Here is a 57671-nt window from a genome sequence, read left to right on the forward strand (position 1 = left end):
ATGACGATTGCTTGACAGAGTTGGTGCCGTTGCCAGGCACCAGATCGGTCACCGATTTCGTCCCTGGTTGATACGCCAGCGGCAGCTTGGTAATGCCTTCGTTGAAAACATGCTTGTCGCCTTGACCGGCGGAGTTGCGAAACCCGGACAGAGACGCGCGACTTGATCAGAGCTATGCGAGGGCCCGCCATAACTGAGACCTGATGTGTGGCGATCAAGATCGTGGCCGTAGATCGGAGAACTCTGCGCTTCGAATTTGATTGAACCGTCAGGCTGCCGCACCGCACCTTCATGTTTTCGAATTCCGGGATCGCTGAGATTGGCCCGCAGCGGCAGGCGCCCCTTTTCCATCAGCATAAACCCAACGACCGCCAGCATCGGTTTGGTCATCGACGCGGGTGCGAATATCGCATCGACGTTCCTTTTTCTGGATCGAGGCCCGTACGCCTTTTAGCGAACCATTGCCGTCTCCGGCGATTGCAACAACCGCGCCCGGTACCCGCTGGCCCGCGATATCGCGAGCGAAGAATTCGTCTAGTCTGGCACGCCGCTGCTTAGAAACTCCGACGTCATTGCCCCTCACCTCGAGCAGAGGGCGCAGAGTATGCCGAATTGTAGCTGATTCCGTCATCCGCCGCGGCCATAACAGGCGCGTTCGCTGTGTCCTCGCCAAGGACGGACGGATCTGGCTTGCAATACTGCTGCACGCTCATGATCGGACATGTCTGGCCGTCACGTCGCAAGCGATTCGAACCGGCGAAGTGGGCCTACCCTCATGTGCCTCTCCTAGCACAGCATTTGTCGATGAGGGTTAAAGTGAAAATGACGGCAAAGGCGAACATCACCATACCGCCGGCAACCCAACTTGCCTCGCGCCAGCGCGATGCCTGGACGTAGTCTATGACGTAGGCTGACAACACCTTGGTGCGCCCAGGAATGTTGCCGCCGATCATCATCACGACGCCGAATGTGCCGATCGTATGAGCAAAGCCAACCACGGCAGCCTTGAAAAACTCCAGTCGCGCTAGCGGCAGGCCGATGGTAATGAAAGCATGCAACGGAGAAACGCGCTGACTGACCACAACTTCCAGCGGACCGTCGCCTATCGCAACAAAGGCGTTACGGATCGGTTGCACCACCAAAGGGAGCGCCGAGAGGACCGATCCGACCACGATTCCTGCAAAAGTAAAGGCGAGCGTGTGCTCGCCCCAGAAAGAGGCGAGAAGGCCCCCTGGACCGTTCGGGCCGAGCAGGACGAGTACGCAGAAACCGAGCGCAGTCGGCGGCAGCACAAGCGGCAGCGCGATGATTGTCGCTACCGCGTCGCTCAAGACCGTCTTTGAACGTGCTAGCCACCACGCGAGCGGCGCGCCAACAACCAGGAGGATCATCGTCGTCACGCTGGCAAGCTCGATCGTGAGCGCGACGGACTGCCAGATCTCCGCCGAAAAAGCATCCATGTGCGTCAGCCCGCCGGTGAGAGTACGTCGCCATACCGGCTCAGCGATCGCCTGCACGTCTGGATCGCTGAAGGATTTGGCGTGCATCGCCTGTTGGTCCGGTCCAACCTCCAAGAACCGGGCGTCTGACCAGATTGACTCGCAAAATCGCCCGCTAACAGCCGGCGTATACCCGCTTCGCTGCCTGTTAGCGGCGACAGTGCAGTGGAGCTGAGGTCAGACTCTCCGGTCTCAATCAATCGATGAGCCTGCGGGATGGGCGCACGCCGTATTAAGTTCGGCTGCGCGGCTTCCGACATGGCGGGCACATTCGTTGTGTTCGCCCCAGCCGCCCCTTTTGAGGCGACGACGCGCCTGCAGCTCGACAGCATCGTGAACGACAACGGCTTGCGCGTATCCGCGCCATTTAGGACGTTCGAAGTCGAATTCGCCGCAGAGGTGAAGTGATTTTCCGGAGCCGCAGGGCCGTTCTCAAGCAGCCGTCTCGGGCGAACGCTGTCGCCCGAGTGAAGCGCCTGAAATTTCGCAGCTTGCGGGGCTCGGCTATATAGCTCGGTGCTCGCGGCAACGTTCAACACGGTCTCGGGCCGCTTCGCCCGTCTCGACAACGCGGCAGGCTTATCGTGCGGCATGCGGGATTTGGTGACGGCTGCCACATTGACGCGCGTCGTTTCTGCGAGCAAGAGCGGCATCGCAAGCCTCATCGGAAACTCCTGTGACAGGGCCGCTTCGACCGGTCTGACGACGCAGCTCCTCGCTCGCTATCAAGCAATCTCTGTGCCGCTTGCGAATTGTGGCGTGCGTGAGCAAAACGCGCATAGATACCAGCGTTGCTGTGGAGTGGACCTAACGCGCTGTCAGGTTTCCGGCATCTCTGTTCTCAAGCAGACAGCGACGGCACAATGAAACGGCAGAGTTTGCCGCCCGAGAGATGCTCTTGGGGTTTTACAACGCTCCGCGTTCACTCGACGCTCTTCACGTAGATTCTGCTTCGACGAATTGGCTGGTTTGTTTAGGGCCCCTCAACCGCGAGCGCGACCAGCGCAAGCAACTCGCCACTGTACCATTGCAAGAATAACGCGACTGAAAGTAACGCTTTCAGAGTTCATGGCGCGGAGAGCTTTTGTCTTGCCTTGAAGAAAGACAATCGGGCGTCGCCGACCGTCTTTATCCGGCAATCATGCGCGCGCTGTTCTATGATAGCGTAGCACAACCTTGGGACATGCATTAGTTGTGCCGAGAGCTTGGCCAGGACATGCTGCCGAAACCAACGCGTTGCAGCGAACCTACAGCGCGTCCGGGCGATGCAGTATATCGACGGTGATAGTGCCGCTGGCGCGAGAGACACATGCACAGATCTTTTCGTTCGCGTGCTTTTGCTGCTCGCTGAAGAAGACGTCGCGGTGGTCTAGCTCACCGTCGATGTTGACGAGGTCGATGGCGCAGACGCCGCACTCGCCGCGCCTGCAATCCGCAATCACCTCGTAGCCGGCCTCATTGAGCACGTCCAGCAACGAGCGATCGCGCGGTATCTCGATCTCGAAGGCTCGATCTGCAAGGCGCACCCGGAAACCTTCAGTCGGCAGCGAGCCGCTCGAACCGAAGGTCTCATAGCGTAGGTCGGATAGTGCGCGTCCTGCACCCGTCCAGGCCCGGCGCGCGGCATCGAGCATCCGCATCGGACCGCACAAGAGGGTCAAGGCGTCAGGCGGCAGCGAGGCGAATAAGTTATCGAAATCGAGCCGGCGCGCTTCGTTACCTGCATGGACAATAAGCCGCTCGTTCAGCAAGGGGGCGAGAATGTCCAAATAAACGGCTTGCTCACGGGAACGCACCGCATAATGCAAGGTAAAGTCGGCATCGCGGCGGGCCAGCGCTCTGGCTGCACCAATCAGTGGCGTAAGGCCGATGCCGCCCGCGACGAGGCAGTAGTGCCGGCGCGCCCAGTCGATCGGCAGCAGCGAGGCCGGCCGCGTGATGGCCAGCCGCGCGCCCGGGGCGAGCGACCACATGTACCGCGAGCCGCCGCGCGAGTCTTCCGCGCGCCGCACCGCGATACGATAGCCGGCTCGGTCGGCCTCGCCGACCAGGGAGTAGGACCGCGTCTCCGGGCGCCCATCGATAGTGACGGCGATATTGATATGGCTGCCGACCGGATAGGCTGCGCCATCGAAGTTTTCCGGTTTGATCAGCAACTCGCGGACCGAAGGCGTCAGATCGCGCGTCGCGACAAGGGTTGCGGGTGTCCAGCTTTCCATGAACCGCATGCAGGTCTCCTTTAATCGCCTGCCATCCTGATGAGCGCCAGTCCCGGCAGCAGGTCAAAATGCGTCTTGTTCTTGAGCACCAGGCGCAAATTGCGCGCCGCCACTCGCGCGTGTTCGCGCATGATTGCTTCGGCCCGCGCGCCTTCGCGGTTTTCGATCGCGTCGATCACGACGCGGTGTTGATCTTGCGCAATCAAGAGTGTGTCGCGTGCATCCGGTAGTGTCGATTGGGTCACCACAAAGCCGCTGGGCGAGGCGAATGGCAGCGCGGACGCGCGATCGACCTGCCGGATCAAGGGCGCACTGCGTGACAATTCGGTCAACAGCGCGTGAAACCGTGCATTGAACGCAACGTAGGAGGAGAAAGCCTCGACGGAGATTGGATCCTGGCGCACCAGGCCGTCAATCTGGTCAAGGCACCCTTTCAGAGGCTCGAGATCGCGCGACGAAACGCCGCGCTCGGCGGCAAAGCGCGCGGCCAGACCTTCCAGCGTGCCACGCAGTTCGATCGAGTCCAGGACATCTCGCTCTGAGAACGCCTTCACCATGAAGCCGCCAGAAGGGATCGCTTCCAGAAGTCCTTCCTCCTCCAGCCGAACCAGCGCCATTCGCACCGGGGTGCGCGAGGCGCCGGTCGTCTCCACCGCCTGCAACTCGGAGATCCGCTCGCCCGGCCGCAAGTCGCCCGACAGGATCAGATCGCGCAAGCTGAGCTGGACGCGCACCGTCTGTGAGACGGAGCGATCGGTGTCGCGCTCGGCCATGTCCTACTCCGCAGCCTGCCGGCCTTGCAGCGCGTTCTCGGCGTCGATCATGCGATCTATCAGACGGCGGGCCCACATCGCGCCCGTATCGATATTGAGATTATAGAAGACCCGGTCAGGATTTTCGTCGATCGCGCGCTGCTGCGCTTCAAGAATGACCTCATCCTCACGGAAGATGCCGGAAACGCCCTGGCGTAGTTCGGTGGTCAGGCGCTGTTCGTTCAGACGGTAATTGCGCACGAATGCCCAGAAATAATGGCAGCTCGTTTCCGTTTCCGGCGTGATGGTGTTGAGGACAATACCATTGACGCCGGCCGAGCGATTGCCTTCGGGCGCGCCGGTTTCAGCGGGCGCCACCCCGACGTCGATATTGATGGTGCACGGCGCCTCGAAACGAATGATTTGCCAACGGTCCACCGGACCAGGTTTTTGCAATTGTTTGGCCCAGAACGGCGGCGCGTTGATCCCCTTCATCCAGCGCGTTACGGTGGCGGTTTTCTCGCCATGAGTGACGTCAAACGGCGCTTCCGCGATGGCGTCATTGCCGATGCTGGCGCCATGCACAAAAGTTTCGTGCGTCAGGTCCATGAGGTTGTCGACAACCAGACGATAATCGCATTTCAGGTGAATGGTGTCACCATCGCCGGCCCAAGCGGAATCATCGTTCCAGTGCATATCGGGCACCAAACCCGGATCGGCTAGCGCAGGATCACCCATCCATAACCAGACGAACCGATGGCGCTCGACGACAGGATAGGCACGCACACAGGCGGAGGGGTTGATGGTCTGTTGCGAGGGCATGAAGGTGCAACGGCCCTGCGCGTTGAATTTCAGCCCATGATAGCCGCAGGCGACGCTGTCGCCCTCAAGGCGACCTTTTGAGAGCGGCACCAACCGATGCCAACAGGCGTCCTCCAGCGCTGCGACTTCGCCGTTGGTGCGCCGATAGATCACAACATGCTTGCCGCAGATCGTGCGGGGCAACAGCGCTTGCTTTACCTCGGCATCCCAAGCGGCCGCGTACCAGGCGTTGGTCGGAAAGCAATGGGTCATGTGCCGATTCCTCGTTTTTGGACACTTAGTGTATACATAATCGGCAGATTTCGCTGGAAATATGACAAATTCTCGTGCTTTCGATGGTAAGTCTGTATACAGAATTGCCACAACAGAGAGCCATCGCGTTCCGCTCGGCCATAACGAAGCATCAGCTTGATTTGCACACAGCAAACCAGCACTGCCCGCGGAATCCCACCTCGCCGGCCTGCTCATCCCGCTGGATCTCGGCCCGTGCACCGTCGCTCTCCTCGTAGGGTGACCAGCGACGCTCCTGGCCTGCGTAAGGGCGCAGCGTTGGGCGCTTCTTGGCCGGCGTACAGTCCCTTTGCCGGGATCGGACGTCGACGTCTCGGCGCCGAGATCGGCGCACGCTCTCAACTCATCCAGTGCGTAGATGATGCGACCGCCGATCTTTCGATACGCCGGCCCCGTGCCATACGTGCGGTGCTTTTCGAGCGTGCGGCGGGACAGGCCGAGATAACGCGCAGCCTCCGGTGTGCGCAGGAACCACGCGTATAAGCCAGACATCGGATTGGGCATTTGAGAGCTCCAGGTGATTGACGCGCCGAGAACGGCGGCGCTGGCGTTCGTGCCACATCATGCAGAAGCGCGCTCTCGGAGGGGATATCGAACATTGAGGGGCGACTTTCGACACCCCTAGTACAAGGCATATTCGTCCCTGCGCCCTAGCCGCAAAGTCGGCAATGGCCTCCGCGCACCAGGACCACCCCACCTTGCACCAGACGGACCGTGGGGCTACGCAGATCGCGCGATTTCCACGCCCGATCCCCTTGCAAGAAGCGCCTCTCGTTTGTGAGGGGGAACGGTTCTTTGCAAAGTCGTCCACCGCTTGACGGTGTTTTCCTATTTGGCACTGCTCCAGCAGACGACCTTGCTCAATCATCACTCACGGATGCAAAGACGCACATTGTGGACTGGACATGCGCAAGGTGATCAGTCGGCTTCGCAAGATTGCAGAAGCAGAATCGCATTGCGCGCGAGAAATTCGCCTAACCGTCCGGCTTCACCGGGCCATGTACTGCTGGATTGGAGCACGCTCACCGTCATCCAATTGTCGCAACTCTGTTCGAACCCGCCAGTACGGTCGGAGTCAGTCACGCTGGTCTCGTCCTGCCTGACAAAGAGGTCGAAAACGAAGGATCAAAGCTGCAAAGGCGGAATGATCGAGTTGAGAAATCCATCGTAGCGCTGCTTTTGCGAGACGGCCAAAGGCGCACCCAGGGCCGAAGGCGGATACACCTTACATCGACCAAACCTGCCGAGCCGCACCGTTAGCACGGGCCTGAAGATGCCCCCGCGCACGAACGGGCTTCATCGCTAGCAAACAACACAGCGCCCTTCGCCAAATCAAAGATTTCCCAAGGAATCCAAATCTAGCCTAGAGCCTTGATCACGCCACACTTCCATCGCGTGGATACCTGCGATCCAGACAATCAATTTTACCAATGCAGCGCATTGTTGCATCAACTCAGCACTTGACGCATACCGATCACACTGAGCTTCTGCGCCGAGACATGACTCGGCTAACGTGCTCGCCAGTGCAAGATATGCGTCACCTGAGCAACGCCTTCGCATTCGGACTTGCCAACGCGGTCCGAGCATTCAACGAACCTCGCCAGGAGGCAGATGGTTTCCGATCGCCGTTTGAATGGCTGCAGGTTGGGCGTCTGGTGCAAATCTTGCTTGACGAAAAAGATAACGTAATTGAACGCCTGCCTTTGGAATGACGCGCCGGCTCTCGGAACTGTCTTCAATCGGACACGGCTAAAATGACAGCCTCGTATGAGGCCGACGCCTCTCAACGATGCGGCGGCCCGCATTCGAGTGTATTCGGGAAGGAAGCGTCATGACCACCATGGCAACTGCGGCACCCGCGCGCGCGTCGCAAACTTGGTATAAGATTCTCTACGTCCAGGTGTTGATCGCGATCGTGATTGGCGCCATCGTCGGCTGGCTATGGCCATCGGTTGCGACCAACGACTGGGTCAAGGCGCTCGGTGACGGCTTCATCAAGCTGATCAAAATGGTGATCGCGCCGATCATCTTCTGCACCGTCGCATCCGGCATCGCGCATATTCAAGATGCAAAGAAAGTTGGTCGCGTCGGCGTCAAGGCGCTGGTCTATTTCGAGATCGTCTCGAGCTTTGCCTTGATGTTGGGCCTTGTCATGGGCAATCTGTTCCAAATCGGCCATGGCCTTGCCGTCAAACCCGATGCTGCGGCGGTCGCCAATTACGTCAAGCAGGCCGAGGCCTCCAAGGCGGTCGATTTCTTTCTCAATATCATTCCCGAAACTGTGGTCGGCGCCCTCGCTCGCGGCGATGTCCTGCAGGTGCTCCTGTTCGCGATCCTGTTTGGCTTTTCGCTGATGGCGTTGGGAGAGCGTGGAAAGGGGCTGCGCGGCATGATTGACGACGTCGCGCATGCGGTGTTCGGCGTGATCGCCATCATCATGAAAGCGGCCCCGATCGGTGCATTCGGCGCGATGGCCTTCACGATCGGCAAGTTCGGGCCGGCGGCGCTGGGTAATCTGATCGGTCTGATCGCGTTATTCTATGCCACGGCCGCGGTATTTGTAGTGGTCGTGCTCGGTCTGATTGCGCGGATCGTCGGCTTTTCGATCTTCAAGTTCATTGTCTATATCAAGGACGAGCTTCTGATCGTGCTCGGCACCTCGTCCTCGGAAAGCGCGCTGCCGCAATTGATGGAAAAGCTCGAGCGACTGGGCTGCTCCAAGCCCGTGGTCGGCCTCGTGGTGCCAACCGGCTACTCCTTCAACCTCGACGGTACCAACATCTATATGACGCTTGCGACATTGTTCATTGCCCAGGCACTCGGGGTCGATCTCACCTTTGGCCAGCAGCTCACGATCTTGCTCGTGGCAATGCTGACCTCGAAGGGGGCAAGCGGCGTTACTGGCGCGGGCTTTATCACGCTCGCCGCGACATTGTCGGTGGTCAACCCGGCGCTGGTTCCGGGCATGGCAATCGTGTTCTCGATCGACAAATTCATGAGCGAAGTGCGAGCCCTTACCAACATCACCGGCAATGGCATCGCCGCTGTGTTCGTGTCCTGGTGGGAAGGCGAGCTTGAGCACGCGACGCTACACGCCCGGCTCAAGCAGCCCACCGATTCCACCAGTATCGACACCAGAAACACAAGGAGGTAGGCCCCGCATTTTCGCCGTGATTTCAAGACGCGTCGAACTCGAATTTAGCCAACTTCGTGATTCCCCGTAGTTCAAATCGGCACAACCGACTTGAACTGCGAGCCGGAACATCTTTTCGCGGGATTTGCGGATCGCATTACCTGCTCCGCGGCGCCCCCCCGGCAACGGCTCTGAAAAGATCCCCGAAACGAGGTCAAAAGAGACTTTTTCCGTAGTCCTTTTCAAACGCGCCTTTCGAGGTGAAAGCTCCTGGCCATTCCAATGCCGGCGCACGATTAGCCGCGGGTGCTTGGCGCTGAACTGGCCTCGCCCGACCGATGATGTGGTGGCGATCTTGCTGGCGCAACTCGCTCATCCGTTGTTTCCAGTGCGTGTTGCGGCATCAGACCGCAATGGGCGTCATCACCGTGGATCAGATTAGCACCTTCACCAGACCGAGATGGATCGCACAGAGGTAACGTCATCGGCTCTACAGCTTGTTGCTGCTCTTTCCAGATTAGGCGAGGCGTGTCTCATTGTTCCACGTCAGCGTCTTGGCTGAGCCGATGTAGCCTTGTCCCCACGTTGGACGCGCCCTGGCGCGACGCGGCAGTGCTCTGCCGGGGCCTCCCTCGGCCTCGAGCGCCTGCGAGGATTATCGGCAGCGAAGCAAAACAGACATCTCAGGCTCGATTGTACGCATGTCAGCGCGCGATATTGAAAGGTTTAGGACAACTATACCTACGTTTGTGATGCGCCTTTCTTCGGCGCGTGCTGAGTTCAGCTGCAAGCAATCGATCTCGGAACCGCACGAGCGTCTCTCGGGACAGAAAGGATTGCCCCATTTTTGCCTAAAATGTTATAGCTCTCCCGCCGCAGAAAGGCTGGACGGTCTAAGAATGCTTAACCAGATCAGTAGTTTCAAACGTTCAGCCACACAGTTTGCTTTCGGCAGCATAACGCTGGCGGTCGTGACGCAAGCTTCTTTGTACCTTCACACGCATTTCGCGGCGACGGCGTTCGCCTATCTGCTAGTGATATTGCTGTTTTCATTGATCGGCTGCTTTATCGCATCATCCGCGCTTTCAGTCTTAGCCATCTCTGCTTTGGCGTACTACTTTGTGCCCCCGGCGTTCAGTCTGCGGATCGACGACCCTCAAGCTCTTCCGGTGGTCGTCGCATTCTTTACTGTCTCGATTGTCGGAACGCACCTGATCGGAAAAGTCCGCCTGGAAAGCGAGGCTGCACGTGAGGCTGCGGCCAAGCTCCGGCGCAGCGCGGCCGATTTGAAGGACCGCGAAAAACGGTGGCACGCAATCTTTGAACACAACCCGGCCATGTATTTCATGCTCGACGAAGCCGGTACTGTCCTCAACGTCAATACATACGGCGCGACACAACTCGGCTATGCGCCTGCCGAACTAATCGGTCAATCCGTCCTGGGATTCTTTCTTGAGGAGGATCGCGCGTTCGTTCACAGATGCGTTCGAAAGTGCTTTGAAGATATAGGCCAATCGCACAGTTGGGACATCCAGAAAGTCAGAAAAGACGGCTCTGTATTGTGGGTACGAGAAAGCGCCAAAGCCATGCTATGGGCGGACGACCAGTCCATTGTCCTCATAGCCTGCGAAGATGTCACGGAGCGAAAGCTGACCGAACTTGCTCTGCAGCGGAGCGAAGCCCATTTGGCCCAGGCGCAGGAGTTGAGCCATACAGGCAGCTTCGGATGGAACGTTACTACCGGCGAAGTCTTTTGGTCAAAGGAGACTTTTCGAATTTTCCAGCTCGACCCGCCGACGGTTCCGGGGCCACAACTCGTCGTCGAACGCACTCATCCAGACGATAGAGCTTCGGTCCAAGAGACCATCGATCGAGCGATGCGGGACCCAAAGGATTTCGAGCATGAATACCGGCTGCTGCTGCCGGACGGCTCGGTGAAGCACATCCATGCACGCGCGCGCGCCACGACAACCTCCACTGGTGACATCGAGTTTGTCGGGGCAGCGACGGATATCACGGCGGCACGGCAAACAGAACAGCAGCTACGCCGTAGCGAAGCCTATTTGGCCGAAGCCCAGCGTCTCAGTCACACGGGCAGCTGGTCCTGGGACGTCTACAATCTCGACTTTGTGTATCGCTCCGCTGAGGTCGACCGTCTATTTGGCTTTGAACCGCAAGAGACTGTATCGATCGAGACCATTCGGTTGCGCATTCATCCAGATGACCTGCCGCGGCTTCAGGAAGTGCAGCGCCAGGCTATTGAGGGCGAGGAAGGGCGCTTCGAGTATGATTTCCGAATCCTTCTGGCAGATGGCGGGATAAGGCGCATACACTCCGTCGCGCATGTGGTGGTCGGCAGCGATGGCAATGTGAGCGAACTCATCGGAACACATATGGACGTCACCGAGCAATACGCCGCTAGGGAACGCCTGGAAAACACACTTTCTGCACTGAGCGAAAGCGAGCAGCGCTTTCGCGATTACGCCGAAACAGCTTCCGACTGGCTCTGGGAGACAGGACCAGATCATCAGGTCACCCACCTGTCCGAGCATACCAGCGCTGCGGGAATATTGGCGACGGGATTGATGGGCCTGCCTCGCTGGGACATCGCGTGCGACGTCGAGGAAGACCCTGAGAAGTGGCGGCAACATCGGGCGGCGCTGGAGGCGCATCTTCCGTTTCGGGATCTCGTCTATCGCACTGTCAACCGTATGGGATCTCCGATCTACGTCCGGACGAGCGGCAAGCCTTTTTTTGATTTAGACGGCAATTTCCTCGGCTACCGCGGCGTCAGCACCGACATCACCGCCATGATTCGCGCAGATCAAGCCGAACAAGAGCTCCGAAAGGCACAGGCGGAGCTTGCACATGTGACGCGTGTGACGACGTTAGGCGAACTTACAACGTCCATCGCCCACGAAATCAACCAGCCACTCGCCGCTATTATCAGCAACGCCGACGCGTGCCTCGGTTGGATGAACCGCGAAACTCCTGACCTATCCGCCGCGCGCTCTTCGGTTGAGTGGATAATCGAAGACGCAATCCGGGCAAGCGAGGTGATCCGTCGCGTTCGCGCACTTGCAAAGAAAGGCGAGATCGAGATGCTGCCGCTCGATATCAATGACGTCGTTAAGGATGCCATTGCGCTGGTGACACGAGAGCTGGTTAGCCACCAAGTACCGCTTAAAACCGAGTTAACGGCAGCGCTGCCCGCGATATTCGGCGACCGGATTCAGCTGCAACAGGTGATCATCAATCTGGTAATGAATGGGATCGAAGCCATGGACGCAGTTACGGACCGAGCGCGCGAACTGGTGATTCAGTCATCTAAGGACGATACGGGACATGTGCAGCTTACCGTGACGGATTGCGGCGTCGGGATCGCTGAAGATGATACCGACCGAGTGTTAGACCCCTTCTTCACGACAAAATCGAGTGGCCTTGGCATGGGTCTTTCGATCTGTCGCTCGATTGTGGAAGCTCATGGAGGGCGCCTTTCAGTCGTTCGCAAGCAGGGGCCGGGGGCAAGCTTTCGGTTTGACCTGCCGTTGCACAAGGAGCTCGTGCTGTGAGCGAACGCTCTGCGCCCCCGCGCGAAGGCAGCAAGGCTGACGCGTCGGCAAATGCGATAGTCTTCGTTGTCGAAGATGACGTCTCGATGCGTCGGTCGCTAACGAACCTTTTTCAATCGGTCGGCCTGGACGTCGTTGCATTCGGGTCGGCCCGCGAAATGCTACAGAGCAGGCTTCCCGATGTTGTTAGCTGCCTGGTCCTTGATATCCGGCTGCCAGGTCTGAGTGGACTTGAGTTCCAGGCTGAGCTGGCGCGGTTGAACATTCATGTTCCGATCATTTTCATCACCGGCCATGGCGACATTCCCATGAGCGTCAGGGCCATGAAAGGCGGAGCGGTCGATTTTCTCACCAAACCGTTTCGCGATCAGGAACTGCTTGACGCCGTGGTCGCCGCGACCGAGCGTGATCGCAAAAGACGGAAGACTCAGCAGACCGTCGCGGAACTGCAGGCTCTATTTGAGACCTTAAGCCCGCGCGAGCAGGCAGTGATGAAGCTGGTCGCTACCGGCCTGATGAACAAGCAGATAGCCGCCGAGCTGGGGCTCGCCGAGATTACGGTCAAGATCTACCGGGGACACCTAATGAAAAAGATGCGCGCCCGGTCGCTCGCGGATTTGATCAGAATGACTGAGACGCTGAGCATCCGCGCAAACCGACCCGAACAAACCTAAGTATGATTTTACAATTTCACCTCTCAAGCCCACTTTTCGCCCAAGGTGGCTAATGCTGCGGCGGCCGCCATTCCTGCGTCCGGAGGGCACGTCTTGTCCACGCCTTTAATATCTGTCGTTGACGACGACGCGTCGGTCCGCGCGGCGACAGAGAACCTTTTGAAATCGCGTGGCTACATCGTCCAAACATTTGCGTCGGCCGAGGACTTTTTGAAATCACCGCGGTTGAACGAAACTTCCTGCGTAATTACGGATGTGCAGATGCCGGTCATGAGCGGCTTGGACCTGTTGGCCGAAATGCGGACCAAAGGTCTCAGTGTGCCGTTCATTTTCATTACTGCCTTCCCGAACGACCGCGTGCGCGCCTCGGTCCTGAGCTCGGGAGCGATTGGCTTTCTGGCCAAGCCCTTTGCCGGACACACGCTGATCGAGTGCCTCGATGCTGCATTGAAGTAGAACCGCGGCTGCTGGCACGCCTGAAACTAGCCGGCCGCCAACTTCATGTCCGATCTCAGCACTTCTCACGCGAGACGCTCTCGATCAGCTTCTTGGCGTCAAGCGCGCGGCACCTGTAATAAGAACTCCTGAGGATCTTCTGGAATCAACTTCCCGAATCAGCTGGCAGAGCCAGCGGTCGATTTCCCACTTTGCTTTATTGATCCGTGACCTGCTCCGCCCGCTGGCCACGTCGATCCAGAACAGCGCTCCCGCCGCGAGACGCAGGTACTTGGCATTCCGGGTTCCATTCATCTATGTAGGCTGGCGCTCAGGGTGATCTTCCCCCGGAACGGATTCGATGGGCTTGAGCGCTTGCTTAGCTCGGTCCAGTCTAGCAACGTACTGCTTACGACGACGAAAGAGCTCCGCTCAGCCCAGCAGCTCTCTGGACTGAATTGTCGAACCATTTGCTTGCATCTTGTTTATGATCGACGTTGGTTGGCATGCGAAGAGCTCTGCGGGACGCACTCCTGCTCAGCGCAGTGCCACTGCCCGTCACAGATGTTTCCTCTTGTCTACCGGAGCGTGGTATCGCTCCGCGCCTTTCTTCAGCCATATCTGAGGCGGCCTCTTTGCTGCTCACCAACTCTTGCGCCTCATTAGATCGCCTCGAGAACCTCCTCCTCGAAGCCACCCCATATACTCAACGCGCAGAACGCCCGGTCTCCTTTCGACCGCGGGGCGCACTTTTTTGGCCGCGCCTCGCGCAGTTTACTACAGACGCAAGCAATTCGATCGGTTGCGTTACGCAGCGCCGCTCTTATGCCCGGTAATCGCTAGCAGTTCGGCGAAGACCAAGCCGGCCGGTGCTCCTCTCTGCATACCGTTTTCCCTCAAAGCGCAGGAGCTCTTCTGATTGCGAGCCGCCGAAGGCCGCCTAACGTAGCGAAGAGTAGTACGTGACATGTTCTACGCGACCATGTTCCGGGCAGCTTATGATCACATGAAATTATCCTCGTATTCGCATGATAAGGAACTTTCTTCCATTTCAGGATCCCTTCTTTCGTTGTCGTCAACTTTGGAACGATAGCGCGCAGCAGCACCTTTTCGCTGCCACTCACCATCACTGTTCCTTATCCAATTGTCTGAGTTCTCTGGGTCGAGAATCATATTGTCGGCATCAACCATCAACCTCGACAAACCCCATCTGCTCCGCACGGGCTCTTGCTTGCGGATGAGCCGGACGCAAATTGAGCAACGGCCTTTCGCCGTTCACTCGAAGTGGATGCTCGAGCAGAATATCGCCAGCGTTCTCGACGAGTGGATGAACGACCTGAAGATCTACAGTCGAGGTAGTCCCAGTTCGCCCAGGAAACAGCTCGTGCCATTTTTTGACGTCGAACTCCGTCATGCTGTCGCCGCCCTCCATTCTTAGAAGCCCGACACTTCTTTCTCCTCATTGATAGCTGAAGTATCGCGCATGTCGGCGATGAGCTTGATTTCCGCGCCGCAATAGGTTCGCGCTGCGGCGATGAATGACGACCTATTGATCTCTATCACAGGAGGCCTTGGAACTAGCGAATATGGTCCCGTTACCAAAGGCGAGCTGCCACTGGAGCCCGGTGCAGCTAAGTTCATATTGGCGAACCCATCCGCGAACCTATCTGCATCCGTTTGCTCGTCAGCTTCGGCAAAGCACGAGGATTGGAACCAGGAGGAGCCATTTATCTGATTATACATGGCGATTGGTGCTCCCAACGGGCATATAGTTCCGCATTTGGTTCAGGCTGTTAGGCCCTTCGCAGCTGATAGGCTGGCAGCCTTACCAAAACCTGACGCGAGACCGTGAATGCCCTCCAATCCTTTCGGCAAGCTTTCCTAAAGCGGCACGAACGTAATGCACGTCGCATTGGCCTAGTCAGGATTGCGGCGATGCTACGAGCATGGCTCGCAATGTCAGCCTATCAGGAGAGGGATCAATCGATAGTTCACCTATTGAACGGCGCCGTCGGACGCTCTCCTTAGCCGCGCGCTACGCTAGACGCATCTCCAGATCGCAGTCTCGAAAAGTTCGGGGGAGCGCGCTGCCCTGCTAACGATTAACAGAAGTCGCGACAACCAAATCTCCGCCAACTATGACCAACTATGGATAAGCGCGAGACTACAACCTTTCAGGATTTTGAATCCACCGAGCTGGCGCAGCCACCGCCGCCTAATGGCCAGACAACGGAGAAGCACCTCGACATTGCCGCGGCCGCCTATTCGACGGTGACCGATTTTGCGAGATTGCGCGGCTGATCCACATCCGTCCCCACAACGACGGCAGTATGATAGGCTAAGAGCTGCACCGGGATGGCATAAACCAACGGCGTAAAGCTTCCACCCATGTCCGGCAACACAATGGTCATGAGCGTGTCCAACGTCGCTTCCGAAGCGCCCTTCGCATCAGTGATCAAGATGATGTTGCCACCGCGAGCCGCGACTTCTTGCATGTTCGAGACGGTTTTCCCGAAAACCGCGTCGTAAGGCGCGATCACCACCACGGACACGGTCTCATCGATCAATGCAATCGGTCCGTGCTTGAGTTCGCCGGCCGCATAGCCTTCTGAGTGGATATAGGAGATCTCCTTCAGCTTGAGCGCGCCCTCGAACGCCAGGGGAGCCGATGTGCCTCGACCGAGATAGAGCACGTCGCTCGACTTGGCGATACGACGCGCGAGTTTCTCGATCTGCGGCTCGATCAACAGCGCCGCAGCAATCAGCCGCGGCACTTCGACAAGCTCGCGGACAAGCTTCGATTCATCGATCTCGGACAGCTTACCCCGCTCTTTGCCTGCTGCCAGAGCAAGCGCCGCCATTACCACTAGCTGGCAGATGAATGCCTTGGTGGAGGCGACGCCAATTTCTGGTCCCGCCAGCGTCGGCAACACGGATTCGCTCTCACGCGCAATCGTCGATGTCGGGACGTTGACCACAGATATCGTGTGCAGACCCTGGCTCTTGGCGTAACGCAGCGCAGCCAGCGTGTCGGCGGTCTCCCCCGACTGCGAAATGACGATCGCGAGATCGCCCTTGCGTAAAGGAGCCTCCCTGTAGCGGAACTCAGATGCCACATCGATCTCGACCGGCAGGCGTGCTAGCCGCTCGAACCAGTATTTGGCGATGTGACCGGCGTAGCTTGCCGTGCCGCAGGCCGTAATCGAGATGCGCTGAATGGAATTGAAGTTGAACGGCAGTTTGAGCGGCAGGGCTACGCGCTCGGCGCCAATATCGACATAATGAGCCAATGTCTGCCCGGCCACTATCGGCTGCTCGTGGATTTCCTTGGCCATGAAGTGGCGATAATTCGCTTTGTCCGCCAGGAGTGACGACGCGCCGGACTTTGACGGTTCCCGATGAACAACAGTGCCGTCTGCGCCATAGATCACGCAGATCGTGCGGGTAAGCACGGCCCAGTCGCCGTCTTCAAGATACGTAATGGTATCGGTCAACGGCGCGAGCGCGATCGCGTCCGATCCGAGATACATTTCGCCGTTACCATGCCCAATCGCAAGGGGCGATCCCTTGCGCGCACCGATCAAAAGATCGTCGTGGGCTTTGAACAGGAATGCCAGCGCGAAGGCTCCGCGCAGCCGCGGCAGCGACGCCTGTACCGCATCCCGCGGCGAGTAACCATTCTTGAGATAAGATTCGACGAGATGCGCCACCACCTCGGTGTCCGTCTCTGAGTTAAAATGGGCTCCATTCCGCTCCAGTTCGGCTCGCAGCTCGCGGAAATTCTCAATGATCCCGTTATGAACGACCGCGACATTTTCCGTCGCATGCGGATGAGCATTGCTCTCGGTCGGCTTTCCGTGAGTTGCCCAACGGGTGTGACCAATACCGGTGTGACCCGACGGCGGATAATGGCGCAGCCGTTCCTCAAGGTTTCTCAGCTTACCTTCAGCGCGCCGCCGCTCGATACGGAGACCTTCGAGCGTCGCGAGGCCCGCGGAGTCGTAGCCACGATATTCCAATCGCTTGAGCGAAGCGACCAACTGCCCGACGACCGGACCACGCCCCAAGATGCCGACAATTCCACACATACCGACCAATGCAACCGAAGTTCAAGGAGGCTGACGTTCCTCCTAACAGGAAGCTCTTCATGAAAGTCGCCTGCCCGATCATAACCGGTGATCAATTTCGGGATTTGCGGCGGCCGCATGTTATATTGCCGCCGCATTCACAAGCGTGAGTCAGGTCACTTTCAACCATCATCGTTTCGTCCAGCCACATTCCGCTTTCGGTGACAACCATCAAGTACGAGCCGCGATGTGGCTGCGACTGGCGTATGTCGTGATTTGGCTCATCATCACTGTGAGCCATTCACGACTCTTCAGTTCAAACTCCCTAAAAACTGTCGGCGGCGCCGCCGAACCGGATGGCGGCTGGTGCAGCGGCAAACAAGTCCTCGCGTCTCGTTGAAAGACTTCTTCGAGAGGCTCACATCCCGCATCGGCGGCGGCCATTTTGCAGGTGGAAAGATGCAACCTTCCCACGGCGCCTGCATGGAATTTGCGCAGCGCGCGCTAGCGTGAATTGTCGTGCGTTACGTGAATAGTCATGCGTTATTGGAAACATTTTGTCGCGCTGGTTTAAGGGGCTGATCATACTCGGACGGACACAAGCTATGCTAGTCGGGATGAGACTAACGATCGGCATCGATAGCTCTATTGTACGAACGTAAGCTTTCGATATCGAAACGTTTGAAGAACCATACCAACGTTTGCAATTCTACCGATTTCGTAGTTGCGTCGACCGTCCGCTGCCTACGCGAACAGGCCGTTGCCGGAAGCGTTTATCATCAATATGGTCGACGACCTTACCGCTTCCAGACTGCGTGTTCTGTTGGAAGTTGAAGGCACACGCCGCGCGCTTTGCAGGCTACGATATCGATGCGCAGGCTTCACTCTCGCTGAGTGCTGGCCCGCACGCTGTCATTCCGGCCGTGCACTGACATCTCCTGACTTGTAACTTGGGACCTCAACACGTCTCTCTCCGGCCATGACCAGACCACGTCCGAATGCATTAACATGCGTTGAGGATAGGTAGGGAACACAGCCGTCGGCTTCTATCTCATGGGAAACGTCGCCGGAGCGCGCCTGGCCGCGCGTAACGGCGCCTGTCATTCATTTCGCCAGGGTAGGGTCATCACGGGTATCAGGGAGGTTCCGGGGGTTAGTTGACTTCCTTTCTTTGAATCTCAACTACACTGGCAACCCTCCAGGCTAATACAAATCAATGTATGTAGTGTGCATGCCTATATGATGTGTATGTTGGAGCTAACGATCGCTTTCCTCTGTTTGCGGGTGGAGCGCGCTAGCGCATCTAAATCTCTCGATAAACCGCTTCGCAAGTAGCGTTCCTAAGGGGGGGCTTTCTTTCCAGCGCAACTAAGAGGGACGATGGCGGCTCAGGATTCAAAGCGGCGCGTGGCGCTGATCACCGGCATCACCGGGCAGGACGGCGCGTACCTCGCCGAATATCTGCTTGGCCTCGGCTACACCGTGCACGGGATCAAGCGCCGCTCATCCTCGTTCAACACCGCGCGGGTCGACCATCTCTACCAGGACCCGCATGCCGGCAACGTGCCGTTCCTGATGCACTACGGCGACATGACCGATTCGACCAATCTGATCCGGCTGATGCAGCAGATCCGGCCGACCGAGATCTACAACCTCGCCGCCCAGAGCCACGTCCAGGTCAGCTTCGAGAGCCCGGAATACACCGCGAACGCGGACGCCATCGGCGTGCTGCGCCTTCTGGAGGCGATCCGCATCCTTGGCATGGAAAAGGAGACGCGGTTCTATCAGGCCTCGACTTCGGAGCTCTACGGGCTCGTGCAGGAGGTGCCGCAGAAGGAGACCACGCCATTCTATCCCCGCTCGCCCTATGGCGTCGCCAAGCTCTACGGCTACTGGATCACGGTGAACTACCGTGAGGCCTATGGCATGTTCGCCAGCAACGGCATCCTGTTCAACCATGAGAGCCCGATCCGCGGCGAGACCTTCGTGACGCGCAAGATCACGCGCGCCGTCGCCCGCATCGAGGTCGGCCTCGAGAGCAAGCTCTATCTCGGCAATCTCGATGCCAAGCGTGACTGGGGCCATGCCCGCGACTATGTCGAAGGCATGCACAAAATCCTGCAAGCCGACGAGCCTGATGATTTCGTGCTCGCGACCGGCGAGACGCGCTCGGTCCGCGAGTTCGTCGAGCTGGCGTTTGCTGAGATCGGCCGCAGCATCGAATGGCGCGGCAAGGGCGTCGAGGAGGTTGGTGTCGACAAGGCGTCGGGCAAGACCCTGGTGCAGATCGATCCGGCCTATTTCCGCCCGACCGAGGTCGATCTCCTGATCGGCGACGCCAGCAAGGCGCGCGCCAAGCTCGGCTGGGCGCCGAAGACGCCGTTTGCGCAACTGGTGAAGGAAATGGTCGCCAGCGATCTCGTCGAGGCCAGGCAGGATGTGGCCAATGGCAAGCACGGCGTTTGAACTGAAGGGCAAGACGGTTTTCGTCGCCGGCCATCGCGGCATGGTCGGCTCGGCGCTGATGCGCCGGCTGGCGCGCGAACAGGCCGATCTGCTGACGGTGTCGCGCAGCGAGGTCGATTTGCGCGAACAGGGCGCGGTGAACGCCTGGTTTGCCGCGAAGCGGCCGCAGGCCGTGTTCCTCGCCGCCGCCAAGGTCGGCGGCATCGTCGCCAACAACACGCTGCGGGCCGAATTCCTCTACGACAATCTCGCGATCTCGACCAATGTGCTCCAGGCCGCCCACGCCAATGGATGCGAGAAGCTGATGTTCTTCGGCTCGTCCTGCATCTATCCGCGCCTGGCGCCGCAGCCGCTGCGCGAGGATTCGATGCTGACCGGCCCGCTGGAGCCGACCAACGAACCCTATGCCATCGCCAAGATCGCCGGCATCAAGATGGCCGAGGCCTATCGCAGCCAGCATGGCGCAGATTTCATCAGCGTGATGCCGACCAATCTCTACGGCCCCGGCGACAATTATCATCCCGAATACAGCCACGTCGTCGCCGCGCTGATCCGCCGCTTCCACGAGGCCAAGTTCTCGGGCGCCAGCAAAGTCGTGGTGTGGGGCACCGGCACGCCGCGCCGCGAATTCCTCTATGTCGACGATCTGGCCGACGCCTGCATCCATCTGATGAAGACCTATTCGTCGCCGGAACTGGTCAATATCGGCACCGGTGAGGACATCACCATTGCCGAGTTCGCACTCCTGGTCGCCGCCGCTGTCGGCTACCGCGGCGAGATCAGCTTCGACACCTCGCGGCCGGACGGCACGCCGCGCAAGCTGCTTGACGTCAGCCGTCTGGCCAAGCTTGGCTGGCGCGCCCGGACCTCACTGGACGAGGGCATTGAGTTGGCGTACCGCGCGTATCTCGCCCACAGCAATAAAAGCCGCCAGAGCGATCTTGCTCGTCCCCGGGAACCGGGCTTGAGGGGGGACAATCCTCCACGACCAGTCGGCGGTGAATCTGCTAGCGATCTGGCGGCCCGAGCCACTCGGTCATAATCTACTTCGCCATGTGATTTTTTTGGGGTCGTTACCGGTCTTCTTCGTCAACACCGCGACCGGTTGGATGCCAACATCTGAGTGGCCGGGCACATCCTGGCCACCGGCCCGACCAACCGACTTGCATGAAGATGTCGAATGATCATGATCGCGGATGTCCTGTTCAACTCCCCGTAAAGTCGAGAGTCGATAAGCGCGATCTGAAGTCGATGCCGAGCCACGGCCGATCATGGAGTCGGAACGCGCCAATGTTCCTCTTCAGCCACACCTAGCGATAGTCCGCTATCACCTTCCGCGCCGACAGCGTGACGAGGCACATGAGCGCACCTAACATTCCGAACGCCAAATGCAGACCAACCATATGAGCGATAACCCCGACGCTAGCGGGACCCACGAGTATACCCGCGTAGCCGGCCGTCGTGATGACCGCGATCGCAAGGCCCACTGGTATCATTTTCTGTTTACCAGCGCAGCGGCATAGGACCGGTACAACATTCGAAATGCCCAATCCGATAAGCAGGAAGCCCATCATCGCAATCACCGCAACCGGCGCGGCCACTACAGCCACGAAACCTGTCACAATCGGCAGAGTTCCGAACATTAATAGGGCGCAGTCGCCGAATCGTGCCACGGCGGCATCTCCGCCGGCACGGCCAACGGTCATGGCGATGGAGAAGAGCATAAAACCGAGACCCCCATGCGCCTCCGCGAGAAGACCCCGACCAACGAGAAGCAAGGCGCTCCAGTCGGGCATTGCTCCTTCCACAAGAAAGGTGATAGCCGCGAGTGCAGCAACTAACAACACGCTGCGATGGGGCAAGAAAGACCATGGTCTCCGTTGCGTCCGACCTGTTGCGTGTAACCGCGGCCAGGCCGACACAATTGCAAGCATCATGAGCGCCGAGCAAACCAGCGTCGAAGCACATGGGTCAAGCCGCAGCGAGAGGAACGCGGTCATGTTGGCAGAGCCAGCGAATTCGCCAATGCTCTACTGGGCGTGGAATCCGGACATCAACGGACGGCCTGTGGCGCGCTCCACTTCGATTGCGTGAATGTTCATAGCTACATCGATCGAGCCAACTGAAGCGCCGAACGCAAACAGCACGGCGCCTTTGCCGATAATTGTGTTGGCTATACTAAGCAATGGCAGGATAAGCGCCAGGCCATGTCCGCCCGTAAGTATCATGGGCTTGCTGCCGTACCGCCCGTTCGAAACGCTGGTCAAAAGCATTGCGACGACTGACCCAACGCCGAGACAGAGAAGCAGTAGACCAAGCATGCGGTCATCTGCCGCAAGCCGCTCCTTGGCGAGCGGCACCAGCGGCGCCCAGGCCGCGAGGCCGAATCCGGCGACAAAAAATGCGATCCGAGTCGCGAGCAGGCCAGCTGACCCGTCAGAAGATGGTATCACAGGGTACTCCTGAGAGAACGAGCTCGTGGGCGGGCACCCGTCATCTGGGTGCGCTCGCCTACACCCGGTGCACAGCTCCCCGACAAGGTTCTGATATTTTTTATTCGTTGCAAGTGCGATGCCATTGCCAAAGATCGCGCAATCCTACGGGCGCGGGTCACAATGGGAGTGAACGGCGAACGCCTTTCCCTTACGTGTTCCAGCTCCTTCTTTTGGATGAGCTAGCCCTACGGCGGCCGTCATCTTCGAAACTCGCGCATAGAAATCGCGGCCGCATCCGATCAAGACAGCTTTGTCGCAAACCGGACAAAGCCGACCGTGCAGCTCCTGCATGTACGTCGAGGAGACCCAGTAGAGTACGCTATTCTTTGTTGCTGCGGCAATGGCCGGCGGGCCAATCAACAGCCGATCAACCATCGGACGAACCTCTGCGTTCTGAGTCTTGACAACGGACATCAGGGCGCTGCTCAGGGGCCACCTACCTGATGATGCGCGGGAGGATCTGACACAGCGCTACGCCGCGCCGTATCGGACATTGTCAGATGTCCGCCAAAGGAACGCTTCTAAGCTGAACAACAGCTGCCCGTCAGCTCGCCATCAGCTTGTCTGGGTATCCTCGCAGCAGGGCCTAAGCAGCCCGAATTGATACGTAGAGATTAGCGCAGCACAAAGGTGAATCGTCATGTATGATCGAATCAGTGGCTCATCCACACGCACTAGCCAAGCCGACGAACCGAGTCAGTCGGTGGATAGCGGCAGCTTTACGGAAGCACTTGCAGATCTCGCGCCTCAGTGGAGCTCACAACCGGGGGAGTTGCCTGACAAGATGGGGGCCTGCTGCAGCAGGCCAGATACATCCGCTCCAGAGCGTCCGGCCACCTCCTTGTTTGAATACAGAACGGCCGACCTGCGTGATGCGAATGTGGACGGCATCTGCGTTGGGCTGACTGCGGAGTGGTTCCGCCTTCTTAACAACAGCCCATCAACCCGAATGAGTGCGCTCACACCCGGATCGCAAACGCACGCCTCAGCGGCCGAACGGCAGCAGCAATATCAAAATCTCAAGGATCGGTTGCGAAGCAGGGGATTAGAATCTTCTCAGGCCGACTTTGAGGCACAAAACACCGTTTTGGAGGACGCTGGCTTGGAACCGACTGGAGAAGAGAAGAGATTCGCATTTGGCAAGTCTTCGAACGTCAAGCGCATGGTGAACGAAATCAACGAGGACGGATCGAACCATTTGCTCAGCTTGTATTTCGCGGAAGGCGGCGCACACACAGTGGCGACGTCGGCCTCGAATGCAACGATCACGGTTTTCGACCCTAACTATGGAGAATTTACTGTTCGGTCAGATCCGGACCAGATGGCTTCATTCTTTCAAAGCCTCGCCCATCGTTACAGGGATCCCAACGGGCAACATCTGTCGACAATCACGACGCAAAGGATGGAGTGAGTTGGGCCTTCAGGCCGCTGGTGATTGACGCCTTCCGTGAAGGCACGGATGCGTCGGCCGGCGCTTGCGTTCGGTCGCGGCGTCGGGGGCCAGCTCTGCGGCGGATAGAGGAATTGCCTTGCAAGAGCTTGGCTGCGGTGAATGAGGCTGCAATGGCAATGATCGTGGCGCATACGAGCGCCGCGACGAGAACGGTCACCCGGACGGATTGTGAACCTTGAGCAACGTGTCGCTCCGGCGAAGACTGCCTTCGCCGGAGCGATACCAAGTTCAGTGCCTTGGCGGCGTAACTCTGCGCCCGCCAGTAGAGCGGCAAGCGAGTCGCGCAGGGGACCCTCACCCCCGCGCGCTGCCAGGTAGGGTCGAGGACTTGCGCGCCTGTTTAGGTCGATGTTCGTGTTGCCTGTTGTCTCGCCCTTTCGTCTGCGAGTGTCACAATATCTCGACCGTGCTGCGTTTCCAGCCCCCGCCACGTCGAACGCAGCATGCGGATTGTTGCTTGGCATGTCCTTGCCACCGTGCTGTCGCTTCCACCCCGCTGAGGTGAGATAGCCGTATCGGTCAGATTTCGGCTGCCCAAGCTGCCTTCGCCCTACGGATGCGGGCTCGGCCCTCAGATCCAATCACTTTCGAGGCCACTTCTGCGTTTATTTTCATTACGGCCCGGTGACTCGTAATCTCCCCGAAGAGAGACCTCGTCGATAGGCTTCAGAGTCTTGGTTTCCCGCCACCCTGCTATCCAAACTCGGGGCGCCTGACTTTTGCCCCGGCAGGTTTGTCTCCCGCTGAACACGCTAGCCTTTACTGGACACACATCCGGACGTAGACCTCTCGGCTCATGCGGTCAATGAGCGAAGAGCTCGGGCTGAGCCCGGACCAACTGCGCCGGGACCATGTCCAGCCGCTCGCTTCAATATTCGCCGATCCGGTGTATCTCAGGGACAGGTCTTGTCCTCGATGCCGTGCCCGATCTCTTAGACCCGAAGCTTCGCGCCGATGCCTTTTTCGAGATTCTGTGGCGTCGCACCGTTGCGCTTGTTCTTTTGGACACGCGGCTTACCGAGACGCGCTGGCTTGCGGCGTTTAGGAATGGTCTTGGAAGACACCGCATGTTTGGACGGTCGGACAAGTAATTCGGACAATGTCGTCGATGCGCAGAGGCTGCGATCGATGCTCGCACATCTCGGGCGCACACTCCATGTCGACCTGCTGGCCGACTGCTTCTTTGAACCTGATACGGCGCTCTGCCTCGACCGCGAGAACGCGGCGATCAGTCGAACCGTGCCTGCATTGTCCCACTGTCGTCCAGATCGCTATCCGAACGCCTGCGTCACGCGCCATCATCTGGCGCCTTGGCAGGCGTCGATCGCCGAGGGCCAACACCTACTGCAAGACCGGCGTCTTTCATCCCTCCAGCGTCAGGTCCTGACAGGGGACAACGAGTGCATGCGGCGGCTCATCGCGCCCCTCCTTGAAGGATCACCAGAATGACCAAGCAGATCAGCGCCGCCGCCTTCTTATCCACTGAAGCCGCCATGTCGCGGCTGTTGAGCCATGGCGACAGCGAGCCGACATACACAATCGCTCGTCTGGCATCGGAGGCCGGACTGTCGCGTGCAACACTTTACGGGGCGCCCGAACTGCTCGCGAGATTCCGCGCTGCCATCGTGTCGTCCGAGGCAGAGGTGAAGAGTCCACCGTCGTCGACGGATCGCGTCCGCCAACTCGAAGCCGAGTATCATGTTGCGCAGCCGCGAGACTGAGGAGCTTCGTGCCTTGCGATTATCTCAGCACAACTTGGCGCAACATGTCCAGGCGCTCAGTCTTCTCGTACGCGAGCAAGAGAAACGGATCGCCCACCTTCAGGCCGAATCGTCCGAATCGGAACGCGATGCAACGCTCGTGGCGTTTGCTGCGGCGCCGCGACGTTGACGAGCACTGCCCCGATCGGATTGCGCGCGCCGCCTCCGGTAGCCGCGGTCGGACCGGATGAAGGACTCGAGCATGTGTGGGATCAACGTCGCGGCGTCGACCGGCTCATAAAGTCGGCTGTGCTCGGCGGCATAACGCTCGAGTTCTTCCTTTAGAGGCTCCGAGATGCTGATCGTCATGCGGACGAGACCGGCTTTCGGCAAGCGGCCGAGTTTCAGATCCGCCATGCGCCACCTCCCTCGGTAGATGCGATAGAGACATGTTGACTGTTCAGATAATTGGCGTAGGCAGCGAGGTCCCGGTGGACGTTTGCCGGCAGTTCGTGCGTCACTTTGATCGCCTTATCGTCTTCGATCGCTCCAAGCTTGAGATTTGCCATCACCTTATCCCCTGTAGGGTTCGAGCACGAGGTCGCGGTTGACGATCACTCTCACCGGGAAGCCCTGGCGGATCGTCAACGTTGGCTGGATGTTGAGATTGCGGCGAACCAGCTGCTGCCCTGTCTGATTTGCGGAATCCCCCGCCCCGCGCCGGAGCGCAGCAACGAGGTCGCTGTTGGTGCTGCCTGTGTCTGCGCCCGAATTGACCTCCGTGCCGACGGCGAGCAGCGTCGAAAGCGCAGCTGCGCCCAAGAGCTCTTTCCAGTGATTGTCGACCTCGTCCTCGAGGCCGGAGTATCCAGATGCATCTGCGCCAGGCTGCCGTTCCAAGACGATCGAACGCCCGTTCGGCATAATCAGCCGCGTCCAAACCAACAGTACGCGCGACTGGCCAAATGCCACCTGGCTGTCGTAGGTGCCGATCAGCCTTGCCCCCTGCGGGATAAGGCGAGCTCGTCCCGTTGGACTGTCATAGACAGCTTCCGTCACTTGCGCCGTGATCTGCCCCGGCAGATCGGATCGAATGCCCGTGATGAGAGCGGCCGGAATGACTGTGCCGGCCTGCACCACAAACGGCGAAGCTGGCCTCACGAGGCGATCCGGACTGGTCGTCCGGCGGTCGACGGATGCGCTGACGAAGGCGAGCTTCCGTTCCTGGCCATTTTGGGCGAACGTTTCATCAGATGATGTCGTAGCATTCGAAGGCGTTTCATTGGCCGATGTCACAGCGGTCGAGGGACGGACATTGGTGCTGGCAAAGACCTTGCTGGTACGCGCCGACTCGCTCTCCTGGTTGACACGCTGCTGTTCGGCATCAACCCCAAGTGGAGTTGAGGTTGTCGAGCCCTGGGCGGCGACGATTGGCCGGCCGAGATCGCCGGGCAGAGGCGGCCCGAGACGAGGCACGTCTTTCGGGATCTCAGCGTAGTCTTTCGGCAGGGTTGTAAGCTGATCGGCGACATTGTGGTGGTCGGTGGCGTACAGCTCCTCCACGGCCGGCGTGCCCGGGCGCTTCTCATGCAGAGCCCAGAATACCGCACCAGAGATGAGCACGAGCACAAGGGCGCTGCCGCCGGCAAGGACTTTGCGCGACAGGCGCACAACTTGCGGCCGCCTTGGCCGGAGCCGCAATGTTTCGGCAATCTCTTCCGGTGGCTTGACCCGGCGCGCATCATTGGGCGTATCGTTCGACTGGCCTGTATCGGTCACAGCGACCTCCCGTCAGTTCGCACGATCCTGACCTTCTGCTGGTGCTCCTCCCCTAACCGGAGTTCCGCGGCCGCAAACAAGCGGTCCACGATCAGGACGTTGCCGTAGGCGCGGTAGTTGACGAGCTCGGTCTTACCGTCAGGCCCGATCACAAACAGCGGCGGCATCTCGCCCTGGCCAATGCCGGGCGAGAACTCGACATAGACCTTGCGGCCGTCGTCATAGGCGTTGACCGGACGCCAAGGCGGGCTGTCGCCCTCGATAGCGTAACGGTAGCGGCGCGCGGGAAGATCCGGAAGGAAGGGTGTCGGCGGCAGCGCCCGATAACGTGCGCCTTTATCTTCCGGATAGAACCAGGCAACCGAAGGCATGTAAGGCTTCTCGCGGGAGCGCAGTTCGACCAGGTAGGTGCGTCGGTCGGTGTTGACGATAAGATTGGTCTCGATCGAGGGACGCGTCGGCTTGACCATGATGTGGACACGGCGCGTGTCGCCACTGCCGCTTTCGGTGTCGCCGACCACCCAGCGCACGGTATCGCCGGCGGCAACAGGTCCCGATCCGATCAGCTGCTCACCAGGCTCGAGTGCAATGTCAGTAATCTGCCCTGGTGCGGCGTAAATCTGATAGAGGGCGCCTGGACTGTAGGAAAACACCTGCACGGCATTGTAGTAGCCGGCTTTGCGTGGCTCGACGCGTGCGGCGTCATTTGCGGTCTCAATGCGCTCCGCCGGTTCCTTGGCTTCCGCGCTCTTGCCGCCGCGCGCCGCCTTCCAGGCCGGCGGCACATGCAGCGGCTTCGGGCGATCGTCGGAAAGCGCTGGCAAATCCGGTGTAGGCGGAATGTCCTTGTCATAGCTTATTTGCGGTGGCTTGAACGTGGTGCAGCCGCCAAGGGCGGAAACACAGACCAGAAGAGCCATAGGCAATCGCGGCCGCACTTTACGCGACGCATGAACAAGATGTAACGGCATGGTTAGCCCAGCTCCTTCGACCAGTTGATTGCGTTGACATAGATGCCCAGTGGATTCTTCCGCAGCCGATCCAGATCACGTGGCATCTCCACGATGACGGTGATGATCGCGCTCCATCGCTCGGTCGCGGCAAGCTGGCCGTTGTCGTAACGGCGTTCGATCCAGGCCAGACGAAAGCTCTCTGGCGACGCCCGAATGACGCTCGAGACCTCGATTGCAATTTGCGTCTTGCCAAGTTTGGCGAAGGGATCGTTGTTGCGGGCGTAGTCATTGAGTGTGGCCGCGCCCCGGTCCGTCGTGAAGTCGTACGCGCGCAGCCAGTTTTCACGCAGCACGATGGCGTCCATCGGCAGGCCCCGCACGTGCTCGATGAAGCGAGCCAGGTGAAACGCGATCTGAGGGTCGGTTGGCTGATAGCCGGCATTCGCAGGCGCGACGGTTTTTGCTTCGCCCAATTGATCGACCTCGACCACCCAGGGCGTGATCGTGCCGTGCGCTGATTGCCAGACAAGAGCGCCGGCAAATCCTGCGGACAGAAACAGGCAGCCAAAAGCCATCAGGCGCCAGTTCTTGGCCTGGACGCGTGCTGCGCCAATGCGGTCATCCCAGACCTGGGCTGCGCGTTGATAAGGAGTGACTGCTTCCGGCGTGCGGCCATAGTGAACGGCTGATCGTTTGAACATCGTTAGCCCCAAGGTATGACTGAGAACGGGATTAAGGGAGAAAAGCGTCAGCGATCACCTTCCGAAAGGTCGACTGCCCCCCCGCCTCCGCCGTGATCTCCCGATCGGATCGCATGCGTTGCAGCCGATGCCCCATGCTGGATGGTCTGCGCCCGCTTCATCCGATGAACCCATGCGGGCGCGCTGTCGGAAGCAATCGTAGAACTCCCTTCCCGCTTACTGACATCGCTCGCTCTTGCACCGAGACCAGCTGCGATCGAGCGCAAGGGGCTTGCAGTAGCCGAACCGCTCGCCTCGGAGCCGGCCTGGCTCGCCGACCGGAACACGCTCGCCGTGCCAGTCGCAATGGTGGTCCCTCCGCGCGCCGCGCCCGCGATGGCACCGCTGGCAAGACCGGCGGCGCCGGCTGCAAGACCAGCGCCGGCCGCAACCATTCCGCCGGCGGCGAGGCCTGTGCCCACGGCACTACCCGCGCCAAGCTGCGGGCCGCCAGAAACGATGCCATTGGCGATGCCGGGTCCGAAAATGCCAAGACCGAGCAAAGAGAGAGCACCGAGCACCAGCGCCATGGCGTTCTCGATCGTGGGCTGGTTGCCACCAAAGCCTGACGTGAATTGCGAAAACAAAGTCGATCCGACACCGACAATGACGGCAAGAACCAAAACCTTCACACCTGACGAGATCACATTGCCGAGGACCCGTTCGGCCGCAAAGGCGGTCTTCCCAAAGAGGCCGAAGGGGATCAGGACGAAACCGGCAAGCGTCGTCAGTTTGAACTCGATTAGCGTGACGAAGAGCTGGATCGCGAGAATGAAGAAGGCCAGCAGCACCGTCATCCATGCGAACAGGAGGACAGCGATCTGGACGAAATTCTCGAAGAAGCTGACATAGCCCATCAGCCCTGAAACAGAGTCAAGGATCGGACGGCCAGCATCGAGCCCGACTTGCGCAATTCGGCCCGGCCGCAGGAAATCTGCCGATGAGAGGCCGGTCCCTGAGGCTTTCAGCCCAAGACCGGCAAAGCTCTCGAAGACAATCCGAGCAAGGCTATTCCAATTGCCGATCAGGTAGGCAAACACGCCGACAAACAGAGTCTTCTTGATGAGCCGGGCAATGATCTCCTCATCACTCCCAAAGGACCAGAACAGGCCGGCGAGCGTGAGGTCGATCGCAGCTAATGTGGTCGCGAGATAGCCGACTTCGCCCCCGACGAGGCCAAATCCGGAATCGATGTAGCGAGTGAAGGTTTCCAGGAATTGGTCGATGACGCCTGTGCCGCCCATGGCTCACTCGCTTTGGCTTGGAACGGGTGGATAACCGGGCGAGAGACGGCTTTCGTCCTTACGCGGCACAGGAGATGGCGAAGGTCCGACGCCCGCCCGGCTATCCGAACCGTTCGAAGATCCCCTTCCCCCCAAAAACCGGCTGCGCTGGTCGGCCCAAATGTTCTGGCATTCGAGGAGAGCGTCCTTCTGCTCGTAGGTAACGGTGCGGCATTGGTTGAGCTTTGCGGCGGCCGCATCACCCTTGGGAACGAGCGTGGAAGATTCGGGTGGGCGCTCGTCGCCCCGCAGGCGAATGGCGCAAGCCGCGATGGCGAGAACCATAAGCGCCGCAGCCATCGCCATGGGCAACTGTTCAAATCTGCTCTTCATCATCAGTGGAACATCTGCACGGTAGCTGGTTGATAGCCCTGGCCCTGGGCGAGGAAGCGCCGCAGCTGTTCTCTGCCCTGATCCTGAGCTGCTGCGCGCTGCGCAGCTTCAAGCGTTTGCGCCCGGGATTGCGCAACCACGCTTGCCGTAAGATCCGATAGCTGCTGCGCTTGGAGCGCAAGCAGCTGATTGCCTGCCTGGCTTGCCTGAAGGGCGCCCGACGCGCCCTGGCTCGCGGTAACCAGGCCCGACATTTGGGTCCGGTTGGTGTCGAGATTCCCGACGACGGTTGCTTGCACCCGCATCGCGTCCTGCAGGCTGGCGACCGAGTTCTGCCAGCGTGCTTGCGCGTTGGCGACCATGCCCCCATCAGACATGCTCGATGATGCCGGCGCGTAAGTCGTGGAGAAGGTACGATCGATCTGCTGCACGTCGTAGGCGATGCGTTGAGCTTGGCCAAGCAGTTGCTGGGTGCGCTGGATCGATTGCTCGAGCTGCTGCAACGACGAATATGGCAGGCTCGCCAGGTTCCTCGCCTGGTTGATCAGCATCTGTGCTTGGTTCTGCAACAATGTGATCTGGTTGTTGATCTGCTGCAGCTCGCGCGCAGCCGTGAGCACGTTCTGCACGTAATTGTTCGGATCGAACACGATCAACGCTTTGCCGTCCCGAGGAACATGAACGATGGCGATAGCGATCAAGCTCGCTGCCGACAGCCGACGGAGACGGTTCATGGCAAATTTCCTTCCTTCGCAAGCTGCGGAATGAGATTGCAGGCCCAGCCGAGGTCACGTGTCTTCAGCCAGGCCTCGACAAAATCGTCCTCGCTGTGCTCGTTAAGGACCTGCTCGATGAGAGCCTGGTCGGCCTTGGAAGACGCGGCCGCGAAGGCAAGCGCGATTTCGCCGAGGCCGAGCTCGAACAGTCGGTTGCCCCGGCGCGACTGGCAGTAGTAGTCCCGCTTCGGCGTCGCTCGCGCCAAGATCTCGATTTGCCGGTCGTTCAGCCCAAAGCGGCGGTAAGTCGCCATGATCTGCGGCTCGATGGCACGGTCATTCGGCAGCAGGATCCGGGTCGGGCAGCTCTCGATGATTGCGGGCGCAATTGCGGATCCGTCAATATCGGCAAGAGATTGGGTAGCAAACACGACGGAAGCGTTCTTCTTGCGCAGGGTCTTTAGCCATTCGCGGAGCTTGCCGGCGAAATCGGCATCGTCCAGCGCAAGCCACCCCTCGTCGATGATGAGCAGCGTGGGACGGCCGTCAAACCGGTCTTCGATCCGGTGAAACAGATAGGACAGAACCGCCGGTGCGATACCGGTGCCGATCAATCCGTCGGTCTCGAACACCTGAACGGAGGCCTCTCCCAGTCGCTCGCCTTCCGCATCCAAGAGCCGCTCAAAGGGACCACCGAGGCAGTAGGGCTGCAGCGCGCGCTTCAAAGCATTGGATTGGAGAAGGACGGAGAGCCCGGTCAACGTGCGCTCCCCAACTGGCGCCGAGGCGAGCGAGGTCAAAGCCGACCAGATATGTTCCTTCGTCTCGGGGGTGACCTCGATGCGCTCGCGGCTCAAGATGGATGCTATCCAATCGGCCGCCCAGCCGCGTTCCCCAACGTCCTCGATTCGCGCAAGCGGCTGGAGCGCCACAAACTTGGAGGATCCTCCACTGACCGCACCGCCAAGATCATGCCAGTCGCCCCCCATGGCGATCGCAGCTGCGCGGATCGAACCGCCGAAGTCGAAGGCAAAGATTTGGCTCAACGGATATCGCCGGAACTGCAGAGCCATCAGCGCGAGCAGCACCGATTTGCCAGCGCCGGTCGGTCCGATCACCAGGGTATGTCCGACATCGCCGACATGGAGCGAAAACCGGAACGGCGTCGATCCTTCGGTCTTGCCGAAGAACAGTGGAGGAGCCTTGAAATGATGGTCCCTCGCCTCTCCCGCCCAGACGGCAGACAGCGGAATCATGTGGGCCAGATTCAAGGTCGAGACCGGCGGCTGGCGGACGTTGGCGTAAGTTTGGCCCGGCAGGCTGCCGAGCCAGGCTTCGATCGCGTTCACCGTCTCGGTCATGCAGGTGAAGTCGCGGCCCTGGATCACCTTTTCGACGAGGCGGAGCTTTTCGTCGGCCGCGCGGGGATCCCTGTCCCAGAGCGTGACGGTTGCAGTCACAAAGGCCTCTCCGATCTGATCGGAACCCAGCTCCTGGAGCGCGCTGTCGGCATCCATCGCCTTGTTGTGGGCATCGGTATCCAGAAGCGTGGAGGCCTCGTTCGTCATCACCTCTTTGAGGATCGCGGCGATCGACTTCCGCTTGGCAAACCACTGCCTCCGGATCTTGGTCAGGAGCTTCGTGGCATCTGTCTTGTCGAGCATGATCGCACGGGTCGACCAGCGATACGGGAACGCCAGACGGTTGAGATCATCGAGAATTCCGGGTGTGGTCGCGCTCGGAAATCCAACGACCGTCAGGATGCGCAGATGTGCGTCGCCCAGCATCGGTTCCAGCCCGCTGGTCAACGGCTGGTCGGCGAGCAGCGCGTCGAGATACATCGGGATTTCCGGCACGCGCACCCGGTGCCGCTTGGTCGATACTGTCGAGTGAAGGTAGGTCAGCGTTTGCTCGTCATCGAGCCAGCCGCAATCCGGCATGAAGCCCTCAACGAGCTGCAGCACGCGGTTGGTCCGGTCGACGAAGCCCCTGAGCAGCTCGCGCGCATCCGCTCCTGCGCTGCGATGGCTGCCCTCATAGAGGAGACGCTCCGCAGCCGCTGCACTCTCTGCCGGGGGCAGATAGAGCAATGTGAGATAGTAGCTCGATTCATAGTGCCTGCCGGCTTCCTCGAATTGCGCTTTCCGCTCCGCATCCACGAGGGCCGATGCGACATCCGGGAACATGTCCGGCGGGTAGCGCCCCGCCGAATGCCGCTGCGCTTCAACAAAGACAGCCCACCCGGAGCCGAGACGACGGAGCGCGTTGTTCAGTCGGCCTGCCACCGCAACGAGCTCGGCCGGCACGGCACTGTCGAGGTCAGGCCCTCTGAACCGTGCCGACCGCTGAAACGAGCCATCCTTGTTCAAGACAATTCCCTCATCGACTAGGGCGGCCCAGGGCAGGAAGTCGGCAAGGCGCGTATTCGAACGGCGATATTCGGCAAGATTCATCATGGGACAACTTCATGCGCTGAGATGACCGGGGACGCGAACGTGGCGGCGCACAACCTCCACGAACTCTGGATCGCGCTTGGCAGCCCAGACCGAAGCCATGTGGCCGATGAACGCGAGAAGAAGGCCGGCCAGCCACAAGCGCAGGCCAAGGCCGAGTGCGGCAGCCAATGTTCCGTTGAGGATCGCGACTGCACGCGGCGCACCACCCATCAGGATCGGTTCGGTGAGCGCGCGATGGACGGGGGCGACAAAGCCCGCGACTGGCTCATCCATCAGATCACCACCCCGCCGCCGAAGGAAAAGAACGACAGGAAGAAGCTGGAAGCGGCAAATGCGATCGACAGACCGAACACGATTTGGATCAGCCGCCGGAAACCGCCTGAGGTGTCGCCGAAGGCAAGCGAAAGCCCTGTCACGATGATGATGATGACCGCGATGATCTTGGCGACCGGACCTTCGACCGATTGCAGGATCTGGTTGAGCGGTTGCTCCCAGGGCATGTTCGAGCCGGCAGCAAAGGCCGGCGCGCTCGCCAGGTACAGGCAAGCGAACGCTGTAGCCGAAAGGAAGGTCCGCCCGAGATGTGATCGCGTCATCATGACTGTTCTCCAATTTTCGAAAGGCTGTAGTCGCCCGATGGTCCAAGGTCGGTGACAGAAGCGAGCTCGCTGAGGCGCCGTTGGGCACCACGGCCGGAAAGCACGGCGATAACGTTGATGGTCTCCGCTATCAGCGCACGCGGAACGGTGACCACGGCCTCCTGGATGAGCTGCTCGAGCCGCCGCAGCGCCCCCAACGCTGTGCCGGCGTGGATCGTGCCGATGCCGCCGGGATGGCCCGTTCCCCAGGCTTTGAGCAGATCGAGCGCCTCGGCTCCGCGGACCTCTCCGATCGGAATACGATCGGGGCGCAAGCGAAGCGAAGAGCGAACCAGGTCAGAGAGTGAGATCACGCCGTCCTTGGTCCGCAAGGCTACCAGGTTGGGCGCCCTGCACTGAAGCTCGCGCGTATCTTCGATGAGGACAACGCGATCCGATCCCTTGGCGACCTCGGCGAGAAGCGCATTCGTCAGCGTCGTTTTGCCGGTCGAGGTGCCGCCCGCGACCAGGATGTTCTTGCGCGCCGCAACGGCATGACGAAGCACGTTCGCCTGCTCCGCGTTCATGATGCCGGCAGCGATATAGTCGTCCAGGCCAAACACGGCGATCGCGGGTTTACGGATCGCGAACGCCGGTGCGGCAACGACCGGCGGCAACAGGCCTTCGAAACGTTCGCCGGTTTCCGGCAGCTCAGCCGAAATGCGGGGCGAGCCGGGGTGAACCTCGGCACCCACATAATGTGCCACCAGCCGGACAATTCGTTCGCCGTCTGCCGCGGACAGGCTCTCGCCCGTATCGGCGAGCCCGCTCGATAGCCGGTCGATCCACAGTCGTCCATCGGGGTTAAGCATCACCTCGACCACGGACGGATCTTCCAAAAAGCCCGCGATCGCAGGTCCAAGCGCGGTGCGGAGCATGCGTGCTCCACGCAATTCGGCTTCCGAATGGAACGAATGGATTGCCACAACTGCCCCCAAGGCTCACCGAGGCAGCCAAGGATCAGCGGCCTCTCATGGGGACAACTAGAAAAGGCAGAACCAGCGGCATCGCAACAATGGGAGAATGCGGTTCGTAGCCTGGCGTAGAAGAAGAAAGATCCGGAAAGAATGCTTCCGACGCGCCACAGAATGAAGGTCCAGGAGATCAGCCCGTCAACAGGCAGGCCTCACCACTCAGCATGTTCATCCCCCTCCAGCAGGACGAGATCGGCCGCTGGAACAACGACCTCAACCGAGCTCCGGCCGCCCGCTGCCAGGCTTATGGCAGGAGCCTCGGCCTTCCGTTTCCGGCCACCAAGCGGCGGGACGGAAAACCAGACGAGCGCTGCAAGCTGCAGCAACATGTTCACTCCGAACGCGACCTGGTAGGCAATCAAGGGATAATGCCCAGCCTCAAGAGGCCAATGCTCGAGAATCAGTCCCGTCCCGTACTGCACAACGAATGCCCAGCCAAATTGCAGGACGTTCAGGGCGCCATTCGCGCGTGCAACGAGGTGGGTCGGGAAATAATCTCCTATGATGGCGTAGGTCAGAGCCGTAGCCGATCCAGCGACCGACACCACGAACCATGGCAGCAGCGACGGCCAGGGTGGATGCAGGATCAGCACAAGCTCGGCTCCAATCAACATCACTGCCACGGCAGCAAGGACGGCTTCCGTCTTCTTACCGCGATGGCGCACCCAGTTTGCAAGCACGCCCAGGCCTAATGCACTGAAACTCAGAGCGACCGCCATCAGGAACAATTCATTGACGAGTCTAGCTCGATTCAGCCGTTCCACATCGCAAAGCCAGGGTGCCGCCCACAAGGACTGCAGTGCCCAGGCCGATCCGATGCAAGTCGCCGATAACGGCGCAATTCGCCAGAACCAGGCATCCGAATAGACGGTTCTCAGGCTGACGGACTTGCTGCTGGGCTGTGGCCTTGTGCGTCGTTCAGGAACCACGACATGAATTAAAACTGCGGCAAGCGCAGTCACGGCTGCGAGCGCTCCGAACAGCCCCCTCCAGCCGAAACGGTCCAGAACCACCTCGGCAGGAGCTGTCGCTGTGACCGCCCCGAACGATCCCAGCATGATCATAAAGCCATTTATCACGGCCATCCGTTCTTTTGGAAACCAGAGGACGATGATTTTGAGGCCAGACATCAGGGACGCGGCGCTCCCAAGTCCGATCATCGCGCGAGCGATGAGAAGCGATAGGAATCCCGTCGATAGTGCGAAGAGCGCGGCCCCCGCTGCGGCGACGGCCAAGAGCGCGCCCTGCACCCGTCGCGGTCCGAAGCGGTCGAGACACATACCGATCGGAATCTGCGCTGCCATAACCACTAGGAAATAGACTGACGTGAGCAAGCCCATCTCGGCAGCGCCAAGCCCAAGATCGAAAGCGAGGCGGCCAGCAATCAGCGTGTTGATCGTTCGGAACAGGTACGCAAGGTAGTATCCGGCCGCAAAAGGAAGAAAAGCGCACGCTATGAGCCTCCACATTGGAAGCGGCCCAAATATGTTTTCGGGCAATACCGGCGTCGGGCTATGCTCTAGCGCACGGGTGACAGCCGGCCCAGCTGGCTCAGCAAAACGAGTTGGGCAGGTTCCGAAAGCTCGCCGTGCTGCCGCCCTCCCCGGCGGCAGCATTTGGCTTGGATATTTCCTCAGCGGCGGTCGTGGACAGTCCTTTCGAATCCTGTTGTTCTTGCGTCCCAATCTTTGACGTGCCGCTGGGAGCCTCATGGGCAGCTCGACCGGCCCTGCCGAGCCGATCGATCGTCTCCTGTATCAACGGTTGTCGGAGCCGTACCCGCCGCTCGACCTGCTCGACCAGAATCTTGAAGCGCCGCTCGCCAAGCAGGCAAGCCTCGCCCTGCTGGGATTGCGGCATGGGCGGCGTCACGGTGAGCTGATAGCGCGCGTGCAGGGCGACTGTTTCGGCAATGGTTGCGATCGCATGTTCGAGCCTGGTCATCTGACCAATCATCCGGTCCAGCTCCTCCTGGACCAGCCTTTCGGCAGGTGGCGCAGGATTAAAGAAGCGCTCCAGCGCTGTCTCGACGATCATGCTTTTACCGAGCCCCGGGCGGCTGGTTGCAGCGTCCAGTCGCTCGAACATGCTCTCGGAGAGCTGAACGGTTATCTTTCTAGTCCGCGGCGCTTCGCTCAGATTCGGCAGAGCATCCGACCCGTCACCGTTCAGGCCCGAGCTGGGCTGCGTTTCGAGGTCTCCATTGCCTTGCATATTCCACTTTCTTGCATTGCGGCCGTACCAGGCCACGCGACGGCGTTTCGGCCGCGACGTGGATCCGATCGAAGCCGCTGAATCGCCCGGAGCGACGGCGGGAGGAAGAAGAAGCAGGTCGGACGTCACTTCAACGGCACTGAACCACCTTTCGTGGCCTGGCGTAGCGAAGAAAAGAAATGGCGCCCTGATTGAAGGGGGATGCGAGAGCGGTCTATTGGTCGGCCGAAATCATGATGCTTGGGCCAGCTTCCGGGTTTGCACAGCCCGTCGTTCCCTTGCGCAATTGCAGGTCCGTCATTTCAATGGGCGGCGCCGCAACATCGCCCGTCCGTCGGCACACGCTCTACTCGGCTTTCTCAGGGGCGTGCAAATCGACGCTCACCTCTTTCAGGACGGTCGAGCCGCTTGAAAGACGCCTTCCCAGGGCCTCAACGAAACGATCATAGCGTTCGGCCCCTTTGGCGCGTGCGGCCGGGCCCGAATGCTCCGGAAGCGCCGGGGTCGAGGTCAGCCAGAATCGGATGAAGAGCGCAACCGTCTCAAGCGTGATGCTGTCATTGCGTTCCAGTCGCTCAAGAACCCGCGTGACCCGGTCCAGGCGTTTTGCGATCACCGCCTCTCGCCGGTCGGAATCATCAGGACCAAGGAACGAAGCGATGGCAGCTTCCGCAACCAGCGACTTGGGCTGCCCACGATGCTTTGCGAACGCATCGAGAGTTTTGAACGTCTCTGGGTCGAGGTAGATGCTGAGCTGGATTTTTTTCATTTTGGTGCGCTCAGAGGTCAATCCCATCATCCGGGTCGAGACTGGCGGTCCTTGCCACGCGCTGCATCGGTTCAGTCACGGCTTGGGCATGGACGTCATCAGCATCGGCCTCGTCGAGGTCGGCATCGAACTCGTGGTCGGCGACAGGTGCCTTGACCTCGATCTCCTGATGCTGAGGCAGTTCCGGTTCGCGGCGAAGACCTCCATTCGGGTCGTCGCTCCCGTGCTTGCGCCTCGACAGGAGATGGGTTGAAGGCGCAATTGGGCTGCGGGCTGACCAATCATCCGCTCGTGCGGGAATGCTACTCAGTTGAGCTCGCGGCGGCTGCAACAGGCGCTGCTGAAACTGCGGATCCTCATAGTAACGGACCTTGGTGGCGCGTACAGGATGCAAGCCGGAGACCATCACAATCGCTTCTTTAGGTGAGAGCTGCATGACCTCGCCCGGCGTCAGCAACTGGCGAGAGGTCTCCTGACGGCTCACCATCAGATGTCCAAGCCACGGGCTCAATCTGTGCCCCGCATAGTTTTTCATCGCCCTGAGCTCGGTCGCCGTCCCGAGCGCATCCGACACGCGTTTGGCGGTGCGCTCATCATTGGTCGAGAAGGCGATCCGAACGTGGCAATTGTCGAGGATCGCGTGATTTTGACCATAGGCGCGTTCGAGCTGATTGAGGCTCTGGGTGATGAGGAAGCCGCGGATGCCATACCCGGCCATGAAGGCCAGCTGGCTCTCAAAGAAGTCGAGCCGGCCCAGCGCGGCGAACTCATCCAACATCAGCAGAAGCTTTTGTCCGCGTCGCTCGCCATCCAGGCTCTCGGTCAATCTTCGGCCGATCTGATTGAGGATGAGCCGCATCAACGGTTTGGTCCGAACGATGTCGGAGGGGGGCACGACGAGGTAGAGTGAGACGGGCTGCACACCGTCCACCAGGTCGCGGATTCGCCAGTCACTGCGCGCGGTGATTTTCGCGACCACGGGATCTCGGTAGAGGCCGAGGAAACTCATCGCGGTTGAGAGTACGCCCGAGCGCTCGTTCTCGCTCTTGTTGAGAAGCTCGCGCGCGGCTGAGGCAACGACGGGATGAACGCTGGTTTTAAGATGCGGTGTCGCCAGCATTGCGTTGAGAGTGACGTCGATCGAACGGGATGGATCCGAAAGGAAATTGGCGACACCGGCGAGGGTCTTGTCGGCCTCGGCGTAGAGGACATGCAGGATCGCACCGACAAGGAGAGAGTGGCTGGTCTTTTCCCAATGATTCCGGCGTTCGAGTGCCCCTTCCGGATCGACAAGAATATCCGCAATATTCTGAGCGTCTCGCACTTCGCAGTCGCCACGGCGAATTTCGAGAAGGGGGTTGTATGCGGCACTGGCTGGATCGGTCGGATCGAATAACAACACCGGCCCGATGCGCGAGCGCCAGCCAGAGGTCAACTGGTAGTTTTCACCCTTGATGTCGTGGACAATTGTGGAGGCGGGCCATGTCAAAAGTGTCGGTATGACAAGGCCAACGCCTTTGCCGGAGCGTGTGGGGGCAAAGCAGAGCACGTGCTCGGGCCCGTCATGCCGCAGATAACTGTCCTCGAAGCGGCCGAGTATCACGCCATCAGGCCCCAAAAGTCCGGCCCGCCTCACCTCGCGTGCATCCGCCCAGCGTGCCGAGCCGTACGTGGTGACGTTTCTCGCCTCGTGTGCGCGCAGAACGGAGAGCATCATCGCGAGTGCGATTGCCGCGAGGCCACCACTGGCGGCGATGGCGCCGCCCTCAAGGAATATTATTGGCGCGTAAGCATCGAATTTGAACCACCAAGGGAAGAAGGCGGTCGGCTGGTAGATCGGCCAATGCCCAAGGTTGAACCAGGCGGGTCCAAGCTGTGGCTGAAAGGCAAGTCGCCACGCTGTCCATTCGGTTGCCGCCCAGAGGAACGCGAGCACGACGAGACAGACCAGGATGACTTGATGCCAAATGATCTTGGTTGCGGACATGGATTGGAGATGTGGATAGCATCCTTGGCCTTTGCACAACTAAGCCCGCCCGCGCATCGCACGCGCGCGCGTCCTGGCGCGTGATTCGGTGGGTCTGCGAACGGATTGCCCGCCGTTCCCGAGGCTCCATGCGGTGGGACGATGATGCGTTGTAGAGCACAATCGAATTGATCCCAAGCCTCGATGATCTCGCATCGTATTGCGCCGGCACGATGCTCAAGCTCGCACGGCGACCTTGCCGCATTCTTGCAATATCTGCGCGAGAACGGCGATCGGATCGCACATTTGGTGCCGGTGGTTATAGCTACGCGGACCGCTGAGATAGTCCGTTGAATCGGTGCGGTTGTCCAGTTGACGTGATCGTATCAAGCCCTAACTGAAAGTCGCCGCCGGAGCCCGTTTACCTTGAGCAATCGCGCTGGCATAGCAGCTCTAAATTGCGCAAGCTCCCATCACGCCGAAGCTACAGCGCGAGATCAATTTGCAGGTCCGTGCGTGGCCGGCATTGATCGCTGGAAGGCAGAAGTGATAGATTGCAAATCCAGTTGGGGCGACTAAAGCCAGCCGCAATGCCTTCTTCTCATCTCGTCCATTCGGTCCGATATTGGTTTCGGGTTATCTCGGGCCAACCCGATGTCTTTTCGTATCCGATAGGACGCAGGAGCTCTCTCTATTGCTCGAGCCCGGCTCACAGTTGAGCGGCGTATCCAAGCAACGACCCGGTCGATGAGCTGCCAGCGGTTTCTATTGGCCTGTCTATCCAGGACGGCGGCTTCAATCGCGGGTGCTGACATCTGCCTCAGTTGTTTCATCATCTCCAAACGAACTCGATCTTCGATGCCGCGTATGCACGTCTTCGACATCGACCGTCCAACAGTGCCCCTTCAGTCGCTCAATCCGGTTGCGACTCAAGCAGTGCCTCAAGATCTGTATCTCCTAACGAATATTTCATCCGGATTGATGCATTTGACGGCACGTTGACGCTTAAATCCTGCGTTCAGGTGCCACGTTCGCCCGATCTTGGCGGGCCGGGTTAAGACCCGGCGTGTGGCCGCAATTGCCCAATGGGCTCGGCCGGTCGCGTCTTCAACAACCTGGCCCCGACGCTGCGAGAGCTTCCTTCGTGCCGAGATGTCCGTCGCCCCTGACGTGAGCGGTCGGATACGACAACGAGACCCACATGGCTGGTTCAACGTTGCTAAACAACGGCGATCCTCACCCCGACGCCAGTGGCATCCCAGACTTGGGGCAACTGGTCGCGACCCTGCACGCTCCATCTAAACCGACTTACTGGCAAGGAGCGCGCCTTGAGAAAAGGCTGGGTCGTGCTTAAACGCAGTGTCGGCATGCGGCGGGCAGGCAGAAGTCTCCCTCGTGACGGATGCCGGAACAGCGCGCTTGCGCGAGCTTTGTGGTCGCTTTGATGCAGTTAGGCGCTTTTAAGCGGCGACATACTGAGCACCGGCTGGCCCTGTTCGATTACACGAGCGATCGTGCAAGTACAGCTTGGCTTGTGGCATATGTTTCGTCGTCCGCAGATCGAACGCGTGGACGTCGAGCCGAAGATCGGAACAATAAAGCCGGTGGAGTGAGCAGGCACGGCTTGTTGTGCGGCCCGCCCCGTCATCGATGCACATCTTCTCTCTCAAAAGCTGTGTCGGCTGTAGTGGCTCAAGGAGAGGTCGCCAAGGTTTGCCTTTGGTCGTTGCCCGGCAGCTCGAACGCCGGCCCAACTTGCATCACGGAGCACTGGCCGCTCCTTGTTGCATGAATGCGGGCACAACCGGACGCACATCCGATATCGCAGTCTGAGGGAGATCGATGGATCACAGCGAGAGCCCGCGTTTCCGACCGAAGCTCCAATCTACGCCGGCAGGACCGGCGATGCCGTTCACCTGGCGCCCCAGTTCGCGCTCTAGCGTCGGTATCCAGGGCACGAGCTGAAAGCCGAGGCCGTTGTCGATCATGGCAAATCGGCCTGAGGCAAGCGACAGCCTGTGACGATAGATCCCCGAAACGGATTCGCCTGCATCGGCAGGCAAATGCGCCAGTCCGGTTTCGGCGGCTAAGCGCCGGCCTACTGCTTCGAGTTCGCGGCCGCGAAGCGTCTCGATCAAGTTGCGGCCGAGCGTCACCTTGTCTCCCGACCGGCGTGCGAGCCCCTGCCCTGCTAGTATGTCGATGCGCCGATCAAGCGCATGTCGCACCTCGGAACCAAAGCCGGCGCGCGAAAGCCGGGCAGAGTCGCGCGCCACGAGCTGCCGGTCGAGCCAGGTCGCGCCTTCCGCCGCGACCTGCTGGTCAACAGTGAGCTCGGAGCGCACTGCAAGCGCGATCCGTGCTCGGCCATGCCCGTCTTCGAAGCGCCGGAGTTCCACAAGGCCGCCGATCGGTCCATCGCCAGTCGCTTCGATGCTGGAAAGTTTCAGGTGATGCACGCGTCCGTCAATACCGTCGACGATGGCAAACGCTGAGCCCCTAAGCTCGTCGTCGTGTCCCCGAGCGATGAGACGACCGATGACGGGCTCGGCGTGGCGCTCGCCTTCGAGCGCCCAGGATGATGGTGGGCGTGCCGCGCCATCCTTCGCGAGGCTCTTGTGTAGCCGCTTGATGATGTCGCCGCGCTCGCCGAGCGCGCGCAATCGAGTCTCGGCGTTGGGAGCGAGCACCCAGCGAGCGGGCCCGGCAGGCTCGGCCAGGCCCAGCCGTTCCAGCGTCCGCATCCGGCCGATCCGAAACTCCCGCAGTGGGTCGAGGCCGGCATCCCGGCTCGGCCTCAAATCGATGACCCCGTCGGCAGCCCCCGCTTCCCGGGCGAGTCCGCGATCGAGCCTGGTGAGACGTTCGGCCGTCAAATCCGCTTCGAGCTGGCGGCGGATCTCGAGCTCCGAGCGCAGACCAAGCTCGCGGGTAACGAGCTCGCCAGCGCGTGCCCGTAATCCCGTTGAGACATACTCACGGCTAATGACGAGGTCCTTTCCGTCATCCGCCTGCCCCCGCACCAGAATGTGGATATGCGGGTGCTCGGTGTTCCAGTGATCGATGGCAACCCAGTCTAGCCGAGTGCCAAGGTCCTGCGAGGCCTGGTCCATGAGCTCGCGGGTAAAGTCGCGCAGATTGGCGAGTTTACCGGCATCGTCGGGCGAGACGATGAACCGGAAATGATGCCGATCACCTTCACATCGGTCGGCGAAAGTACGACCGTCGGCATCATCTCCCGCCGCGTCAAACAGTTTGCCGCGTGCCCCGTCCCGGGTAACCCCGTCGCGCTGAAGATAGCCAATATGAGCTCGCAGCGCGCCCGGCGAGCGCATCCGGCGGACCACACGCGCCTTTACCATAACCCCGCGGGTCCTGCTGTTGAGCAGACGGTTGGCGGCAAGGCTCGCCGCACGGCCGCGCCCAAACTTGCCGCCACGGCTGCTGGCACCTTGCGAAATACCGCCAGCCTTCTGGGCAGCCTTGAGCGCCTGCGCCAGAAACGGTCTTGTCCGCGGCGCACGCGTGGAGCGGATGCGGCCCGGACGGATGCGGAAATCGTCGTCACCAGTCATGTAGTGCTCCTCAGGGTGTCGAAAGCTGAGCGAGACCAGCGCGTTATTCAAATAGGAAAATTGCGCGCGATATTCGCAATGTTCGCAGCAGCACTGGAATTTGCTGGTGTTCCATGCCCGACCGACCGGCCGCACCTTGCGGCTTTTATCCTGCCCTCCCCCGTCGCCTGGTCCTTCCCTAGTGGCCACCGCGCTCAAAGCTGCGAGTACTTTCGACAGCATGCGAGGACATGCGATTACTGTCATCGCGACTGTCGCTCGCCTGAACGACGCACAAACAGATCCGCCGCGCGAGGTAGAAATGCGGTTGCGTGTGCGCGAGGCGTGTCTTTGGGCAAGCTCAGTGATTGCTCAACCGATGTGGATGAGCCGTTAACGAACGAACTGTCGGATCGACGAACAAACACGGTCGCCTGTCGCCAGTCGACTATTCGTGTGATAACCGCGCTGCCACGCTCCAGTTGATCTATGCCAAGCAACGGTGCAAGACGCTGGACGTAGGCTTGTGTTTCATCCGGAAGCGGTCGCCCCAGTGCCAGGTGCTCTTCATACCGCTTCGGTCCTGCATTGTAGGCCGCAAGAAAACCTGCTGATCCGAATCGATTCAGCATCTCGCGAAGGTATGCCGTACCGGCAAGAATGTTGTCGTGCGGATCAAACGGATCTAGGCCGAGACCATATCGAACGCTCAGCTCGACCCAAGTCTGCGGCATGATCTGCATCAATCCGAGGGCTCCGCGCGCCGATATGGCATTCGGTTTGCCACCGCTCTCGATCTCGATAACTTCCTCGATCCAGTGTTCCGGGATTCCACATCGATGCGAGGCTTCGACGATCGAGGATGTGTATGGTGTGATGGAAGCCGGATTCGACAGGCGCCTCGCTTGTGCACGTGATGCGGGTTCCGCGCCGCCGGCCCAGGGCAGTCCGCCCCTCAGAAGGGCGCCGAGACAGCAAACAATAATTAAAGACGGCAACCGACGCTTTGTCTTCGGGCAGAAAGCGATTTTGATTCGATCTTGCGACATGCGAGAGTACCGGTCGGGCCGGTCGGGCCTGTCGATCGTTGTCGATATCGCCGGAACGAAGGATGAGTATTGGCACGAGCAAAACAGCTTGATGACAGACCAATCGAGGAAGTTGGACATGATCACTCCTCACCGGTCCACACCGGAAGCGCCTGCCCAATCACTGCGGATCGCGCGATTGGCCCGAAATAGCGGCCATCGAGTGAGGCTGTGGACTGCCAGTTCATGAGAAACACTTCGTCTTGGGCGATGACGCGGCAGCCCTGCCAGACCGGTAGTGGTCGTCCGCGGCCATCACGCTCGCGTGCGCGACCCACCTCGATATTGTCGACGGCAATGGTGAGCCCGGTTCTGCAGACTGTTTGCCCCGGCAGCGCCAACACGCGCTTCAGCATCGGAACCCCGCTCGGCAAATAGCCGTTGAAATCAAGAAAGCTGGCCAAAGGCTCCGGCGGACGAGCAGCCACAAGCTCGGTGACCCGCAGCGAGCGGAGTTCTTGCAAACGATAGAGCCCGATCGGAACGCTTTCGGACGCGTTCCAGATGTAGACTGGCGTGGTCTGTTGACCCGCCGACATGATGAGAGCCACAGCCCCGATCGCTGCCAAAATCGTAGCGGGCCGCCGCATCAGAGTGCTATCCTTCGCCGATTAAGCCAGGCTTGGTGGCGCGAGCGGGTGTATGTCCGCGGGTTTTCGTTGACAGACACGCGGTTGTGCACGTGATGCCAATATTCGGGAGCGGCGTCGGCTGGATTAATGCCGAGCGCTTCCATGGCCTCGATCAAGTGCAGCACGTGCTCGACTTTGGGCCAGCCAGATAGCCGTAGAAGGCTGTCGCCGCCGGGGTTGATGCAAGGAACTGTCGAGTATCGCTGTCCCGGTGCGACCGCGCGCAAAATGTCGATCCGAGACAGCACCGCCCCAAAGTCATTCGACGTCCAACGCACGAATGCGAAGATGCTGCCGGGCGCAAACGAAAGGACGCGCCGATGACCGTCAATGATCTTCTCCGAAGCGGCACGGCCAAACCGGACCCGGTTCTCGATGCGCTTCTCGAGCCACAACAGCTCAACAGTGGTGTGGTTGCTCACCTGGCGGCCTCCGCTTGGTCGAGAGAGGTATGAAAGAAAGAAGTCGATGCTCAGCCGCCGGCGCATCGCAGGTGCCGTTTTGCGAATGGCAGAGCGATCGTGGGGAAGAATGCGGGGGCATCGGCGCTGTGGAGCGCCCGCATCAGGTCTCACGGTTAGAGCCGATGGGCACAGATCCGTTAGAAAGAATCCGAAGGATTCCCGGTTAGCAGAGTTACGGCGGCGCGAAGTATCCGCGTGGCAATGGTTTAGCCGCGCTTTTAGTCCCCAATAGCACGAGGGTCCGGTCCCCGATGGCACGAGGGTTCTGGTCCCTGATAGCACGAGGAGATTCACAGCCTATCCACCGCTCTGGAGAGGGCGCGGCGCTTGTGCAATCGTCGGGTGAGCGGCTCCCCGGAAGCCGGAGCGAAGTTCAGTCGCTCTCCGCCATTCGGGTCGTTTGTGATGAGAAGCTGATACCCCGGCAAGGTTTGGCGACGAACGATCTGATGCAGATCGTAAGCGAAGTGCTTGAGCGGCGAAAGGGTACCCGACTTGGCGTGCAGGTGCGCGAGATCAAAGCTCCAGCCACCACTTTGACGGCCGCCGTGCTTGCGCACGAGACGGTAGAGCCACCGTTCCAATCCCCCAGTCAAATCGAAATATGCGCGGTCGATGGTCAGGACGAGCGCGTCATTAAGAACGCCGGTATAAAACCAGTCGGGCAGTATCAGCTCCAGTCCGCGGGGCTGGCCGTGCACATCGGCTGTCTCTTTCCATTCATTGATCCACGAAAAACGATGCGCTCGTCGTTCCGTTGGCTGACGGATTGACGTCAATACGGTGGTCGATTGTAGCCGATCGAGTGCAGCTTTGAGGCGGTCGTAGTCGCGCACGCTAGTGCCGCGACCGACGAATGTCAGGATCTCATATGGCGTAGCGGCCATCAGCCGCGATGTCTTCAGACCGGCGTCGCGGGCCTCGACCACCTGTGACGCAGCCCAGATCAGAACGTCCGCGTCCCAGATGGTCGCCATGCCATGTTCAGGCACTGCCTCGACTCGGATCGCGATGGTTCCTGCCTGGAAGGCGATCGGCACAACGCGTTTTGACTTTGCCAACGAGAAGAACGGGTAAGCCATCAGATCTTGCGCATCGCGGGGCGCCAGGTCGCCGGGAATGGTACGGAACAGATCGAGTTGGTCGCGCTCCGAGTAGCGCTTTCTGTGAGGAGACAAGTTGCCGTCCGACATGGTCAACGTCGCTCCTTGCCTGCATACGGAATGGGTGTGTGGCGTTTGGCCGGCAACACCGATCCTGCGCCTGGATCGCTCGTCGACGTCTTGGCTCCGCGGTCAACCCACGCTTTGAGATCCTCAAGCGAATAGACAACGCGGCCGCCGAGCTTGCGGTAGGTCGGGCCCGTGCCGTAGGTGCGGTGTTTTTCAAGCGTCCGGCCTGACAGACCCAGAAAGCGCGCAGCTTCGGGAGTTCGTAGGTATCGCGGCGGCAAGCCGGCGTTCGGGTCGAGCATTTTCGAGCCTCAGTGATCGTCTGGAGCGCAAGCGAATGGACTTGCGTGGCGGCGGTCACGATGGCGGAGCAGAAGCCCTTAGGGGGATGCCGAACATGCGGGGACGCTTTTCGGTACCCCTGCCCTATCTCTTGCGAGATATTGGCCGAAACAATGCGCGATGGCCGCCGGGCACCAGCGCACGGCCGGACTGCACCAGCTGTCAAACGCCATGCGAAGGCGCGGCAACACCACCTCTTCTGACGCGCCTCACCGAGAATGACGAACCGCTCGTAAGAAAGTTCGGAGTACGTGCGGACGGCTTCCCGCACGAACTTGGCGGCGTCTTCGTCATTCTCAGGTAGCCGAATGCCCTATTATGCGCGCGGTTCGGTCGGCGGGCTCCGGCCGAAAGTACCGGACCGGGCCGGGATCAACGCGGGCGATGATGCTCGCCGAACGGCTCGATATGAAAGCCTGCTCCCGCCCGGCAACGCTCGGCTCCTCGATTTGGAGCACGATGCGCGACAGATAAAAGGGGGCGAGATTGTTCTCGGGTTCTTCGACCGCGATGAGGGTCAGGACCGGCAACGGGATGCCACCGGCCTGGAATGCAGCCCTGGCGGAGCCGTCGGCGATCCGGCCTTCGATGTCGAGGGTCGCGGGGTCATCGCGAGATGGAACAACGAACGTTGGCCGTCGCTCAGATCCTCCAGCCCGCGGTCGCGCCCTTCCTCGTCGGGATGAAACACGACCTCAACCTTGCGGATGACCTCTTGGAAACGGAGGTCAACAGGCCGGAACACTGGCTTTGTGCCTGTGTCAGCGGTGTGCACCTGCCGCCAGCGCCGCTCCACAGCCTTGGACACGAAACCGACGGCCGCCTCGGCGCCAAAGGTGCATTGAGGCGTCCGCCCGCGTCCAAGAGCCGTCGATTTTTTCCCCGGTTTCCCGCCACCGATCAAGGACAGAGGGTCAGATGGGATAGAATTACGATTTTGTTAACCGCACGGCCCCCTGGAGATATTGTAATCTTCGTGCTACATAATCGCCAAATCTGTAGTGCGAAGGTGACAAATGCCAACCCCACACAATCCCCCTGCCGCCGTTCGGCGAGCCATGCGCAAGCTCGGCGCGGACATCCACGATGCCCGCCGGCGCCGGCGGCTGCCGATGGCGGTGGTGGCCGAGCGCGCCTTCACGTCGCGCTCGACCCTGCAAAGAGTCGAGGCTGGGGACACCAACGTGAGCATTGGCATCTATGCGGGCGTCCTTCAGGCGCTTGGTCTGCTCGATGGTCTGAGCAAGATCGCCGACATCAGCAACGACAGCATCGGACAGGCGCTGGCCACCGCCGAATTGCCCAAGCATGTCCACCTCAAACGCAAGACCCGAGCCTCACGAGATGGCTGACTTCGAGGTGCATATCGATCTGGGCGGCCACACGCGTCCTATCGGACTGGCGAGGAGCAATCGCGTTCGCGGCGCGGAGACCATCCTTTTCGAGTATGACGGCTCATGGCTCGACGACGCTGACCGGTTCTCGCTGGAGCCAGCCCTCGCCCTGACGCGCGGCACCTTCGTTCCCGCTGCCGGCCTCGCGACTTTCGGCGCCATCGGCGACTCCGCGCCCGATACCTGGGGCCGCCGTCTCATGCAGCGCGCCGAACGCCGCCTCGCCGACCGCGCAGGCCGTGCCGTCCGCACGCTTGCTGAAAGCGATTACCTGCTCGGCGTCCCCGACGAGACGCGGCTCGGCGCACTCCGATTCCGCTGGGTCGGCGAAGACACCTTTCAGGCGCCGATCCGCGGCGGCGTACCGGCCCTAATCGAACTCGCCCGGCTTCTCCAGATCACCGAGCGCATTCTCCGGGACGAGGAAACGGACGAAGACCTTCAGGTCATCTTCGCGCCCGGCTCCTCCCTTGGCGGCGCACGGCCAAAGGCATCGGTCATCGACCAGCACGGCAACCTCTCCATCGCCAAGTTTCCAAAAGAGACCGACGACTACAGCATGGAGACCTGGGAGGAGATCGCGCTGCAACTGGCCGGCCAGGCCGGCATCGCCACCCCGCAACACGAACTCATCGAAGTGGCCGGCAAGGCGGTCATGCTATCGCGACGCTTCGATCGTGACGGTGCGACCCGCATCCCCTTCCTGTCCGCGATGGCGATGATGGGCGCCAAGGACGGCGAGCATGGCAGCTATCCGGAGATTGTCGACGCTCTCGCACAGCATGGCGCGCAGGGAAAGACCGACGCCCATGCCCTCTATCGGCGCGTCGTCTTCAACGTGCTGATCTCCAATGTCGACGACCACCTGCGCAATCACGGCTTCCTCTGGCTGGGAAAGGCCGGATGGTCACTGTCTCCGGCTTATGATCTCAATCCCGTGCCAACCGATGTGAAGGCGCGCGTGCTGACCACAAACATCGATCTGGACGAAGGCACCTGCTCGCTCGACCTGCTTGAGGCCGCGTCAACGTACTTCGGGCTGACACTGGCGCAGGCCCGGACGATCATAAGGGAGGTCGCAACGGTCACCGCCACATGGCGCAACATCGCCAAGGCAATCGGCGCCCGGCCGGCCGAGATCAACCGCATGGCAAGCGCGTTTGAGCACGACGATCTTCGGCGAGCGCTGGCGCTATGACCAGAACGTTCCTTCACAGCTTTGATCCACCAGCGGCAAGTCCTGTCGCTTACGACACCGGCGAGCCCCCTACGAGCTATTGTCGATCTCAGACTCGAAAGCGTCACCGACATTGTGCCGCAGTTTGTCTGAGATCACGCACATCAGAGTTCGACTGGCGCTCACTGGAGTCACATGCTCAAGTTGGTAGGCCGAGAATTTCACTTGGCTACGGAAGCAGAAGCGCTTCACGCAGGAAAATTCGCCGAGGCTCCGGCTTTACTCAGCATTATATCGGCGGTTTGGAGCGTGGACGACGCAATCCGGCGGTGGTGACCTTGTCCGAACTCGCCAGTGCGTTAGATGCTAGCCATGTCGACCTTATCTCGCCTGGTGAAAATTTTGCAGCCGGCCCAAAGCCTAAAGCGAAAACCATCGCCGTCGTGGACTTTAGATTGATCGTCTGGCGCGCCGCCTTGCTGTTGGCTGAAGAAGGAGCCCCGCCCGAGTTGCGCGGGCGGGGCTTTGATGGTGTGTCACTCGCCGCTCTTGCGCGGCCGCGACCAGAGCAGGTTGTAGCCCTCGCCACCTTCATCGTCGAACAGGTTGGCGTAGATCGGTGCGTTGAACGAGGGATCGTCGAGCTTGAGTGAGAGGTAGTCGCGTCCTTCTTCGGAGCGCTTCGCCCAGGCGGCCCCGATTTCCGCGCGGCCCACATAGATGCGGTGACTGGGAGCGTTGTCGTTGGAGCGGTTGGTCTCGGCGACGATGCGGACGCCCTTGGCCTGCAGGCTCAGGGTGATGATCTCGCCCTGGAAATCGTTGCCGACCTTCTTGAAAGAACCGATGTTAGCCATGTCACTTCTCCTGTTGTGTTTCGAGCCCGCGACCACCGCGGCCTCGATGGCGATCTAGAGGCCAAGGACGATCGGCGACGCACCCGCTGTTGCGGGCCGGAGCGCAGCGGAGGACGCCGTTGTGGCGACTTTCTTGTCTCGCGAGGAATGGGCGCAGCCCAGGGGAAGAAAGTCGCATCAACGGCGTTGCGGCTCAGACGATCGAGGCGAAGCCGGTCTTTGGCCAGATCCAGCCATCAACGAGGCCACGTGCGTCCGCGTGCTCAACCGCAATCTCGGGAGAACGTGGCGTAGCTCGGTTGTGCTGAGCAAGAGGCCCGAACGAAATCCGGCAGAAAAAGAAACAATCTGCAGCAAAGGGCGGTATTGTCTCCGAGGAATAACCAAGACACGCGGCTCCGCCGCGGCTGAGTGGGCTAGCCGAAATGCTTGCGGTTGGTGGAAGCGCTTCGAAGAGGACTGCCCCACCCCGTTCAGGTCCCGATCATCCCTCGTTTCAATGCGCCGATCTATGCCAACCTGTTCGATGATGAAGGCGGCGAGCGATCATCCCCGCGCCTGGCGCCCGTAAGAATTGGTCGTGAGGGCCTGCCCACCAGCCCGGCCTGCTCGAACGCGCCGGACTCCGTAAATGCGGTCAAGCGCACCCACGACGCGCCGCCGATGTAAAGCGCCCCCAGGCAAGCAAACACCTCCCGCCAGGCCAGCGAAGGCACCCCGATCTGGGACAGGGCCGACACAACATGGTAGCCGGCAACAGCGGCTGGAACTGCGAATGCGCTCGCGATAGCGAAACGCAAGGTCAAGGATCGAGTGCTGGCGACGGCGGCCTGACCGAAGACAAGCGCCATCGCGCCGCCGGCTGTACCGATAAGCAATGCGCCGGCCACGCCGGCGCCGCCTTGTAATGCCGTCGTCCCGATACTCAGCGCAAGAAAGAACGGCAGGGCATGCACCGCGAGCGCGAAGATCGCCCAGCAGAACAAACCGATTCCGAGTGTGTTGAGAACAAGCCCAAAGGCGAGCATGGTGGTGGCTCCATGTGCATGGATTTACCCATCGCGCCTTCCACCACCACCATGGCGCAAATCCGCTCTTAGAGCCGAAACGAGGCGGAGTTGCGGCGCCTGCAACTCCGCTTTGATGCCAAGGGCGAGCAGGCGGCGCTCACGCGCCGCCGAACCTCCAGACAGGGATGCCGAGCCGCTTGGCCTTGTCGGCGAGGTTGTCCTGGATTCCCGTACCCGGAAAATGCATGACGCCAATCGGCAGGAGTTCGAGCATCGCGTCGTTGCGCTTGAAGGGTGCGGCCTTGGCATGTTTCGTCCAGTCGGGCTTGAAGGCGATTTGAGGCACTTTGCGATTGTTCGCCCATTTGGAGGCGATCAGTTCAGCGCCTTTCGGGGAGCCGCCATGAAGCAGAACCATGTCGGGATGTTTGGCGTGGACCTTGTCGAGGCGATCCCAGATCAGGTTGTGATCGTTGAAATCAAGCCCCCCGGTGAGTGCAATCTTCGGTCCTGGAGGTAACATGACCTCGGTCTCGGCGCGGCGCCTGGCGGCGATGAAGTCACGGGAATCAATCATCGCTGCGGTCATCGTGCGGTGGTTCACCAGCGATCCCGATCGGGGACGCCAGGACGAGCCCGTGTGAGTTTCAAAGCGTTCCAGGGCCTGGTCGCGGAACAGTTCCAGGCAGTTGCGACGCTCGATGAGCGTGAGACCTTCGGCCGTCAGGCGCTCGAGTCCGACCGATTGCACCTCGGAGCCGTTTTGCTCAAGCTGGCTCTTGCGCTGCGCCTGTTCGTTGTCGTCGAGCTGGCGACCGATGCGGTCGACAGCGCGATGGAACAGGTTGACGGTCGACCAGAGCAGATCGTCAAGGTCCGGCTCAAGCCGAGTATCGCTCAACGTGGCAACCAGGGCATCAAAGATGTCCGCGACGGCGCCGGCGATGATCCGGCCCTCGGGAAGGGGCCGTGGATCTGGTTGGTCGTCGAAGGGGCGATAGCCGTAGAGTTGTAGCTCGGCGAGAACGTGATCGGTTTGAGATGCGGCATGCGGCGGTTCGATGTCGTCACGGTCGGTCATGGCGGGGAATCCTTTGCCGGAAGCGGCCGCGCCCATCGCGGCCTTCGTGGCGATCACTCAGACGGCGGGCGGAACGGGCCAGAACCCGATAGGGCCGAAGCGGCAGCGGAGGATGGCGCAGCCCGGCTATTTTGCTTCGCGATGCAAAGCGCGCGGGCCAGAAAGAATAATGTGTCTTCTCATCGCCGGCGCGCGGCGGAAAATAGCCGGGCGCAGCCATTGCCGGCCCGCACCCGCCTGCCGTCCGATCGCCCTCTAGAAGGCCGAGGTCGTGTCCTCTTCCGGCATTGATCCTCTCGCGACCGACAACGACGACGTCGAAATGCCGGAGCTATTACGCGACCACTGTCCACCAATGCAGGAAGCGGACGACGTCCTCTGGTACGAGTTGAAGCCACAACGCCGCTCGGAGGCTCTCAAGACCGCAGATGTGCAGATCTTCGTTGAAGTCCCCCAGCCGGGGCGATAGTACGACCGCTTCGATGCCGGCGTCTTGCGCACGCCGGGTGAGGGTTGCCTGCACAGCATCTCCGGCGGCGTCGGCATCGCGGGCGATGTAGAGCCGACGCAGGCCCGACGGCAGCAACATGGCTGAAAGGTGATTGGCCGACAGCGCTGCAGCCACGGGCAAGGCCGGCAATGCGTAACGCAGCGATAGCATCGTCTCGATACCCTCGCCGGCCGCGAGCACGTCGTCCACCACGCCGAAGCGAACGGCGTTGCCGAGCAGGTCGCCCATGGCGCGTCGTGGCGTGTCGATCGGAGCCTTGCCGAGCCGCACGCGATCAAACCCGGCCGGGTCAAGCCAGGTACGGTGCACACCAGTGATCCGTCCAGCGAGGTCTGTGACGCAGGCGATCATCGCCGGCCAGGTTTCGGCCGGCAAATGCTCGTCCGGCCGATAGTAGCAACGAGGATGGAAGCGGAGACTTCCGCCATGGTGGATGCGGGCTATTCCGCGACGCCGCAAATACCTTTCAACTACCGTTCCGTCGATTGGGCGCGACATCGCAAAGAGCCGTCGGGCGGCTTGCTGCGATCCAGTCGACGCACGCGAACGCATGGGTTTCGGGGCCGATTTCTGCTCGCAACGAGGCAGTTTCAGAAACCGCCGCGCTTCCTCGGCGACCTCGCGGAAATCGCGGAAACTCCGGCATTCGCGGATGATGTCGAGGAGATCGCCATGCTCCCCGGTTGCGGCATCGGTCCACTTGCCGGCGGCGCCCTTCGGCGATTCCAGGAGCCGCACGAACAATGAACGGCCCGGGGTGTTGTGGACGTCGCCGACCACCCAGTACCGCCCCGCCCGCTTGCCGTTGGAGAGATAGTGTCGACACACCGCCTCGGCCTCGCGCGCAAGCCGGCGTGCCAGTTCGGAAGCATCGCGAGACATCACGCGGCCTCCCGATCACTGATGCGCGCAACAGGATAGGTGCCGAGCACGTTCGAAAGGATCTCGACGCCCTTCCCGTCCGCGGGCACGAACATCCGCAGCTTCCAGGAAATGATCTCCCCAAAGAGGCCGTAAGCCCGGAGGCGATCGCGCATCGTATCGTTGAATCCCGACAGCTCGATGCGGTACGCGCCCATGACCCGAACGCGGCGAAGCTTAAGTCCTTCCGCGAGATCAATGACGGTCCGTCCCTCCATCAGCGCGGCAAAGGCAGCGTTGGGCGTCAGCGCGGGCGCCTGCGCAGCAAGGAGATTTGCGACCCAGCTAGCCGAAACCTTGCGACCGATGATGCGTTCGCCGGCATCAGTCTGAAGCCGATAGACGCGGGTCGATTCGTTCGGCAGCCGCTTCCAGATGGGTAACAGCAGGCCCGCCACGACATGGAGCGTGCTTTCCGTGAACTCGGGAATCTCGGCAAGCTCCGCTAGCCAGGCCGCGGCAAAGCATTGATGGTCCGCCTGGGCCCAGTGGCTTTCCGTCATTATGCCCAGAGGGACCGTGTGCTGCTCCATCGGCCGGATCAGGCGAACGCGCTGTTCGATGTCACCGTCGTCGAGCATCACGCTGGCCGCCGGGACCTGCACGGCGGCGCGCGCCGACCGCTCATTGACCAGCAGGACAGCACAGCGATCGGAAAGACGATCGAGAGCGTCATCCAGCCGCATAGGATGGTTCCGCTGACGCTGGATGATCGTGAGCAGCCGGGCCTCGGCGCAGGTAGCCGGATGGATATAGATCGTCCGCCGGTCGGTAACGACAAAGCTCTCGGCGCGGAGAGTTTCCAGCCCGACATCATAGGCGCCGGACGCAACCGCACCCTCGATCCGAGCGGTCAGGAGCTGCTCGAAAACGGTGAACAGGATATTCTGAAGCTCAACGGTAAGCGCGAGCAATCTGTTCAGGAAGGTCGTGATCGGCGGCAGATCATCCCTGAGCCCATTGGCATCGGTCAGCTTAAGGCCGGTGGCATCCTCAAACCTTTCGAGCGAACATCCTTCGACCTTGCCCCGCACCAGCAGCGTGTAGAGTTGGCGCAACGCATCGCGCCCGTACGGGCTTTCGAGATTGTCCTCCGGCCGGAACAGGCCCTGCCCCCCGGTCTGGCGCTGACCGCGGGTGATGGCACCTAGCGTGTCGAGCCGGCGGGCAATGGTGCTGAGAAAGCGCTTTTCGGCCTTCACGTCGGTTGCGATGGGACGAAACAGCGGCGGCTGCGCCTGGTTGGTCCGGTTGGTCCGGCCGAGCCCCTGGATCGCGGCGTCGGCCTTCCAGCCGGGCTCAAGCAGATAATGGACGCGCAGGCGACGGTTTCGGGCCGACAGTTCGGCGTGATAGCTCCTTCCCGTGCCGCCTGCGTCGGAGAACACGAGAATGCGCTTCACATCATCCATGAAGGCCGAGGTCTCGGCGAGGTTGGCCGAACCGGCGCGGTTTTCGACCACGAGCCGGTCGCCCTTGCGGACGACGCGTCGCGAGCGGCCGGTCACTTCGGCGACCATGTCGGCGCCGAACCGCTGCACGACCTGGTCGAGCGCGCCGGGTACCGGCGGCAGCGAAGCGAGCTTCTCGATCAGACGGTCACGGCGGGCGACAGCTTCTCGACTCTCGACCGGCTGGCCGTCACGGTAGACAGGCCGGGAACAGAGATTGCCCTCCGAGTCGGTGAAAGGCTCGTAGAGCTGAACCGGGAAGGAATGGGCGAGATAGTCGAGCACATACTCGCGAGGGGTAATGTCAACCTGGACGTCGCCCCAGTCTTCGGTCGGGATCTCAGCGAGCCGGCGCTCCATCAGCGCCTCGCCCGTTGAGACGATCTGGATGACGACCGCATGGCCCGCTGCGAGATCGCGCTCGATCGAGCGGACCAGCGAGGGCGTCTTCATCGAAGTCAGAAGATGACCGAAGAAACGCTGCTTGGCGCTTTCGAAAGCGGATCGCGCTGCCGATTTCGCCTGCCCGTTGAGCGTTCCGGTTTCGCCGGTGATGTTGGCGGCCCGCATCGCCGCGTCGAGGTTGTTGTGGATGATGCCGAACGCATCGGCATAGGCGTCGTAGATGCGAACCTGCTCCGGTGTCAGCTGGTGCTCGACGAGATCGTACACGACGCCCTCGTAAGAGAGCGAGCGGGCCGCGTAGAGCCCAAGCGCCTTGAGATCGCGCGCCAGCACCTCCATGGCCGCGACACCACCATCCTCGATCGCTTCGACGAACTCGGCCCGCGTGGCGAACGGGAAATCGGTGCCGCCCCAGAGGCCGAGGCGTTGGGCATAAGCGAGGTTGTGCACCGAGGTGGCGCCCGTGGCCGATACATAAAGAACGCGCGCGTTCGGCAAGGCGTACTGGAGCCTCAGGCCTGCGCGTCCCTGCTGAGAGGCCGCCTGGTCACCGCGCTCGCCCTTGCCGCCGACCGCATTTTGCATGGCATGGCTCTCGTCGAAGACGACCACTCCGTCGAAGTCGGAGCCCAACCATTCAGCGATCTGCCTGACACGCGAAAGCCTGTCGCCACGCTCGTCGGTTCGCAGCGTAGCGTAGGTGGCAAAAAGGATACCTTCCGAAAGCCGAATCGGGGTGCCCTGGCGAAACCGCGACAAGGGCGTAACAAGCAGGCGCTCCATGCCGAGTGCCGACCAGTCGCGCTGCGCATCTTCGATCAGCTTGTCGGATTTGCTGATCCAGACCGCGCGGCGGCGGCCCTTGAGCCAATTGTCGAGCAGGATGCCGGCGACCTGCCGCCCCTTGCCCGCCCCGGTGCCATCGCCGAGAAACCAGCCGCGGCGAAAGCGGACGGCATTCTCGGCGTCGTCGCGCGCGGCCGCTACAACGTCAAACGTCGGGTCGACTGTCCAGGAGCCCGTGAGAAACTCGGAATGCGCTTCGCCAGCATAGATGATGCTCTCGAGCTGGGCGTCCGACAGAACTCCATCTGCCAGCAGCCCCGGAGATAGGTGCGGACGATAGGACGGTTTCGGCGGCGCAACGGAGGCCATCGCCGCGGACTGCACGAGCTTGGTCGGATGGATGCACGATCCGGGAATACGAATCGAC

48 protein-coding genes and 3 pseudogenes (1 of these 51 cut by a window edge) are annotated in these 57671 nt (G+C 60.5%); 12 read left to right on the forward strand and 39 right to left on the reverse strand.

Annotation, left to right across the window (positions count from 1 at the left end; all coding sequences use genetic code 11):
- Positions 1-48 precede the first annotated feature (48 nt).
- Both AAFG07_RS34215 and AAFG07_RS34220 read right to left on the reverse strand, forming a co-directional pair.
- On the reverse strand, positions 49-390 hold the full coding sequence (locus AAFG07_RS34215) for a hypothetical protein (protein ID WP_342724102.1): 342 nt from the start codon (positions 388-390) through the stop codon (positions 49-51).
- A 383-nt stretch (positions 391-773) separates the two neighbouring features.
- Positions 774-1460, reverse strand: coding sequence for an ABC transporter permease subunit (locus AAFG07_RS34220; RefSeq protein ID WP_342729325.1), 687 nt, complete (start codon positions 1458-1460; stop codon positions 774-776).
- 255 nt (positions 1461-1715) lie between these two features.
- On the opposite strand from AAFG07_RS34220, the gene AAFG07_RS34225 reads away from it, so the two are divergent.
- Positions 1716-1907 carry a hypothetical protein gene (locus tag AAFG07_RS34225; protein ID WP_342724103.1) on the forward strand — a complete coding sequence of 64 codons (192 nt, stop codon included), beginning with the start codon at positions 1716-1718 and terminating at the stop codon, positions 1905-1907.
- A gap of 839 nt (positions 1908-2746) precedes the next feature.
- Here the strand turns inward: AAFG07_RS34225 and AAFG07_RS34230 are convergent.
- The 4 genes and pseudogenes from AAFG07_RS34230 to AAFG07_RS34245 form a co-directional block, all read right to left on the reverse strand.
- The gene (locus AAFG07_RS34230; protein WP_342724104.1) at positions 2747-3727 is read right to left on the reverse strand and encodes a PDR/VanB family oxidoreductase; all 981 of its coding nucleotides are present in this window, start codon (positions 3725-3727) and stop codon (positions 2747-2749) included.
- 11 nt (positions 3728-3738) lie between these two features.
- Positions 3739-4491: a GntR family transcriptional regulator gene (locus AAFG07_RS34235; RefSeq protein ID WP_342724105.1), complete on the reverse strand. Its 753-nt coding sequence runs from the start codon at positions 4489-4491 to the stop codon at positions 3739-3741.
- Positions 4492-4494: 3 nt separating this feature from the next.
- On the reverse strand, positions 4495-5544 hold the full coding sequence (locus AAFG07_RS34240; RefSeq protein WP_342724106.1) for an aromatic ring-hydroxylating dioxygenase subunit alpha: 1050 nt from the start codon (positions 5542-5544) through the stop codon (positions 4495-4497).
- 265 nt (positions 5545-5809) lie between these two features.
- A pseudogene (locus AAFG07_RS34245) lies at positions 5810-6087 on the reverse strand (helix-turn-helix domain-containing protein); the annotation flags it as partial.
- Between the two features lie 1327 nt (positions 6088-7414).
- On the opposite strand from AAFG07_RS34245, the gene dctA reads away from it, so the two are divergent.
- The 4 genes from dctA (at position 7415) to AAFG07_RS34265 (ending at position 13418) form a co-directional block, all read left to right on the forward strand.
- Positions 7415-8737, forward strand: coding sequence for a C4-dicarboxylate transporter DctA (gene dctA, locus AAFG07_RS34250; RefSeq protein ID WP_342724107.1), 1323 nt, complete (start codon positions 7415-7417; stop codon positions 8735-8737).
- 878 nt (positions 8738-9615) lie between these two features.
- On the forward strand, positions 9616-12288 hold the full coding sequence (locus AAFG07_RS34255; protein WP_342724108.1) for a PAS domain S-box protein: 2673 nt from the start codon (positions 9616-9618) through the stop codon (positions 12286-12288).
- Complete coding sequence (locus AAFG07_RS34260) at positions 12285-12962, forward strand: response regulator transcription factor (RefSeq protein WP_342724109.1); 678 nt, start codon at positions 12285-12287, stop codon at positions 12960-12962. The genes AAFG07_RS34255 and AAFG07_RS34260 overlap by 4 nt, the downstream gene beginning before the upstream one ends.
- Positions 12963-13055: 93 nt before the next feature.
- The gene (locus tag AAFG07_RS34265; protein ID WP_342724110.1) at positions 13056-13418 is read left to right on the forward strand and encodes a response regulator; all 363 of its coding nucleotides are present in this window, start codon (positions 13056-13058) and stop codon (positions 13416-13418) included.
- A gap of 981 nt (positions 13419-14399) precedes the next feature.
- On the opposite strand, the gene AAFG07_RS34270 is transcribed toward AAFG07_RS34265, so the two are convergent.
- The 4 genes from AAFG07_RS34270 to glmS form a co-directional block, all read right to left on the reverse strand.
- Entirely contained in the window at positions 14400-14588 is a 189-nt protein-coding gene (locus AAFG07_RS34270; protein WP_342724111.1) for a hypothetical protein, read from the reverse strand.
- The gene (locus AAFG07_RS34275) at positions 14581-14811 is read right to left on the reverse strand and encodes a hypothetical protein (protein ID WP_342724112.1); all 231 of its coding nucleotides are present in this window, start codon (positions 14809-14811) and stop codon (positions 14581-14583) included. The genes AAFG07_RS34270 and AAFG07_RS34275 overlap by 8 nt, the downstream gene beginning before the upstream one ends.
- A gap of 20 nt (positions 14812-14831) precedes the next feature.
- Positions 14832-15140, reverse strand: a complete 309-nt coding sequence (locus AAFG07_RS34280; RefSeq protein ID WP_342724113.1) for a hypothetical protein — start codon at positions 15138-15140, stop codon at positions 14832-14834.
- A 518-nt stretch (positions 15141-15658) separates the two neighbouring features.
- Entirely contained in the window at positions 15659-17485 is a 1827-nt protein-coding gene (gene glmS / locus AAFG07_RS34285) for a glutamine--fructose-6-phosphate transaminase (isomerizing) (RefSeq protein ID WP_342724114.1), read from the reverse strand.
- A 1359-nt stretch (positions 17486-18844) separates the two neighbouring features.
- On the opposite strand from glmS, the gene gmd reads away from it, so the two are divergent.
- Both gmd and AAFG07_RS34295 read left to right on the forward strand, forming a co-directional pair.
- On the forward strand, positions 18845-19930 hold the full coding sequence (gene gmd, locus AAFG07_RS34290; RefSeq protein ID WP_342724115.1) for a GDP-mannose 4,6-dehydratase: 1086 nt from the start codon (positions 18845-18847) through the stop codon (positions 19928-19930).
- Complete coding sequence (locus AAFG07_RS34295) at positions 19911-20972, forward strand: GDP-L-fucose synthase (RefSeq protein WP_342724116.1); 1062 nt, start codon at positions 19911-19913, stop codon at positions 20970-20972. The genes gmd and AAFG07_RS34295 overlap by 20 nt, the downstream gene beginning before the upstream one ends.
- A 268-nt stretch (positions 20973-21240) precedes the next feature.
- Here the strand turns inward: AAFG07_RS34295 and AAFG07_RS34300 are convergent.
- A pseudogene (locus AAFG07_RS34300) lies at positions 21241-22380 on the reverse strand (MFS transporter).
- A gap of 685 nt (positions 22381-23065) precedes the next feature.
- Between AAFG07_RS34300 and AAFG07_RS34305 the strand changes: the two are divergent.
- The 3 genes from AAFG07_RS34305 (at position 23066) to AAFG07_RS34315 (ending at position 25599) form a co-directional block, all read left to right on the forward strand.
- Positions 23066-23836, forward strand: coding sequence for a YopT-type cysteine protease domain-containing protein (locus AAFG07_RS34305; protein WP_342724117.1), 771 nt, complete (start codon positions 23066-23068; stop codon positions 23834-23836).
- A gap of 1170 nt (positions 23837-25006) precedes the next feature.
- Positions 25007-25327, forward strand: coding sequence for a hypothetical protein (locus tag AAFG07_RS34310; protein ID WP_342724118.1), 321 nt, complete (start codon positions 25007-25009; stop codon positions 25325-25327).
- Positions 25324-25599 carry a hypothetical protein gene (locus AAFG07_RS34315; RefSeq protein ID WP_342724119.1) on the forward strand — a complete coding sequence of 92 codons (276 nt, stop codon included), beginning with the start codon at positions 25324-25326 and terminating at the stop codon, positions 25597-25599. Before AAFG07_RS34310 ends, AAFG07_RS34315 begins: the two co-directional genes overlap by 4 nt.
- A 99-nt stretch (positions 25600-25698) precedes the next feature.
- Here AAFG07_RS34315 and AAFG07_RS34320 read toward each other — a convergent pair whose 3' ends face one another.
- The 23 genes and pseudogenes from AAFG07_RS34320 to AAFG07_RS34430 all read right to left on the reverse strand — a co-directional run bounded on the left by AAFG07_RS34320 (position 25699) and on the right by AAFG07_RS34430 (position 48181).
- Positions 25699-25995, reverse strand: a complete 297-nt coding sequence (locus AAFG07_RS34320) for a DUF2274 domain-containing protein (protein ID WP_342724120.1) — start codon at positions 25993-25995, stop codon at positions 25699-25701.
- Positions 25996-26048: 53 nt separating this feature from the next.
- Positions 26049-26147: pseudogene (locus tag AAFG07_RS34325) on the reverse strand (DUF2274 domain-containing protein); the annotation flags it as partial.
- Positions 26148-26151: 4 nt separating this feature from the next.
- Positions 26152-27357 (reverse strand): TrbI/VirB10 family protein, encoded by a 1206-nt coding sequence (locus AAFG07_RS34330; RefSeq protein ID WP_342724121.1) that lies wholly within the window; start codon positions 27355-27357, stop codon positions 26152-26154.
- On the reverse strand, positions 27354-28328 hold the full coding sequence (gene trbG / locus AAFG07_RS34335) for a P-type conjugative transfer protein TrbG (protein WP_342724122.1): 975 nt from the start codon (positions 28326-28328) through the stop codon (positions 27354-27356). The genes AAFG07_RS34330 and trbG overlap by 4 nt, the downstream gene beginning before the upstream one ends.
- Before the next feature lie 2 nt (positions 28329-28330).
- Complete coding sequence (gene trbF, locus AAFG07_RS34340; RefSeq protein WP_342724123.1) at positions 28331-29011, reverse strand: conjugal transfer protein TrbF; 681 nt, start codon at positions 29009-29011, stop codon at positions 28331-28333.
- Between the two features lie 47 nt (positions 29012-29058).
- Complete coding sequence (trbL, locus tag AAFG07_RS34345) at positions 29059-30294, reverse strand: P-type conjugative transfer protein TrbL (RefSeq protein ID WP_342724124.1); 1236 nt, start codon at positions 30292-30294, stop codon at positions 29059-29061.
- Positions 30295-30297: 3 nt separating this feature from the next.
- Complete coding sequence (gene trbK-alt / locus AAFG07_RS34350) at positions 30298-30669, reverse strand: putative entry exclusion protein TrbK-alt (RefSeq protein ID WP_342724125.1); 372 nt, start codon at positions 30667-30669, stop codon at positions 30298-30300.
- On the reverse strand, positions 30669-31400 hold the full coding sequence (gene trbJ / locus AAFG07_RS34355) for a P-type conjugative transfer protein TrbJ (protein ID WP_342724127.1): 732 nt from the start codon (positions 31398-31400) through the stop codon (positions 30669-30671). Before trbJ ends, trbK-alt begins: the two co-directional genes overlap by 1 nt.
- Entirely contained in the window at positions 31397-33838 is a 2442-nt protein-coding gene (gene trbE, locus AAFG07_RS34360) for a conjugal transfer protein TrbE (protein ID WP_342724128.1), read from the reverse strand. Before trbE ends, trbJ begins: the two co-directional genes overlap by 4 nt.
- Before the next feature lie 9 nt (positions 33839-33847).
- Complete coding sequence (locus AAFG07_RS34365; RefSeq protein WP_342724129.1) at positions 33848-34111, reverse strand: VirB3 family type IV secretion system protein; 264 nt, start codon at positions 34109-34111, stop codon at positions 33848-33850.
- Positions 34111-34434 (reverse strand): TrbC/VirB2 family protein, encoded by a 324-nt coding sequence (locus AAFG07_RS34370; RefSeq protein WP_342729326.1) that lies wholly within the window; start codon positions 34432-34434, stop codon positions 34111-34113. Before AAFG07_RS34370 ends, AAFG07_RS34365 begins: the two co-directional genes overlap by 1 nt.
- Positions 34434-35354 carry a P-type conjugative transfer ATPase TrbB gene (gene trbB / locus AAFG07_RS34375; protein WP_342724130.1) on the reverse strand — a complete coding sequence of 307 codons (921 nt, stop codon included), beginning with the start codon at positions 35352-35354 and terminating at the stop codon, positions 34434-34436. The genes AAFG07_RS34370 and trbB overlap by 1 nt, the downstream gene beginning before the upstream one ends.
- Before the next feature lie 248 nt (positions 35355-35602).
- Positions 35603-36919, reverse strand: a complete 1317-nt coding sequence (locus AAFG07_RS34380) for an MFS transporter (RefSeq protein WP_342724131.1) — start codon at positions 36917-36919, stop codon at positions 35603-35605.
- 82 nt (positions 36920-37001) lie between these two features.
- Positions 37002-37793, reverse strand: coding sequence for a hypothetical protein (locus AAFG07_RS34385; protein ID WP_342724132.1), 792 nt, complete (start codon positions 37791-37793; stop codon positions 37002-37004).
- A 217-nt stretch (positions 37794-38010) separates the two neighbouring features.
- Positions 38011-38433, reverse strand: a complete 423-nt coding sequence (locus AAFG07_RS34390) for a CopG family transcriptional regulator (RefSeq protein WP_342729327.1) — start codon at positions 38431-38433, stop codon at positions 38011-38013.
- Between the two features lie 10 nt (positions 38434-38443).
- A complete protein-coding gene (locus tag AAFG07_RS34395) occupies positions 38444-40420 on the reverse strand; it encodes a conjugal transfer protein TraG (RefSeq protein ID WP_342724133.1) in 1977 nt (658 codons plus the stop codon).
- 1826 nt (positions 40421-42246) lie between these two features.
- Complete coding sequence (locus AAFG07_RS34400; RefSeq protein ID WP_342729328.1) at positions 42247-43974, reverse strand: DUF3363 domain-containing protein; 1728 nt, start codon at positions 43972-43974, stop codon at positions 42247-42249.
- Positions 43975-44216: 242 nt separating this feature from the next.
- Positions 44217-45122, reverse strand: coding sequence for a lytic transglycosylase domain-containing protein (locus AAFG07_RS34405; RefSeq protein ID WP_342724134.1), 906 nt, complete (start codon positions 45120-45122; stop codon positions 44217-44219).
- Positions 45123-45124: 2 nt separating this feature from the next.
- The gene (locus tag AAFG07_RS34410) at positions 45125-45580 is read right to left on the reverse strand and encodes a S26 family signal peptidase (protein ID WP_342729329.1); all 456 of its coding nucleotides are present in this window, start codon (positions 45578-45580) and stop codon (positions 45125-45127) included.
- A 50-nt stretch (positions 45581-45630) separates the two neighbouring features.
- The gene (locus tag AAFG07_RS34415) at positions 45631-46095 is read right to left on the reverse strand and encodes a DUF2840 domain-containing protein (RefSeq protein ID WP_342724135.1); all 465 of its coding nucleotides are present in this window, start codon (positions 46093-46095) and stop codon (positions 45631-45633) included.
- Between the two features lie 332 nt (positions 46096-46427).
- Positions 46428-47330 (reverse strand): replication initiator protein A, encoded by a 903-nt coding sequence (locus AAFG07_RS34420; protein ID WP_342724136.1) that lies wholly within the window; start codon positions 47328-47330, stop codon positions 46428-46430.
- A gap of 2 nt (positions 47331-47332) precedes the next feature.
- A complete protein-coding gene (locus AAFG07_RS34425; protein WP_342724137.1) occupies positions 47333-47611 on the reverse strand; it encodes a helix-turn-helix domain-containing protein in 279 nt (92 codons plus the stop codon).
- Positions 47612-47947: 336 nt separating this feature from the next.
- Positions 47948-48181, reverse strand: coding sequence for a hypothetical protein (locus AAFG07_RS34430; RefSeq protein ID WP_342724138.1), 234 nt, complete (start codon positions 48179-48181; stop codon positions 47948-47950).
- Between the two features lie 486 nt (positions 48182-48667).
- On the opposite strand from AAFG07_RS34430, the gene AAFG07_RS34435 reads away from it, so the two are divergent.
- Together AAFG07_RS34435 and AAFG07_RS34440 are read left to right on the forward strand one after the other, a co-directional pair.
- On the forward strand, positions 48668-49003 hold the full coding sequence (locus AAFG07_RS34435) for a helix-turn-helix transcriptional regulator (protein WP_342724139.1): 336 nt from the start codon (positions 48668-48670) through the stop codon (positions 49001-49003).
- The gene (locus tag AAFG07_RS34440) at positions 48996-50243 is read left to right on the forward strand and encodes a HipA domain-containing protein (protein WP_342724140.1); all 1248 of its coding nucleotides are present in this window, start codon (positions 48996-48998) and stop codon (positions 50241-50243) included. The genes AAFG07_RS34435 and AAFG07_RS34440 overlap by 8 nt, the downstream gene beginning before the upstream one ends.
- A gap of 515 nt (positions 50244-50758) precedes the next feature.
- On the opposite strand, the gene AAFG07_RS34445 is transcribed toward AAFG07_RS34440, so the two are convergent.
- From AAFG07_RS34445 to AAFG07_RS34465, 5 genes are all read right to left on the reverse strand, one after another.
- Positions 50759-51079, reverse strand: coding sequence for a DUF736 domain-containing protein (locus AAFG07_RS34445; protein WP_342709596.1), 321 nt, complete (start codon positions 51077-51079; stop codon positions 50759-50761).
- Positions 51080-51588: 509 nt separating this feature from the next.
- The gene (locus tag AAFG07_RS34450; protein WP_342724141.1) at positions 51589-52107 is read right to left on the reverse strand and encodes a hypothetical protein; all 519 of its coding nucleotides are present in this window, start codon (positions 52105-52107) and stop codon (positions 51589-51591) included.
- Positions 52108-52246: 139 nt separating this feature from the next.
- On the reverse strand, positions 52247-53170 hold the full coding sequence (locus AAFG07_RS34455) for a DUF2493 domain-containing protein (protein ID WP_342724142.1): 924 nt from the start codon (positions 53168-53170) through the stop codon (positions 52247-52249).
- A 334-nt stretch (positions 53171-53504) separates the two neighbouring features.
- Positions 53505-54563, reverse strand: a complete 1059-nt coding sequence (locus tag AAFG07_RS34460) for a toprim domain-containing protein (RefSeq protein ID WP_342724143.1) — start codon at positions 54561-54563, stop codon at positions 53505-53507.
- Positions 54563-57671, reverse strand: partial view of a bifunctional class I SAM-dependent methyltransferase/DEAD/DEAH box helicase gene (locus AAFG07_RS34465; protein WP_342729330.1) — the 3' portion only. Its footprint extends 1214 nt past the window's final position; the window shows 3109 of its 4323 coding nt (coding positions 1215-4323); its start codon lies beyond the right edge, outside the window; the stop codon is at positions 54563-54565. Before AAFG07_RS34465 ends, AAFG07_RS34460 begins: the two co-directional genes overlap by 1 nt.

This window comes from Bradyrhizobium sp. B097, assembly GCF_038957035.1.
Classification (GTDB): Bacteria; Pseudomonadota; Alphaproteobacteria; order Rhizobiales; family Xanthobacteraceae; genus Bradyrhizobium.

Coding starts and splice junctions, on each gene's coding strand:
- trbJ (WP_342724127.1), bottom strand. CDS start 31,400: ATGAACCGTCTCCGTCGGCTGTCGGCAGCGAGCTTGATCGCTATCGCC.
- AAFG07_RS34310 (WP_342724118.1), top strand. CDS start 25,007: ATGCTCGCACATCTCGGGCGCACACTCCATGTCGACCTGCTGGCCGAC.
- AAFG07_RS34315 (WP_342724119.1), top strand. CDS start 25,324: ATGACCAAGCAGATCAGCGCCGCCGCCTTCTTATCCACTGAAGCCGCC.
- AAFG07_RS34295 (WP_342724116.1), top strand. CDS start 19,911: ATGGCAAGCACGGCGTTTGAACTGAAGGGCAAGACGGTTTTCGTCGCC.
- AAFG07_RS34215 (WP_342724102.1), bottom strand. CDS start 390: ATGACCAAACCGATGCTGGCGGTCGTTGGGTTTATGCTGATGGAAAAG.
- AAFG07_RS34405 (WP_342724134.1), bottom strand. CDS start 45,122: ATGTCCAACTTCCTCGATTGGTCTGTCATCAAGCTGTTTTGCTCGTGC.
- trbE (WP_342724128.1), bottom strand. CDS start 33,838: ATGATGAATCTTGCCGAATATCGCCGTTCGAATACGCGCCTTGCCGAC.
- trbF (WP_342724123.1), bottom strand. CDS start 29,011: ATGTTCAAACGATCAGCCGTTCACTATGGCCGCACGCCGGAAGCAGTC.
- AAFG07_RS34380 (WP_342724131.1), bottom strand. CDS start 36,919: ATGTGGAGGCTCATAGCGTGCGCTTTTCTTCCTTTTGCGGCCGGATAC.
- AAFG07_RS34425 (WP_342724137.1), bottom strand. CDS start 47,611: ATGCTCGACCCGAACGCCGGCTTGCCGCCGCGATACCTACGAACTCCC.
- AAFG07_RS34255 (WP_342724108.1), top strand. CDS start 9,616: ATGCTTAACCAGATCAGTAGTTTCAAACGTTCAGCCACACAGTTTGCT.
- trbK-alt (WP_342724125.1), bottom strand. CDS start 30,669: ATGATGAAGAGCAGATTTGAACAGTTGCCCATGGCGATGGCTGCGGCG.
- AAFG07_RS34440 (WP_342724140.1), top strand. CDS start 48,996: ATGGCTGACTTCGAGGTGCATATCGATCTGGGCGGCCACACGCGTCCT.
- gmd (WP_342724115.1), top strand. CDS start 18,845: ATGGCGGCTCAGGATTCAAAGCGGCGCGTGGCGCTGATCACCGGCATC.
- trbG (WP_342724122.1), bottom strand. CDS start 28,328: ATGCCGTTACATCTTGTTCATGCGTCGCGTAAAGTGCGGCCGCGATTG.
- AAFG07_RS34455 (WP_342724142.1), bottom strand. CDS start 53,170: ATGACCGACCGTGACGACATCGAACCGCCGCATGCCGCATCTCAAACC.
- AAFG07_RS34305 (WP_342724117.1), top strand. CDS start 23,066: ATGTATGATCGAATCAGTGGCTCATCCACACGCACTAGCCAAGCCGAC.
- AAFG07_RS34395 (WP_342724133.1), bottom strand. CDS start 40,420: ATGTCCGCAACCAAGATCATTTGGCATCAAGTCATCCTGGTCTGTCTC.
- AAFG07_RS34235 (WP_342724105.1), bottom strand. CDS start 4,491: ATGGCCGAGCGCGACACCGATCGCTCCGTCTCACAGACGGTGCGCGTC.
- glmS (WP_342724114.1), bottom strand. CDS start 17,485: ATGTGTGGAATTGTCGGCATCTTGGGGCGTGGTCCGGTCGTCGGGCAG.
- AAFG07_RS34220 (WP_342729325.1), bottom strand. CDS start 1,460: ATGGATGCTTTTTCGGCGGAGATCTGGCAGTCCGTCGCGCTCACGATC.
- AAFG07_RS34275 (WP_342724112.1), bottom strand. CDS start 14,811: ATGACGGAGTTCGACGTCAAAAAATGGCACGAGCTGTTTCCTGGGCGA.
- AAFG07_RS34390 (WP_342729327.1), bottom strand. CDS start 38,433: ATGAAAAAAATCCAGCTCAGCATCTACCTCGACCCAGAGACGTTCAAA.
- AAFG07_RS34445 (WP_342709596.1), bottom strand. CDS start 51,079: ATGGCTAACATCGGTTCTTTCAAGAAGGTCGGCAACGATTTCCAGGGC.
- AAFG07_RS34230 (WP_342724104.1), bottom strand. CDS start 3,727: ATGCGGTTCATGGAAAGCTGGACACCCGCAACCCTTGTCGCGACGCGC.
- AAFG07_RS34410 (WP_342729329.1), bottom strand. CDS start 45,580: ATGTCGGCGGGTCAACAGACCACGCCAGTCTACATCTGGAACGCGTCC.
- dctA (WP_342724107.1), top strand. CDS start 7,415: ATGACCACCATGGCAACTGCGGCACCCGCGCGCGCGTCGCAAACTTGG.
- trbL (WP_342724124.1), bottom strand. CDS start 30,294: ATGGGCGGCACAGGCGTCATCGACCAATTCCTGGAAACCTTCACTCGC.
- AAFG07_RS34420 (WP_342724136.1), bottom strand. CDS start 47,330: ATGTCGGACGGCAACTTGTCTCCTCACAGAAAGCGCTACTCGGAGCGC.
- AAFG07_RS34280 (WP_342724113.1), bottom strand. CDS start 15,140: ATGTATAATCAGATAAATGGCTCCTCCTGGTTCCAATCCTCGTGCTTT.
- AAFG07_RS34225 (WP_342724103.1), top strand. CDS start 1,716: ATGGGCGCACGCCGTATTAAGTTCGGCTGCGCGGCTTCCGACATGGCG.
- AAFG07_RS34320 (WP_342724120.1), bottom strand. CDS start 25,995: ATGGCGGATCTGAAACTCGGCCGCTTGCCGAAAGCCGGTCTCGTCCGC.
- AAFG07_RS34270 (WP_342724111.1), bottom strand. CDS start 14,588: ATGGTTGATGCCGACAATATGATTCTCGACCCAGAGAACTCAGACAAT.
- AAFG07_RS34460 (WP_342724143.1), bottom strand. CDS start 54,563: ATGTCTCGCGATGCTTCCGAACTGGCACGCCGGCTTGCGCGCGAGGCC.
- AAFG07_RS34240 (WP_342724106.1), bottom strand. CDS start 5,544: ATGACCCATTGCTTTCCGACCAACGCCTGGTACGCGGCCGCTTGGGAT.
- AAFG07_RS34435 (WP_342724139.1), top strand. CDS start 48,668: ATGCCAACCCCACACAATCCCCCTGCCGCCGTTCGGCGAGCCATGCGC.
- AAFG07_RS34365 (WP_342724129.1), bottom strand. CDS start 34,111: ATGGATGAGCCAGTCGCGGGCTTTGTCGCCCCCGTCCATCGCGCGCTC.
- AAFG07_RS34400 (WP_342729328.1), bottom strand. CDS start 43,974: ATGACTGGTGACGACGATTTCCGCATCCGTCCGGGCCGCATCCGCTCC.
- AAFG07_RS34370 (WP_342729326.1), bottom strand. CDS start 34,434: ATGACGCGATCACATCTCGGGCGGACCTTCCTTTCGGCTACAGCGTTC.
- trbB (WP_342724130.1), bottom strand. CDS start 35,354: ATGCTCCGCACCGCGCTTGGACCTGCGATCGCGGGCTTTTTGGAAGAT.
- AAFG07_RS34450 (WP_342724141.1), bottom strand. CDS start 52,107: ATGCTCGCCTTTGGGCTTGTTCTCAACACACTCGGAATCGGTTTGTTC.